This window comes from Tepidisphaeraceae bacterium (assembly GCA_035998445.1).
In the GTDB taxonomy this organism is placed as follows: Bacteria; Planctomycetota; Phycisphaerae; order Tepidisphaerales; family Tepidisphaeraceae; genus DASYHQ01.
On sequence record DASYHQ010000063.1, the window covers coordinates 1 to 57,671 of the forward strand.

Consider the following 57,671-nt stretch of genomic DNA (forward strand, 5'->3'; position numbering starts at 1 on the left):
GGCTGACGGGGCTCCGGCTTCCTTCTGTGACATGTATTCCTTCCGATTGAGATAAGTTCCTGAGTGGTATTCCCGATGTGCTGTAATATTCGTCACGATCGGACCCTCGCATTAGGCGACGGGGCAATTTTCTAATGCACCCCACTTATCGGACAGGCGGAGAAGTCTGCCGGACGCTGAAACACGCCGGCGACGCGTAAGAATCCTGAGCGGATGTGAAACGAAGGGCCAGGGGGGACGCCGCATTCTTCGGGACGACGTGAGTTTTAGGTTGCGCGAACATCCGCCGCATCCTTTCAACGCGAAAAGTTGACGGGCACGGCGGAGACGTTTTGCCGGCCGCTGGGTCGGCGGTAGGAAGCGACGGGTTCACCGGGGAGGCTGAACGTGCCTAGTTCGAACGCGAAGATCAGTTATAGCGACGCGAAAGCCGGCCCGTACACCGAGATTGACGGTGCCTATCTCGTAGCTCTTCCCGCAAATGGGCGGCGGCGGCGGCGGCGCACTGGATCGCGCGGGAGCCGGGGCAGATCACCTTTGCTTACCCAACCAAGCGCTTCCAGCGTATCGATTCGATGACACGTAAGGCTCAATACTGGCGTGTGACGTGCGAAGACGGGCCCGACCCAGCGTGGGTAGGTCACCCGCAAAGTCCTGGCCGCATCGGCGACGATGAGCCAATTGCGACGATCCAACTTAGCGGCGCTCCGTTTATTCCGGGCAAAGATGAATGAATGCCGGTGTATACCAGTCCTTGCACGCGATCGGTGAGGCGAGCGCACCATACACGCTGGCCCCGTCCCCGTCCTCTTGGCCGCCGACGCTAGTTCAGATTCGTCGTTCGCTGCGGCACGATGATCAACGCGAGGTCGGCCTGTGCGACCTTGTTCAGGTTCTGGATCAGCTCCTCGTAGGTGTCACCCAGTACTTGGGGGGCAGCGACGATGATGGCGTCGACCTTGTTGCGCGGGGTGCCGCGGCACAGCCGGTCGAGCTCCGCGAACTTGTCGGTTGTGACGCTGAGGTCCCGGGTGTACGAGGCGGCCCTCGTCGCTTTGTGTGGCATGGGCGGCAGAATATCACATCCCGCCCAACCAGAACTCTGCTTGGCCGATCCTGCAGTTCCTCGCGCGCTACGGTTGGTCACGCCACAGGGAGTCGTGACAATCTTCGTAGGCCCCTAAGCCCTTCTATGTGGGCGCGCATTGTCAGGGGCTACAAGGAACCTTTAGGCGCTCGACGCACGTTATAAACAATAACGACCCATGCAAACTCCCTTGTTCAATTGGCGATGGCTGATCCCGCTGCCGGCAACCCTGTTTCTCTCTGGCTGCGTGTTTGCGCCGAGGGCGGCGAAAATTGAACAGGATCGCGTCACGCAGGCCGGAAGGGCATACGCGGCAAGTCGATCGGCGCGGGTGGTGGCCAACCTGCCTGTCGGTCAAACTGAAATCACCTGGCGTGAAGTGCTGGGTCGCGCACTGCTGGCCAGCGGGGAGCTGGAGGCAGCCTACTACGAGTGGGCGATGGCGGTGACACAAATCGATCAGAAGGGGACGTGGCCGCAGCAACCACTTGAGCTCGGCTTCGACTACATGTTTTCCGCCGAGCGGATGAAGACATTAGACCGCATGACGTTCTCCGCCGGGCTGATGGACGCGACGGGGCTCCCGAACAAAGCGTACCAAGACGCGAAAGTTGCCTGGCGCGACGCAGAGGCGGCGGGGGAACGGTTCAGGCAGGCGAAATTCGAACTTCAGCGGAAGGTGCTGTCGGCATGGGCGGATTATGCCCTGCAGGCCGAGAAGGTCCGGGTGCAGGAAGAGAACGTCCGGCTGCTGCGACTCGTGAGCGAGACCGCCGGCGCGCGGGTGCGGGCGGGTGCGCCTCAGCAAGATCTGCTGCGAGCGCAAGTCGAACTGAAGCAGGCAGAGAACGAACTGTCGACTATGAGGTCGGAAGTGCAGAGGCAGCGCGCGACACTGAACGCGCTGCTGGTGAGGCCGGCCGAGTCGCCGCTCCCACCCCCGGTGCGGTTGCCAGAGCCGCGGCCGCTGATCGCAGACGATTCAGCCCTGCTGGCGATGGGAGTGCGAAACAACCCGGAGCTGGCGGCTTTGGACAAGGACCAGCTGGCGCGCGAAGCGGCAATCGTGCGGGCAAGGTTGGATTACCAGCCGGAGATAAACCTCACGGCGGCCTTCACCGGTTCCATTTCGCAGACGGTCGGCGGGATGTTGGTGGTCCCGACGCGCCTGCCGGCTATCCGCGCGATGGTGCGCGAGGCACGATCGGACCTCCGACGGGTCGAAGCCATGGCGGATCAGGCTCGTTCGGACCGCGGGGCACAGTTTGCCGCGACGCTCGTGGCGCTGCGCGATGCCGAACGGCGGACGCGGGTGTTTGAAGCGGAAATCGTACCGCTCGCGACCCGAACGCTTGACCTTACACGTCGGGCGTACGCGAGCGGGTCAGCAACCTATCTGGACGTGATCGAGTCGCAACGCACGCTACTCGATGTGCGACTGATGGTGGCCGACGCCCGGGCGATGCGGGAGCGGATGCTGGCCGAGCTGGAGATGCTTGCCGGCGCAGACGTCGAAACCCTCGCCGAGGCCGTAAAGCCGGCCACGCAACCAACGTCACCGATGACCATGCGGACGAACGCAGTTAAGACCGTGATGGAGGCCCAGCCATGAGCAGTACTGAATCGACTAATAACGGACACGGCGACGAGCAGCCGAAGATCGCGCCGCGAGAGTTCGGCACCGACGCGACCCCTGAGATGGACCATGCGGTCGAACACGCCCGGCGGCGCTACGTCCGAAACGGCGGATGGAGGTCGACCGCGATCTTTGCGGCCGTCGCGGTCGGCGCGTTTGCGGTCGGTACCTATTGGGGTAGCGACGCTCTACGGATGGCCGGAATCTCTTCGCATCGGCATGACGAGGGCCCGTCCGTCGCCGCTTCAGGCCCGTCGTCTGCGCCCGTCATCGGGGCCAACCACGACGCGGGTGATGGGGGCAAGTCACTCTGGACCTGTTAGATGCACCCGCAGGTGATCCAGCCAGCTCCCGGCATCTGCCCGATCTGCCACATGGAGCTCACGCCGTTGAAGTCTGACGGTGCCGGCGGCGGGACCGTGAACATCGATCCGGTGATCGTCCAGAACATGGGTGTCCGCACCGCAGAGGTCCAGAAGGGTCCGATAGTCCAGAGCGTTCGGGTGGTGGGTTACCTGGAGGAGCCCGAACCGCTCCACCGGGACATCAATCTCCGCGTGAACGGGTGGATCGAGAAGCTTTACGCCAACGTCGACGGCATGTTGATCAAGGACGGGCAGCCCCTCTTCGACCTATACAGCCCTGAGCTCACCGTTGCCATCGACGAGATGATCTCGGCTGCCAAGCAGCTCAAGATCGCGCCGGAGGATGAGACCAGCAAAGCCCTGATCGACGCGTCACGACGCAAGCTGCTGCAGTACGGTCTGACCGACGGCCAAGTCACGGAACTCGGCAAGCTCGACGCCGCCCCACGGACGGTTCCGATCATCGCGCCAATCGGCGGGCACCTAACCGCGAAGATGGTGTACGAGGGTGCAGCCGTTAAGGCCGGGGACCTCGTTCTCAGGCTTGCTTCCCGGCACCGGATCTGGATCGATGCGCAGGTCCCCGAGCAGCAGATGCCGCTGCTGTCCGACGGCCAGCCGGTCCGGGCGACGCTCGTCTCACAGCCGGGAAAGGTGTTCGACGGGAAGCTATTGTTCGTTCACCCTCACCTCGATCCGAAGACGAGGACCGCACTGGCGCGGATCGAGATCGACAACCCGGACCTGCACCTGCGCCAAGGCATGTACGCGACGGTCGAGATCGCGGCCGATGATTACCGGGAGGCGACGGTCGTGCCCCGCGAGGCGGTGATCGACTCCGGTCGGCGGCAGCTGGCGTTCGTCGATCTTGGTGGCGGGCGGTTCGAGCCGCGCGATCTCAAGCTCGGGCTCAGTGGGCAAGACGACACGGTCGAGGTCTTGGAAGGGGGTCAAACCGGGCGAGCGGGTCGTGACGTCCGGTCAATTCCTTCTCGACAGCGAGAGCCGGATGAAGGAAGCCGTCGCTAAGCACCTCTCGGGTGGACTCGGAGCATATGCCGGCGGCGCACCAGCGGCGTCCAAGGGCGCGACGACATCGCCGGCTGCCCCCGTAACCAAAGTTGTCGTTCCCCACACCGACGACATCGTAAAGGCATACCTGTCGCTCGCGAAGAAACTCGGCGAACGTCAGGCCGACCAGACGCCCGTCGATCCCGGACGACTGGCCGACGTCGCGGCGTTGGCGGCAGGCCATGCGTCCGGCGAGGCCAAGGCACTCGCCCAGTCTGTATCGGACGCAGCGGCGGGCCTTAAAGGTAAGCCCATCGCCGAGCAGCGGAAGGGATTCATCGCGGTGTCGGACGCGGTCGTCGCGCTCGTGCGAGCTTTGACCCCGAGCGATGCGGTCGCACCCCCGCTCTTTGTGATGCACTGTCCGATGGCATTCGACGACAAAGGGGCTCTCTGGCTGCAAGACGATGAGACGCTCGCCAACCCCTACTACGCGACCGCGATGAAGCGGTGTGGCGAGGTTCGCGAACAGATCGCGACCCGAATGAAGTAAGCGAAGCCGCCGGAGACCACCCTTGATCGCACGCATCATCGAATTTTCCGTCCGCAACCGCTTCCTCGTTGTCTTGCTCACCGGGGTGCTTGCTGCGCTCGGCGTCTGGGCGGCGAAATACATCCGACTCGACGCGCTCCCCGATCTGTCGGACGTGCAGGTGATCGTCGTCACCGAGTTCCCCGGTCAGAACCCCGAGGTCGTCAACGATCAGGTCACTTACCCCCTCACCTCCGCGCTGCTCGGCGTGCCAGGAGCAAAGGATGTACGCGGCTTCAGCATGTTCGAGCTGTCGTTCGTGTACGTCATCTTCGACGACAAGACGGACATCTACTGGGCGCGTTCCCGCGTGCTGGAGTACCTGAATTTCGCACGCGACCGCCTGCCACAGGGCGTGCAACCGGCGCTCGGCCCGGACGCCACCGGGCTGGGGTGGGTGTATCAGTACGCACTCTATCCGGGGTGGCACTCCCCCGACTTCCCCCGCGAAATTTGGCACGACAAGGAAGTGGACAAGTGGTACGCCCAGCCCGAGCAGGCTCCCGAGAGGCGCCGCGAGCACCTGACACGCGTCGGCGGATTTGAGCAGCCCGGCAAATGCCCGATCACGGGCAAGGACCTCCTCCCTGCGAATCAGGACTTGGCCTCCCTTCGCTCCCTGCAGGACTGGTACCTCCGTTTTCCCCTCACCTCGGTCGCAGGCGTCTCCGAGGTCGCCCCGATTGGTGGCTTCGTCAAACAGTTCCAAATCGTCGTCGACCCGCAGCGACTGCAGGCGTTCGGTGTCTCGATCCGCGATGTGATGATGGCCGTCCAGCGCAGCAACAACGATGTCGGTGGTTCCGTCATCGAGCGGGCCGAGAACGAGATCATGGTCCGAAGTCGCGGTTATCTGAAGACGACGCAGGACGTGGAGAAGGTGGTCGTTGGGATGCCCGCCGGTGCGGGCGAAGACATGGGCGGCAACGACGGTGGAAACGTCCCTGGCGGGGCCGGCGCGCGGGGTACAGCCGTGCTACTGCGGGACGTCGCCACGGTGCAGATCGACGGGGAGATGCGCCGCGGCGTCGGCGAGCTAGACGGTAGAGGCGAGGCCGTGGGCGGCGTCATTGTCGCCCGCTTCGGTGAGAACGCGCTTCAGGTCATCCAGAACGCAAAGGCCAAGCTGTTCGAGCTCGAGGACGGCCTCCCGCCCGGCGTGTTCGTCAAGGCGACCTACGACCGCTCCGCACTCATCGATCGCGCCGTCGGCACGCTCCGCTATGCCGTCATCGAATGCCTCATCGTCACGGCTCTGATCTGCCTGGCCTTCCTGTTCCACATTCGCTCGGCCTTGATCGCGATTCTCGTGCTCCCGATCGGGCTGCTCGCGTCGATCCTCATCATGAACCTGTTGGGAATCAACGCCAACATCATGTCGTTGGGCGGGCTGGCGCTCGTCATCGGCGTTATGGTCGATTCCTCGGTCGTCATGATCGAGAACGCCCACAAACACGTGGAGGATGAGGCGGATCGCATTAAAGCTGGCTTCGCGCCCGCGGACGGACCCAGATCATCGTAGGCGCCGCCACCGAGGTGGGCCCCAACCTGTTCTTCTCGCTGCTCGTTATCACCGTCAGCTTCCTTCCGATCTTCGTCCTCGGTGAACAGTCGGGCCGGCTGTTTACCCCGCTGGCGCTGACCAAGACCTTCGCGATCGCCGCCGGGGCGTTGCTGGGCATCACGATCGTCCCCGTTCTGATGGTCTACCTGATCCGCGGGAAGATCCCGAAGGAGGATCGCAACCCGCTCAACCGCTGGTCGCAGAAGCTGTACGAACCGTTCTTCTGGTTCGTGATGCGTCACCCGGCCATCACGCTCGTGACGGTGCTGCTGCTCGGGGCCTCCACGATTTACCCGCTCAGCAAGATGGGCAGCGAGTTCATGCCCCCGCTCGATGAGTGCGACCTGCTGTACATGCCGACTGTCGATCCGTCCGTCTCGATCACGAAAAGCAAGGAGCTGCTTCAGCAGACGGACAAGTTGATCAAGTCGTTCCCCGAGGTCGTGTCGGTGCACGGGAAGATCGGCCGCGCCGACACGGCCACCGACCCCGCTCCGCTGTCGATGATCGAGACGGTCGTGCAGCTCGAGACGGATCGAGACAAGTGGCGTCAGCGCGACGTCAACCGTTTCTTCTCCGACTGGCCTGACTGGACGAAGTTCATCTTCACGAAGACCTTCTGGCCCGAGTCCCGCCCGATCAACGTTCAGGAGTTGAAGTTCGGCTGGCAGGATGCGGACGGCACGCGTCATCCCGGCCTCAACGACGCCGTCTCATTCCCCGGCATGGCCAACGCGTGGCCGTTCCCGATCGAGAACCGGATCAACATGCTCTCGACGGGCATCAAGACGCCGGTGGGCATCAAGGTCTTGGGCCCCGACCTCGCCACACTGTCCCGCCTTGCCGACGAGGCGGCGGCGGCCGTGCTTACGGTCCCGGGGACGCTTTCGGCTTACCTGAGCGCACCACCGGTGGCTACTACCTCGACTTCGACATCGACCGTGAGGCCGCGGCCCGGTACGGGCTGACCACCGGCGACGTACAGGATGCGATCCAGTCGGCCGTGGGCGGCATGAACGTCACGACGATCGTTGACGGCCCGGCCCGGTACCCGCTCAACCTGCGATACGCCCGTGAACTGCGCGACGACCTGCCCGCCCTTCGTGAGGTGCTCGTTCCCACCCCCACGGGGGCGCAGATTCCCCTCGGCCAGATCGCCGAGCTTTCGATCAACCCCGGCCCACCGATGATCCGTAGCGAGAATGCCCAACTCGCGGCGTACGTGTTCGTCGACATTCAAGGACGTGACCTCGGCGGGTACGTTGCCGAGGCCAGGAAGGCCGTCGCCGATCGCGTGCAGTTCCCTGCCGGCTACCACGCGCAGTGGTCCGGCCAGTTTGAATACCTTGAGGCCGCTAACCGACGACTGTCAATCGTCATCCCGATCACGCTTTTGGTCATCGTGCTGCTACTCTACATTAGCAACCGCAGCTGGTTCCGCGTTGGGGTGGTCATGCTCGCGGTCCCGTTCAGCATGATCGGCGCGTTCTGGTTCCTCTGGGCATTGGATTACAACATGAGCCTCGCTGTCTGGGTTGGCATCATCGCTTTGCTCGGCGTTGATGCTGAGACGGGGCAGGTCATGCTCCTCTACCTCGACACGACCTATGACAAGTTCGTGAAGGCGGGACGAATGCGCGACCGGTATGACCTGATCGCCGCAGTCCACGAGGGTGCCGTCAAGCGCATCCGCCCTAAGACGATGACCGTCGCCACGGACATGATCGGTCTTCTCCCGCTGCTCTGGGCCACCGGCACCGGCGCCGACGTTACCCGCCGCCTTGTCGCCCCCCTGATTGGCGGGATCACGGTGAGTTTCATCATGGAGCTGCTCGTCCACCCCGTGATCTTCTACCTCTACAAGAGGTGGCAGCACCGGCACGAGTGGGCGCGAACGTCGTCGCCGGCATATGCGACTGCACCGGGAGCAATGGTGCCTGCGTAGATGGCGGCAGACCAGTCGCGCAGTCCGGCGGACGGTCACGGTGCGCTGTTGACAGCGCCGGCGACAACCGACTCGCCCGACTGCCAGGCCGCGACGACGGTCCCGCCACGGGTGGTCGCCACCGAAGGGTAAGAGGCTCGCTCCGCGAGAAGGGTTGGTTTGCCGTCGGGCCTGCGGATGACGAGGTCGGTCCCTCGCTGCCAAAACAGGTAAACGCCGTCCGGCGCTGCGGTAAGGACGGGCTGCGTGCCCTGCCCAAGTTTCTGTTCGGTCGATCCGGGCTTGGAAAGGAAAATCTCGCGGTCGCGGCGCTATGTCGTAACGGTCCGCTCGCCGGAGAAGGTCACGTCGCCGCCGTCCATTGGGCAGGCGTTGATCTTCCACGTGCCCTCACCGAGTTTCGTTGCCTCGGAAAAGGTCTGGCCGCCGTCCGCGCTCGTTACCGTGAACATGTCACGCGCCAGCGAGGGCGTTGCGGAACATAACCACCAGGCTGCCGGCGTGGTCGTACGCTACGGACGGACGGGTGGCAGCATTCGCAGACGGTGCCGCCTTGTAGGCCGGGCGATCTCCGCTCCAGGTCTTGCCACCATTTTCGGATGTCGCCATCCAGACCTCCGTGCCCCCAACCGGGGGCTAGAAAGGCATAATCAAGTGTTCAGAAACCTCACCATCGGCAAACGCATCACGTTCGGCTTCGCGGTCGTGCTGGCCATCACAGTCACGCTCGGCGCGTTCGCGTGGAACCGCGCCCGCGCGCTCTCGGGCAACATCGACACGCTGGCGAACGACTCGATCCGGGCGTCTACAGCAGCGGCCAGATGATGGCCGTCGCTCAGGAGGCCAATGGCTACCTGTTGCGGCACATCACCGCCGATGAGCCGAAGGAGATGGAGCGGCTCGACGGGCGGATCAACGCGCTGATCGGCGAGATCGCCGCCGCCAGCTCCGAGCAGGCCAACGGGATCGGGCAGGTGAACACGGCGGTGACGCAGATGGACCAGGTGACCCAGTCCAACGCCGCCAGCGCCCAGGAGTGCGCGGCGGCGGCGGAGGAGGAGCTGAGCAGCCAGGCGGAGCAGCTGTCGGGCGTCGTCGGTGAGCTGGTGGCGCTGGTCGGGGGCAAGGCGGCTGCGGAGCGTACACCGTCGCGAACTGCGCCGGCGAGGAAGGTGATCAAGGCCAAGGCTCCCGCCCGCGTCGGACCAAAGGCCACCAGCGCTGCCGCCGCGGCCCACCGCGGTGCAATCGAAGCTGGAGGCAGGACGGTCGCCGTCATCGGCACACCGCTCGACAAGTCCTATCCGAAGTGCAACGCCGCGTTGCAGCAGCAAATCATGGATGAGCACCTCGTGCTCTCTCAGTTCCAGATCGGCCGCCCCACGACCCGCGGCAACTTCCCCACGCGTAACAGGGTGATGGCACTGATCTCTGACGCCACGGTGATAATCGAGGCTGGCGGATCTAGCGGATCGCTTTCGCAGGGTTGGGAAGCACTCCGGCTCGGCCGCCCGCTGTTCATCGCGCATTCGGTGGTCGAGAACCCCGCCCTCACGTGGCCGGAGGAAATGCTTCACTACGGTGCCTACATCCTCTCTGATAGCGCGCTTGACGACCTGTTCGCTTTGCTGCCCGATCGCAGCGTGGGAGCCCACGCCTTTGAACTGGCCTTTTAGCGTCAACTTCGCCTCGTTCCTGCAATACTCGCCGCGCGGAACTTCGAAGGTTTCTCGATCGTCAAAGACGATCGGGCTGGCCATCAAGAACGATACTTACTGCCAGACGAAGGCGGGTGCGCAACGCGCCATCCTCCCTTACAGCGTGCAGCGTCTCCGTTAGGAGATCCCCCGGTCGCCCGCGATGGCAGATACATTCGTGCCGGGCCTGATCACGGTCCCGATGCCGAGGAGTGCGCCGCTCGTCAAAGATGCGCTCTGGCCAGCGCTGAAGCTATGCGAAGCAATGCTTGCCGAAGGGCTCGTCGCCGACGTCCTGCCACTGCTCGTGCGCTTCCACCCGATAAGCAAATCAGCGTGGGCTCTTCAGGGCCGACGGCCAGGGCCAAAAGATCACTACGATTCGATCGGCATTGATCGTCCGAACGTGATGCTCGGTGTCCACACGAAGCTGATCTTGGTTGATGATGTGGTCACGCGTGGGGCGACCATTATGGGCTGTTACGCGCGCATGCATGACTACTTTCCGGCGGTGCCAATCGCCTGCTTTGGCATTACCCGCACGATCAGCACTGGCGAGAATTCCAGTGTCGTGTTGCCGTCTACTGGCATAATCACCGCGACGTCAAACGATCACATACATCGACAGCCGTAGCTGTCAGCGGTCCCCACTCGGGGGTGCTGGATAGAGCATACTGGACCGAACGCGGCTTGACACCGGACGCCGTAGTTCTGACTGCAGCTGAAGCTGCCGACGCGTTGACGTCCATCTGCCGATGATTACGCTCTTCTGGCGCCAGTAGCGACCTTCTTGCCATCGAAACACCTGTGGGAGGTATGACCATGGATGCCAGCCAACAAGAGTTCAGCCGATTGCAGGCGGAGTTTGAACTCTTTCGGTTGATGATCGATGGAGTGAGAGACTACGCAATTTTCATGTTGGACCCCCTCGGCCACATCACGACGTGGAACTCGGGGGCCGAGCGGATCAAGGGCTATAGGGCCGAGGAAATCATTGGCAAGCACTTCTCGCAGTTCTACCCACAGGAAGACGTGGCCGCGGGCAAGCCCCAGCGAGAGCTACTGATCGCCCGTCAGCAGGGGAAGTACGAGGAGGAAGGATGGCGCCTTCGCAAGGACGGCGGGACCTTCTGGGCTAACGTGCTGATCACGGCGCTGTTCGATGCCGCGGGAGAACTTCGCGGCTTCTCGAAGGTGACGCGAGACGTGACGCAGCGGAAGGAGGCGGAGCGGATCCTGCTCGAGTCCAAGGAGCAGGCCGAGCGCTTAGCACGAGAGGCTGAACAGGCCCGGGACGCCGCCGAGCATGCCAACCGCGCGAAGGAGCAGTTCCTTGCCGTCCTCTCCCACGAACTGCGCACCCCGCTTACGCCGATTCTGGCAACGGTGAGCCTGGTGGAGAGGCGCCCGGACCTGCCGGAGGAACTCCGCGTCGAGATCGGCACACTGCGACGGAATGTCGAGCTTGAGGCGAAGCTGGTGGACGACCTTCTGGACATGACCCGCATCGCCCGCGGTAAGCTATCGCTCCACGCCGAGGTAGTGGACGGACACGACCTGGTTCGTCTATCTCTGCAACTCGTGCAGAAGGAGATCGAAGCGAAGGGGCTGGACCTGCTACTCAGCTTGCGGGCCAAGCACCATGAGCTGTGGGCCGACCCCACGCGGCTCCAGCAGGTGCTCGCAAACCTGTTGCAGAACGCCGTGAAGTTCACGCCAGAGGGTGGGAACATCACCGTGCGCACCTCTAACGATGGCGACAAGTTGAATCTCGTGGTCATGGACACCGGCATTGGAATCGAGCCGGACGTGCTGCCGAGGCTGTTCAACCCATTTGAACAAGGCGAGCGCACGGTGACGCGGAAGTACGGCGGGCTGGGGCTGGGGCTATCGATCTGTAAGTCAATCGTGGAAATGCACCACGGCACCCTCACGGCTGCGAGCGAGGGAACGGGCACGGGTGCAAAGTTCACCGTGACGCTTGAAGCTCTGCCCGTTCTTGCGGAGCGGGGAGCTTCAGTGATGTCGCCGGCTATCGACCAGCCAGATCGAATCCCATCGATCACTGCTGCCCAGCATGCAGATCGAACAGGAGGCCGAATCCTGTACGTCGAAGACCATGACGACACGCGCCGAGTGATGGGCACGCTGTTGAAAAGCTTGGGCTATACCGTCAAGACTGCCGCCACCGTGGCTGAGGCAATGAAGATTGCGGAACGTGAGGAGATCGACCTGCTGGTCAGTGACATCGGGTTACCGGACGGAAGCGGGCACGACGTGATGCGGCACCTGAAGCCGCGCGGGATCAAGGGGATTGCCCTCAGCGGCTTTGGTCAGCAGGAAGACGTCGCCCGCAGCGCAGAGGCTGGCTTTGAAACGCACCTCATAAAGCCTGTGAACCTGCAGACGCTGGAGGGGGCCGTGCGGCGATGCACGGCTAGCGATTCCTGAAACCGGCTCTCGGGGGCGAAGCGCTTCAAATCGCAGGGCGGATGGTCGTCTTTGCGGAGGTATGGTGCTGATGTCGAAGCGAGTGATGTTTTTGGCCTCCTCTTGCCCGCAATCCGCTATACGCGCCTATTGCGACGCCAACATTTTCGCGGCGAAGGTACGCGGGCGGTGTTGACGGCACTCGGTGATACGGCGGGCCGAGCGCTGCAAAAGGAGTGAAGCCCTCCCGAACGGGCGAGGGCTTCACGCGAGGCGGTGTCGACCTGCTGGAACATCTAGCAGGTCGACCCTCTACTGGTATATCGGTCGGTGCCGGAGGCGACTTAACCTTCCGACGCATTGGGGAGAGGAGCGCCGCGAACACCGAGTCGGGCTTGGCGTCGATCGGGCCGCTAATAATGCCGTTGAACGCGGCCCCGACCTTGAACGCGTGTTCCCCAAGCGGCCTACAGTGCCGGACCGTGTACACCACTTGGCAGGCGTGCTGCGCCAGTCGCAACTCGACGAGGAACTGATCTTCGGCCCGCATCGGTTGCTCGGCCATCAGTCCGAGCCCGTGTGGCGAACAGTCGAAAGGAGTGACCGATAGGCACGTCTGGTCCGGCGTCGCGGTGAACGGCAGGATATCAACAGGCGATCGCGCGCGGCTCGCGCCGCCTCTTGTCGGGCATCCGCGATCCGTGAAAGTCGCCCAAGGCTAATGCTCCGCCCGCTCGACCGCTGTTGTGAGACATACTGGCACCGTCGGTTTCCGGGGTGCGCTGGTTTAGCCGGCGAACCCCGCGAGGATGGCAAGCCTTTTTCTTGACTGGGCCGCAGGGGCAACCCTGCGGCCCTTTCTTCATGCGAGCGTCATGGCGGCTCCGGCAGCAGGCCGATCGGTGCGTAACCTACTTCACATCTCGGTGTAGATTGGTCAAAAGCATAGTTCCTTTAAGCCAGTTGGCTGGTTGCTTGATCCGAAGCCCCGCGCGTAATAATGCCGACGGGCGCAGAAGGAGGGCGGGGAATCCTTGGGGATCGAATTCTTGTAGACCGTCGTGGCCCCGTACGCGCTTTTCCACGGATTTTGAACTTCGGGGGTGGGGCTCGGTGAGGGCGGCGACGTGCCCGTCTCGCAGATTATCTGGTACCGTATTCCCCATGAAGATCCGCGTGTTGCTCGTCGACGGTCACCGGCTCGTCCGCCAGGGACTGAGGTCGCTGCTGGACCAATGCAGTGACATAAAGATTGTGGGCGAGGCCGATGATGGGCCCGAGGCGGTCGAGCTGGCGCGACGGCTACGCCTTGACGTGGTCGTGTTGGACCTGCAGAAGTCCAAGTTGAGCCGTGCCGGGGCTGCGCGCCAACTCTTGGCGGCGGATCCGCGCCCGAAGGTCATCTGCTTGTCAGCGGAGAAGGACCTGCGCGCCGCGACCGAGGAACTGCGCGCAGGCGCCCTCGGCTACGTCCTCCATGAAGCTGACTTCAGAGACCTGGCAGACGCGATCCGTGCCGGGATGAGAGGCGAGGTTTACCTCAGCCTCGCGGTTGTTCAAATGCTGACGAAAGACTTCGCCCGCAGTGCCGGCGCCGAGCCTGACTCACCGTACGGTGGTCTGTCGGACCGTGAACTGACGGTGTTGCAAGTGATTGCCGATGGCAACACGACCAAGGAGATCGCGCGGCACCTGCTTGTCAGCGCCAAAGCCGTGGAGTCGCATCGTTGCAACACGATGCGCAAGTTACAGGTCGACAGCATCGCGGGCCTCACCCTGTTCGCCCTGCGGCACGGCCTCACATCCCGCTGACCGGCTGTGTTGTACGGTAGGCGGTCAACCAGCTTCGCCAGGCGGTTCAGCCGACGCTGTGGCGAGCCGAGGTAGACGTCCAGATGGCGGAACTGCTCGTGCGTGAGGGGCGGGCGAGGCATGACCGCCGCGTATCCGTCGGCGGAACGGGCGCGAACGACGTCTGGGCGCGGTTGGTTCAGAACTGGACGGGCGGGCGGGTCTGGCGTTCGATGAACACGAGATCGATCGAGTATGGCTGTTCAGATCGCTCGCGTTCGTCGGCGACGACGGGAAACGCAGGCGCGTTCCGCTCCTGCCGGAGTCGGGCCTTCCGCTGCTCGCGGATCTCCGTGACGAGCCAGTGGACGAGGAGAGTGCTGCCGATCACGAGGATCGGCAGCGCCTCATCGATCCAGATGCTGATGATCTGCTGAAGCATCGCTGTTTCGCCGGGGACTGAACGAGTCGAACGCTTCCCGCTTGCTCGGACAGTCCGGGTCGCCCGTCAGTACGGTTCTGGTGCACTAAGGTATGGTCGCGCTTCGACGAGTGAAGCGTGGCGTCAGGCTCAGTCGGTCGCCCCCGCGTCTCCGTAATACACCAGCGGATTTGGAGACACGATATCCTCGTCCACGTCGTCGCGCTGCTGGATGGGGAACACCGGTTCGCGTCCAGGAAAAGCGAAGGGATTCGCCAACGCCCGCGACTGCTGTTGCATAATGGTCTTGCTCCGCTCCATCACCCCAGCCGACCGCTCGCGTAGCTCCGCCGCGCCCGCGAGGATGCGTTCTACATTCAAGCAATCGGCCGCGACCTTAGGCGTGTGACTGGAGTCCATCATGGAGCGAATTATACCCCTCGCGTGAACGATGGTGACGGAAAATCAGGAATTTGCACCACACTTTCCCGATGCACCCGATCGGCCTTCAACTCGCATAGGGGGCTCGACCAGCGCTATGGAGACATCGATCGACCAGCAACTGGAAGAGGTCACCGACGAGATGGACGCGCTGCACCAGTCGCTGTCGACCGCACACCCCGACGAAGCGGCGAGGCTAATCGTGCGTGCGAGATCATTGGTTCAGCGTGGCCACGCGTTGCTCTCAACGAACCGAGAGGGCGAGGCGAACGTTAGCCATGCGACCCGTTGAACGGGAGGACGCGAATACAATTGACACGGTCAACCGGTCGCCGTCTCGGCGGGGGAGAAGCCACGGAACTGTTCAGGGCCCGCGGCAGCTGACCGCGTCAGTCGTGTTCATCGATCTACCGCCGCAGCAACTCGCTGGCGGTGATGCCCAGCGTGGCGGCCTGCGCCTCGAACTTCAAGCGGTGCGTGAGGTCGGACAGGTTCATCGGCTCGCAGCGGCGGCCCTTGGGCAGGGCGCGTTTGCCTTTGGGGGAGCGGGCGGGGCGGCGGGGGCTTGTACGTCGTCAATGTTGCGCACGGTATGCGCGCGCTGTGCGCATCGACATTGTGCCACCACGATTTACGAGCGGAAATCACCTTTTTCGCGTGCCATGTTGTCGGTCCGCAATACTTCCTAGGGCCGGTCGTGACGCCGGCCCCTGTTGTAAGAGTGAAGGGAGTCAGCGTGAGTACCGCCACCAGCGCGATCGCCGCGCGCGCCGTCACATCACCGTACCTGCGCGCGGCAAACCCGCGCGGCCGCCGCGTCCCCGGCACGTGCTGGGCTGCGACTGCTGGGAGTGCCCGGCCGAGTCCGAAGCGGGTCGCCAGCGCCGGTGGGCCAGCTACGGAAACGGCGTGCCTGGCGCCCGGGCCACCGCCGCCCCGTACGAGCGGCGCCGGACCCGGTATCTGGGCCGCAAGGCGCGGGACGTTCAGCGCGCTGCCCGAACTGAGGAACCCGTCCGCGTCGCGCGTCAACTGGTCGGTCAACTCGATGTACGGCGAGCCGTCGGCGAGCACGCCGGATTGGCCAACTACCGAGACGTTATCGACATCGATGTCCGACACGACGAGCAGCACGCGACCGCGCAGCTTGCCAATCGCATCAGTGTTTCGGACACGGCTGAGGCCGGCGTAAAACCGCGCCGCGATGGCGTCAAGGCTCGTACGCCCGTACTACCTCGTATAGTCGCCGGTGACGTCGTAGAGGTCCTCGCCCGACGGCAGTTTCAGCTCACCGGTACTCGTTGCCGGACCTGGGATCGGTTCCGCACTGGCCATCGTCGTCGTCCACATCGACATCAGGCTACCGCCGCCCGTCAGTGGCACTTCCGCCGGGTCGAACAACATCGCGTCGAACAGCAGGTCCGGGCTGCTGGCGCTGAACTGGTGGACCTCGACCGCCAGCACGTTCGTCCCCGTCGTCAGCAGCGACGGGCTGACCGACTGCTCGAACCACTTGTACAGGTGCCCCTCCGAGCCGATCACGTTGCTCGAGGCCAGCGTCGTGTAGCTGATCGTCCCCGACGGCATGTTCGTGCGGAACACCTCGGTGCCGTTCAGGTAGACGACCGCCCCGTCGTCCCGCTGGATCCGCAGGATCAGCTCGTCGATCGCGCTGGGGTCCGCGACCTCGAACGCCTTGCGGAAGTACGTCGTGCGGTACTTGTTGTTACTGTTCGACCCGTAGCCCACCGTCGTCTGCTCTTCCCCCGTGTTGTACCCGAGCGGCACCGCGCCGCTCGACCAGCTGCCGTCGCTGAACGAGGTCGCCCGCCAGGCGGTACCTTGGTTGGACCCATTGTCCCGGTACTTCCAGGTCGACTGCGCCTGCACGAGCGAGTTGTAGGTGCGCAACGCCACCCTGTCGAAGGGCGACGTGTTCACCGTGGCCGCGTCACCTGCGGTGACGGCGAGGCCCCCGTACGCGGTGGTCCCCATGTCGACCACGCCGGACGACACCGCCACCCAGGTGGTGCCGTCGGTCGAGTAGTAGCCGGTGAACGTGTCGCCGCTGCGGCCGACCTTTACCCAGCCGGGCGTCGTCAGGTCCGTGCGCGACAGCGTCTGCCCGCCGGCGGTCGGGCGGAACAGGAACATGATGGTCCCGTCGGGCCGGACGACCATCGCCGCGTGCGGCGCGTCGTCGGTCAGGCCAGCGCGGATCATCACCCCCGCCTTCGCCGCATCGTCCGTATTGCCGACCGACGTCACCTCCGCGACGAGCTCGCCATCCCCGGCGAGTACGTCGTACGCAAATTGGAACTGGTCCTCGTCGTTGTAGATGTTCGTGCCCGACGCGGTGAGCGTGAAGGTGCCCGTCGCGTCGTCGTAGTTCGACGTCCCGGCGGTCAGGACGCCGCCGACGTCTTGGGCCGCCCAGCCCGCCGGCAGCGACAATGGCACCTCGACCTCGACGGCAGTCGCGAACGCGGACTCGCCGCCGCCGGCGAACGCGAGGACCCGGTAGTGATAGGTCTCGCCGGGCTGCAGCGCCGCGTCGCTCCCACGTGTCATGCCGGTCGGCAGGATCGCCACCGCGGTGTAGTTCGCGCCGTCCGTGGAGCGTTGGAACTCAAACCCCCACTCGTTTGCCGAAGCGTCGGTCCACGTCAGCGCGGCGGTCGTCGGCGACGCGGCCACGCCGGCGAGCCCGGTCGGTGCGGTCGGCGTCGCGGGCGTGCCGCCGACGAGCCGCGCGCCGGCCCACACGGACAGCCCGGGGTCAATGTCGCCCCAGTCGTCGAGCGCGACCAACTTCAGCTCCTCCACGCCCGTTACGTCCACGCTGACGTTCGGCGTCGCCGAGGCGCTCGTCAGCACGCCGCTGTCGTACAGCTTCACGCCGTCGCCCCAGACCTGGAACGCGACGCGACCGGGCCCCAGCCGCGTGTCGGTCGTCGCGAAGTCCGCGAGGAACCGGTGGTAGCCGCCGCCGCCGATCGAGTAGACGACCTCCGAGCTGGCGCGCACGCCCAAGCCCTTGGGGTGCGCCACCCCGTCAACGACGATGGGGCCCCATCACCGGTCGGGTAACGACGCACTGGACTACCGCCTGCTGAGTGGCACGACCGGCGAGTCGGCGGCACAAGAGCTCGTGGAGCTGTTCGAGTACCAAGCCGACGGCTCGCTGCAGCCCGTCACTTTTGGGCAGCGGGAAGCGCATGCAGATCACGACCGAGGGCAGGATCACGTGGACGCTGTCGGCCGTCCGCGTCGGGCATCAGTACCGCGTCCGCCTGCACGTCCGGGAGTCGACCACGGTCGATCAGTACTCGGCCGTCCAGGAGTTCGACTTGATGGTTTTGGTCGACCCGGCCAACCGCCCGCCGGTGATCGTCAGCGAACCGACGTACGTGCACCGGCTGCCAGCCGACCCACTTCCGTCGGACGGCGACGTGACCCCGGTCGACGGACTACATTTCGCGGTCGCTCCGAACCAAACTATTACGCGTCAGGTCTCCGTCACCTTGCCGCCGGGGTCCCCTGAGATCGACGTCGACGTGTTTTTCCTCGTTGACACCACCGGTTCGATGGGAAGCCTGATCGACTCGGTGAAGACCGGATTTGCAAACATCGCGAACGAGTTGATCTCTGATCTTCCCAACGCGGACCTGCATTTCGCCGCAGCTGAGTTCAAGGATTTCGAGGACGGCGGGTCCTTCTCGAACGGTCTCGAGATAGATCAGTCCCTCACGTCCAACCTTTCCGCCGTCCAGGGGGCGATCAACGGGTGGTCCGCCAGCGGAGGCGGCGATACGCCGGAACAGAACTTGGCGGCCATGGAGAAGCTAGCAAACAACTGGTCGCTTTACGGTGGTCGCCAAGGCGCGCAGCAGATCGTCATCTACGCGGCCGACATCCTCGGTTGGGAAGATGGCGCCAAGGGTTATCCGTACCCGTCCCTCGATGTTGTGATCGGCTCGCTGGTGGCAGCAGACGTGGCAGTTTACGCCCTGAGCAATTACGGTGTGGGCGAGAGGCTGGACGCGGATGGCTACCTAGACTGGTACCTGCAAATTCCCGAAGATGGTCGGAAGCAAGGCTCGGCAATCGCCGCAGGCACGGGCGGAGAAATCTTCTACAACGTCAACTTTGGCGACGTGGCAAGCGTCAGCGACACCATCACGGGCAGCATTACGAGCGCCGTCAACGATATTACCGTTGACGTTATTGCGTCCGACCTGTCCGTTCAGTTCACCAACACGACCGGCGTCGTCGGCGTCATCCATCCCGGCGACACGGCGACGTTCGACGTCACGTTCACAGGTGACGGCCAAGCCCACTCCTTTGACCTGCAGTTCGTCCGAGCAGGAACGGGCGTCCAACTCGGGAAGCTGCCGGTCACGGTCAACGCCGACTGGAGCTACGATGTTGACGCGATAGACCCCGGCGAGGACGACGTAACTTACCAGCCGATAGGCGACTCCCACGGCGCATCCATCGCACCCGGGTCCGGCGTGATTGCGTGGCAGCCTATCGAGTCCAACCGGAGCTACGCGTTCACGGTCCAGGCACGTAATAGCCGCGGCGGCACGCCACTCAGACGTGGACGGTCCTCGTCGACGACTCGAGCGATGGGAATGCGAGCCCCATAATCGATGAAAGAACCGGGCCCGTGCCGTCAGTCGGCCGGGAGTGGTCGTTTGACATCGATGCGTCCGATCCCGACGGAGACCGACTGCGCTACTTCCTGAAGAGCGGCACGGGTGATGAAGCCGAGATCGATCTCAACAGCGGCGTCCTCAGGTGGACGCCGACCAGCAGTAATGCGGTGACGTTTACCGTCCGCGTCACGGACGGGAACATGGGAGCAGACGAGTGGACGTTCACGCTCACGCCCCAAAGCCTCAATCTGATCGCCAACCGCCCGCCGAGCTTCGTCTCGCCCCCTCTCCGCGCGGCCGTCGTCGGCGAGTCGTACTTTTACGATGCCGATGCCGTCGATCCCTATGCCGACTCGTTGACCTTCACGCTGGCAGAAGGACCGGAGGGCATCGTCGGCGGCACTGTAGGCTTTGCGAGTCCTTCCAGGTAGCCAAGATGCTCGATGCCGACAAGTTGGGCAAGCCACTTGGGGCGGATCAGGAGGTTGTGCCGCACGCGTGCGACGTACGCCGACCCGTTCGCCCGCCCGTGTGAAATGCATCTGGCCGTACTCGTAGGTCGAGAGCTTCGGCGGCGTACCGTCGCGCGCAACTCCGACCCAGCCGATAACGGCGTTTCGACGTGCGGCAGCGACTCTGGGACTATCCGTTCCGACCGCAGGATAGGCCCGGTTCGTGGCACCGTCGCACCTCGATGCGCGGTAGCGAACGCCTCGACGTCCAATAACCTCTATGTGCGCGAACTGCCGCCATGCTCGCCGCCCCGGGAATTTTTCTGAAGCTCCTCGGCCAAAGCACCGGACTTGCAGGCTAAAGCGCCACCCCCCCGGGGGGCCATTGCAGTTGGGTCCCTTGCGTCACGCCCTGCCCTACCCCTGTTCGACGACTACAAAGTGAAGGGGCGTCCAAAGCCCCCCAGCCGCTCCTTCGAGCGTCCTGGCCCAGACGGCGTCCATACCGCTCCAATTTTTGATTCCGATTTCTCATCAACGGCCGCGAGCGTAACCCTGAGGAGAAGCGGTGGGGCGGTGACCTCATCTTTGGGTCTTCGGGAGGACTTCCGGTGGACAATGCGCAGGAGGGTTGGGTCGCTGCCACGGCTAACAGGCATTCGCGACGGCCCGGCAGGCCGCGGACGGTCAACCGAAAGCTGGCTCCGTCACGGTCGGACGCGTCACCTCCAGGTAGCTGAGGCGGACACAGTCGTACCACTGACACAACGGTGTCGGTCGCGGCCGCATGCCGAACGCCACTGGGGCGTGGCCATCGAATCGATGGCTTCAGTTCAGCGGCGGGAGATGAAGTGCTCGTGCATCCAGACGCAGGGCGACCCACGAGCTGGTGCTGGCGGGGGAAGTTGGAGGCTCCGCTATCTGCTCCTACGGAACGACCAACCCCATTGAATGAGCGAGATGCCTTAGTGGGCCGAGGCCGCAAGCCGACGTGCGGAGCAGGCAAATGTTCTTGGTAGAACCCTCGAACATGGTTAATTTTTGTACAGGTCGCGGCGGTGCATTTTTGCACAGGCTTATGCAGCAGGGATGGTAGGGGCCGTGAAGGCGGGGCACCTGGCGACAGCGCGGAGGACGAGCCTAAGGAGTCGGGGAGCGTTTCTTAGTCCCGCTTGCAGCTCACTTATACCCCTGCACACGCGGATCTGCCAGTGACGTTGAACTCCTTGAGTCGTTGAACGTGTCCATGCCCCAATTGCGACGCTCCGCACCAAGGCCGAGGTTGACCGGCTTCTTTGAGCCCACGCGCGTGTACTGGACATTCGCATCCAGGTACCCCCTGAAACATCACCGACAACTGCCGAATGGGTAAATAAAGCCCCATTCATCCTTTACGCGCCTGAAGGACCTCCGTCGTCGGTGGCGCGACCCCCTTCTGTCTGTAACGGGGGTCGACCCGCACGCGTGACTGGCGTCACGCGCGTTGTGGACCACGGAGCCGCATTGCAGCCGTGACCGCGTTCTGCGGCACCTCGAATCGGCCATCGCGCGGAAGCGAGAGGTGGAACGTCAACTGTCGCGTCGCGCGCGCCGCGGCCGGGTGTAGAATCGCAGGGACGCTCACGGCGGCGTCGTCGCATCGCGCGTCGACGCCTTGGGGGATCGTGAGATACGCCGTGCTGGGCAGCAGCACATGCACGGCGGTCCACACTTGCCCGCGTGCGACCGATGGGCTCGATACGGTCAGCATTGGCTCCGGCAGCCTCATGCCGGGGCGGCCGCGCCCTTCAAAGCGGAGCTCGGGCGGGTTCGCGTCGACGTGGTCGAGGAACGCCTCCAGAGAGGCGTGTGCGCCTGCCATCCTGCGGACGGCGGCTAGCTCTGCCATCCTGTCGAAACTCCGATCCTTGTAACGACGCGCCAACTTCGTCCTCGCAAACGACAGGATGGCACCGAACTGGTCTGTGGGTCGCTCCAGCCGTGCGATGTGGCGCAGCGCGTCACAGAGGGTGGCCACGTGATCGGAGTGACGCGGAACCTCCAACGCCGCCATATCCGCAACCCGAGCCAGCGCGGATTCCAAGGACGTAGTGGCCCCGGCCTCGTTTACCAAACGGGCGATCGCCTGCTCCCCGAGCGACGTCATCAATCGCAGGGCTTGCGCCCAGGCCCACGCATTACGGTGATTCGCCGCGATCCGCAACATCGAGAGCGCGTCGCTCGCGTGAGCGAGCCGATCGATACCCTGAGGCCCGACCAGGCGGAACGGCACGTCGGCGTTGGCCAACAACTGCTGGAGCCCGAGCGCGTCGTTTGCGTCAAAGCTCAAGACCGCTTGGTCCGTCAGCGACACTCCGCGCTTGGCGAGCCGAAGAACGTCGGAGAGGATCCGGCGATCACGTGAGCGTTCATCGGGCGATACGCGAATCAGGGGCACGGAACCCTTCGGCTTCACGCCTGACGGCGACACGGATGCCGTCGGTTCCGAGCCGCTTGCCGCTGCCCGCAGCACCTCCAGCAGTCGTTCGAGGTAAGGGTCGCGCCGAGACCTCGACGATGCATTGAAGCGCGTGACCGAGGGCAGCCGTGCACATAGTTCAGCGGTCGTGTCACCCCGCGGGATTAGGAACGAGTCCGAACGGAGCGACTCGTGGGCGTACACGAACAGCTTAGCTTGACTACCAACCATCAGGCATAGGCAGTCCAGCGCGATGGCGGTCAGCATCTCCGCCCGGTCGACGATGACGTGCTTGACGCTTCCCATGATCGGACCCTGCAATCCCGGCGACGAGCGGAGCGCCTCGGCCAGCGTTGCGCGGACGGCCGCGGCGGTGATGTACCCGAGCGCTTCTCCTTGCCTTTTGTGCTCCGCGCGAATCGCTTCAACCCCTGCCTCGTGTCCGATGAACCGCGGATAGCGTTCGCGGATGAGCCTGCCCACGGTCAACCGCGGGCGAGCCGTCAGGATATCGAATATCTCCAGCAGGTCGCGGGCCACGGTGTGACCGCGACGCCGGTCGACGAGGCCGATCTTCTCCGCCAAGGTGGCAATCGCGCCGGCAGCGACGTCATTGTCGAGCCGATAGACGTTGGCCGCGACCCGCGACCCGCCGCCGGCCCGCCGCAGCGCCCGCAGCAGAAACCAATCGACCGTGCCGACGAGGAGCCGGTCGAGCACGCCGTCCGCAAGCGCCGGCAGTAGGTCGGACGGGCGGCGGTTGGCGGCCAGTACCGCGATTTCGGACGGGTCGACCCCTCGCTCGATCAACTGACGGATCCGGAGAGGGAAGACGTCGGCGCGGCCGTTATCTGCCATGTCCCTTATTACCACGTGGCCGGCCAGCGCAGCCGAGAGGCCGAGCGCCGTCGGCTCGGCGACGCGTCCCCTCTCCGGTGCGGCCGGGGCGAGATCGTGTTGCGCGCGCGGGCATTCAACGCCGATGTGCGTCACGTTATTGATGCGTCCAAAACCTGGTCCGAACATGTGGATTCCTACTTCTCACGCGCGTCGTCTGCGCGAGGCAAAACATAAAAACTGTGCGGCCCCGCAGGACCCATCCTGCATCCGGCACATCGCGAGCGGTCGGTCGCGCTGCGTTAGGCCGCGCCACGCCGGCGTCGCGGCTACCGCGGCCGCCGCCGCGACCGTCGGTGCGAGGGCAGCGCGGGCTGGTGCGAGTTCAACGACCATTCGTTGCGCGGGCGCGGGTCGGAGGGTCAACCGCTTCGCATCTCACCGGGTCCCGACACCAAGCCGGGGCAAGTCAGACGATACGATGGTGGACGGTGGGAAATCGTGTACCGCTCGGTGGGAATGAGTGGCCTACCGGTCTCCGGACCGTTCCACGATCCGATATCCCTTGCCCGCGCTCTCCGGGAACTGAATGACTCGCGCCCAGTTCGGGTGCGACTTGGCGAGCGACTTGAGCGTCTTGCGCGCGCCGCTGCTGACGGCCTCTAGCTGATCTTTGGACAGTCCCACGTCGCCAGTCAGAAGTAGCTTCTCCACCAGCCGATAGCGTGCGTCGCTCAGGCGAGGAAGTTCTTGGCCTAACACGAGCGGTTCAGCACCGAGCCCATTGAGCACGACACTTCGCGTGATCGCCGTACCGTAGAGCCGGCGTTTCCCGACCAGATGCGCCGGCCTCTATGGCCACCAGCGGCGCGAGCTTTCCAATCGCATCCCACAGCAGATCGGGGTAGTCCCAGCGAACCTCCGGGCGATCGTCCCAGAGATCCCCCCAGTCCGAGACGACCTGCGGCCTCGGCGACCGTTCGCAGGCGGCGCGGATGGTCTCGATGTCCGCGTCGACCATCCACGCCGGGCGTGAAGCACTAAGCGAAGCCCCGACAGATCGGGCGACCGCCTGATGGCTGTCGATCATCAGTCGGTGGCGTGAGCCCTCGAATCGCCAAAGCGCGTACGCCGGCACCGGGAACTGGCCCGTCAGGCTCCTGAGGGGGCGGCCCATCGATCCAGTTCCTAAGGCGCGCTGTTGTTCCGCCAGCCACTGGTTGATCCCCGCGTCGTGCTGCAGGATCGCGTCCGCGGGTCGGGTCGTTGCTGGGGCGTGAAGATCGAGGCCGAGGATGTCGTAGAGGCGACCCTTGTCCGGCGTCATTTCTAGCGGCACATGAATGTGGGACGGGCTCGCCTGCCACAGGAACAACAAACGGTGTCGTCGCAACGAATGTTCGATTGACCGGACGGTCGGCGACGTTGCCGATCCCGTGAAGTCGAACTCGATCGGCAACGGGGCCACCACGGCCGGCTCGTCGTCGGGAACCGGTAGCCGCTGTAGCGACGACGGGTCGGCCGGGTCGTAATCCGGCGGAGGCATGATCATGTGGAAACCGGTAACGGGCGAAACCGGGGGCACTTGGGTGGGCCACTCTCGTCGTTTCATGGGCACGATGATATCCCGTCCGAGCGGCAGCGCAGAGGTATGATTTTGCCCGCGATCGAATCGGACTCCCCCGCGTCGTGGTACCGGGGGCGTCGTCGATGCGCAGGACCCTTGGCTACGGAGAGTAGAATTCGTCCCCTCGAACGCGCGCCCGATTTTCTGATTGACTATAGGTGGGGGACGGAGATGTACGAAGATGGGAGAGGACTATAGAGGTTTCGTAGCGACGCGCGGGCTTGCCTCAACTGCGTGGCACTCAGGGTGCTCCACGCCTTCCCCAAAGCCACCGGCCAAGAACGACCCAGAAGACCCGATCGCATCCCCCGCACGGCCGTACGGCGCTGCCCCGCGGTGTGAGGGTGGATCCATCGGGGCGTAGGCAGGCAGACGGCACGCGACGTCGCCGGTCACGAGGGCGAGTTCCACGACCCAACCAAACCCAGGCGACGCCGACCCTGCGACCTGGTGCCTGACGACGTCGTGTCTTGCAGCCCTCGGGCGAATTTTGCACTCGCCCCTCTCCACCCCGCGGCTTCGGCCACGGCATGCCCACCAAGATCGGGTATAGCCATGGCGGCAGGAGCCACGAGCCGATTCCGGGCCACGAGGACCCGGAAGACAAGGCACTGCCCTTGCGGGCACGGGTAGGAGGGGGGTCAGGCAGATTGGGTCGCGGTGCGCGCTGGCGTTGCCCGGACGCCAGACGAGGGGGCCACGATGTGGTGGGGAGCGAGCTTACGCGCTCAAGAGCGCAATGACGTTCCCGTTGCCATCGACGCCGCGCGGAACGTGCGCCGGAGCCCGCGATCGTGATCGCAGACTATTGCAGGGCCAGGTGCGGGTAATTCATGCGTCCATCCCTCGGGGTTGATGTCGTGCTAGAATGGGACGCGAGGAGATTCACGGATGGATGGGAAGACGATCCGCGTAGCGTTGGCGGAGGTCGGCGAAGCGTTGGCTGCGGGCGAGCAGATCGACATCCTGATCGTGGGAGGAACGGCTGGCATGCTCACGGGGCTGCTGCCCGACTACGTCGCGACCGACGACGTTGACGTGATGGACTGCCACATGCCGGCGGACAAAGAGGCGGTCTTCGACGCCGCAGAACGGGTGGCCCTAACGCTTGGCCTGCCCGGTTCCTGGATGAGCGACTTTGCGGCGCTGCACCGTTGGAAACTGCCGCGCGGTTGGGACGAGCGGAAGGTTCTGGTAGGGCTGTTCGGACGTTTGGTCGTCCACGCGGTTGGCCGGCAGGATTTCATCACGATGAAGCTGCTGGCACATCGCCAGAAGGACATCGATCACCTTTCGCACTTGCGGCTTGTTGCTGACGACCTCAAGTTTGTCCTTGATCGATTCGATGAATTAGAGGAAGATCATCCCGAGGAACGCGATGCGATTGCTCTAAGCCGAGCGATCGTGAAGGAATGGAAGTTGCCGTGAACGCCGATACCCTCAAATCCATGGCCTCCAAGTGGTCCAAGTTGGGCGCCATGATTGGCGGCTCCGTGGACACTTCGTGTTCGGTCGACGTCGAGCAGCTGTTGCTGGACACGGCTCGGTGCGCCTCCTCCAACGTTCGCCTGTTCGAGCTGGCGGTGACGTGGCTGGCGTCGTACGGCCACGTGGTCAACGCCCGAAGGCTCACGAAACTGATCCGGCTCCAGCTGGAACTGGCGCATCGTCCCACGATGGGATTGATGCTTGAGACCGCTGCCGTCCTGGGTCCCGTGAACGCCTCACTGCGTTACGGTGAGGCGATCGCTGCGTGCGGCCGAGCCATCGATCAGCGGCCGCTCTCCGACGCGTCCTGCTCTAACGACGTCCTCCGGGGTCTCGCCGAACGCACGGCCTCTGGGACCTCTCGCAGGTGGGGGCGGTGGATCGAGACGTTCGACCTGAAGCTGAACGCGTTGCGGCCCCGGGACTGGGTCGCGGAGCACAATCCCAGCTTGTTCGCTGCCTAGAACGGGACCCGAGAAGGTCGACGCGATACTTTCTCGGGTCCCGTTCTCCTCTTCATCCCAGCCTCACGGGCACCGGCGACATGCGGCCTTGGGCGTCACCGTTCGGCGGATGATCGCGCCGAGCGGCAGCCATGAGTTCTCCGCGTCCCCTATTGATCAATCACAAGACGATTGGGTCGAAATCACCCGTGCGGCGCACGCACCTGTACATTTTTGAACCATGGACATGTTCATTTCTCCAGAGGCCAGCGCAGTGGGGCGGTAGGGGCCGCGACGGCGGGATATCGTGGCCTTGGGCACGGGACCTTTAGTACCGCTGCGAGCGCATCGAGACGTTGCCCCGGCGGACCGCCCAGCCGATCGCCTGCTGCCTGCGATCGCATCGATCAATCGTGGTAGACCAAGGTGATCGAGCCCGACCTGAGGAGCGGCAGCAGGTCCGCCACCAGCATCTGCCGATCCAACCCCAGCCACTGGAGCGGGCTTGCACGCGTGAAGAAGATGTCCTCGTCGTGTTCGAGCTCGAGGAACTGGTTGTGGCTCCCCGCGTCGGGCAGGGCCAGTTCGATCGCGTCGGCGAGCGCCCCCGCCTCAGCGGCGGACAAAGTATCGCGGCCCCCTGGGGCGAAGGATCGACGCGCACGGAGTCGGCCCAGCGCGATGGCTCGGGTCGTCCGCCCACTGGTCCCCGTCGTCGGGCCTGAGCGATCCGCGTGATCGGGCATCCAGCCGTAGAGCTGGGCGACGTGCAGGAGCGCGTGCCAATACGGTAGGATCGTGCTCTGCGACCGCCCTGTCGCACCGCACAGCGTCACGTGGATCCTCGGATTGTCGTGGTCATCCTGCATTTCATGCTCAACGCCGGCTGATCGCTCCAGCACCGTACTCGTCACCGCACCGGACGCGCCTGGGAGGGCGGCGAGGCGCGTCCTCAGTCCCGCCCCCCGCGTCGCACGCGCGGCATCGGGAGGGCCCGCGGTCGGCATCGTCCGGATCGAAGCTGTGGAATCCCTAGGTAGCTTGACTGCTCCGCTGCCCGCAGGAAGGCGCCTTCCGGGCATAGTCAGGAGGTACGATTCATGTCAGGTCTCGACACGTAAATCGGGCGTCCCCCCGATAACGTCCTCCCGGGTGATGCCGGGCATCAGGCTGAAGATCGGCTCGGCATCGGCGATGGTGTGGACGGTCACCAACCCCCTGAAGAGCATTAGCCCCGAGGTCTTGGCCCGGCAGCACCAATGGCGTTACGGTCGCGTGCGTCCGATCGGTTGGGTCCCGATCGAAAGTCGAATTGCCGACCCGTCGCCCGCTGGCAATAATATCCTTGGCCGAGGACAGTAGCAACCGCGGCTTGCGGCGGTCAACGGGAGTAAGGTCAGTCATGCCCGGCAACCCGACGAAGCCCGGGACGGGACGCCGCGACGCGTTCGCACCTACCGTTTGCTCGCTCGCTATGGCGTGTCCAGTACATTGGCGGGTAGGGCTGTTCCCGACCTGCCCGACCGCGGTCGACGCACGCCGGTGCGGCTCATCCCTCGCCTGATCATCGTGCGACCACCTTCGGGAAGAGACGGGGGTCGACCGACCCGTCACGACTACGCCGCGCTATGGCACCGCCCCATCCAACACATCGGTCGCCACCGATTAGGCGGAGCAAGCGAAAGCGACAGGTAAAGCGTCAGGCGTCGCGCAACAGGCGTGAACAAGGAGACCGGTTGGCGATCGAGGACTTCACTCCCATCCGCATTGCGGTTCTGGGTCTGTTTTGGCCTTCGGATGTGGGCCGAGTGGGTGCAGGCGTGGCGGGTTCACCGGCGAACGGCGTGCGCGCGAATGGCAAAATCCGCGAGAGTGTGAGCCTCTTGCGCCTCAACCCCGTACGTCGACACGTAAGTTATTATAAATGCTCAATCTGCCATATTGGCTGCCCTGGTTGATTGCTGGACGAAATGGATGAAATGGACGGAATAGGCTCCGTGCGTCGGTCGTATCGGGATGCGGGATTTTGGTGCAATAATGCACCGGTCGTGGTCCTTAGTGAAACGCGCCACGGCGGCACTACGCAGTCCTTTGATCGGGGCGGGATCTCCATGCACGTCGGTGTCCGATGTTGGCGGCTTCCAAGACTCGAGCAGGTGGGCTGCGGCTCGCGACGATGTGCTGGACGGCCAGTTCGGTCCCTGACCGCACCCTGTGCGTCCCACTGGCACCGACCGAAGCCTCGGTTCCACCCGTACGCAAGCGAGCCGGGAATACCGTCAACCGTTCCGGGGGATTCGCCTTTGCACGAGATGACGATCGGTCGTTGCGGACATGGTAAGAAAGATCCCCCACCCCTTCCTCCCGCCAACTCGGGAGTTAACAGGTAGGCAGCCTCGCACACTTCGCGAGTCCCACACAACCCGTTGCCAGGCCTCACGCCGGCCCATCACGGAAGGTCGTTGCGGTCATCGCCTCCTACTGAAGGAGCAACGATGGCCAAGTACCCCGACCCGTCCGACCCGCAGAACATGAGTGTGGAGGACCGCTTCAACGAGGAGGCGTTTTGATCCTAAGCGGTGGCAGAATGCCGGGAATACGCTGCGCGAGCATGGTCTTCCCCGTGCCCGATGACATAGCGCTCATGCGTTCCTAGTTATTGCCACCGCGGTCCCCGCAGAGGGGGGGTGATCCCAGACCAAGTACAGGGCTGCCAACTGAAGGGTGCTAGTGCCGCGAATAACGAGACGCAGTGGGATTTCGTCAAGCCGTCGACGTTCCACCGCAAGGCCACGGTCGAGACGAACAACCAGATTGGCGTCGAATCGTGGAACTTCGTGCGGACGCACTTCGCAGGCTACGGGAAGGACAAGCGGTCGATGTAGGTCTTCCACCACACGCCAGCGATGTCACCTAGCTCGCTGCCCGCCCACGACCACCGGGACAACCTCAACGGCGGGTTTGCGTTCTCTGAGGTCACACGGACCACGGCATCTGCGGCACCCCGTGCCCGGATGGTGAACCGTGATAGATAACGAACTCACCTCTGTCGAGTTGATGTCGGGTCTCGAATACGTCAGAGCCATCGGGTACGCGAGGGCTACGCCACGGCAGAGCTGATCTGTAACCCCATCGCCAACGGCCAGGCAATCGAGTTGATAGAGGTCGAGGTGGTCGTCAATCACGATGACTCGGCCGTCGCCGTTGCGATCCGTGACGACGCCGCGCAGGCGACGTCGGCGGGGTGGACGTGGAACCTATTCAACCTGACGCCAGGCATCGGGGGCGCCGATGGCGACGGTGTCTGGACCGCAGAGGAGAAAAACTTTGGCTTGGGCCTCATGAAGGGAACGAGCCGCCGTAAGCTGGCAACGTTAATCAAGACGTTCAACACGGCCAACGTCATCGAGGCTCAAAGGCTGTCAGACTTCGTGCCACCAGCCGCGTAAAAGACCTCATTAGCAGTTACCAGACACGGGTGTTTCGCGGAGCGGCAATGGGAAGCAAAAATATTTCAAAGCGGGTTGGGCGGGTAGGTTGAGTACGAATTTCAGGTACTCAACCTACCCGCCCAAATTTCCACTTTCAAGCCCTTGCCGAATAATCCTTGTGAAAGTATCTGGACACCTGTCTACAATATCTGGGGGTGGCAGATCGGCGTCCGCTGATCTGGGTCTACAGCTGGGGGCAGGGTCGGAGTATGACATGTCACAGAAAGTCGCTGTCCAGCTTGGCGGACTCTCGAAGTATCTTGAGGCGTCTTCAGAGAATTACAAGGCGTGTCTAGATTGCTTGAAGCATGATCTCGTCATCGATGGGGTCGCTGTTTGTCTCCGTTTTCACTACTTAAAGTTCGACCCCAACGGGCGTCCGAAGTTCAAGGATCTGGCTGAATGCCTCGCTGATCACCTAATCGAATATAGCTTCTCCGCAAGTAGACGTGGACGGCCGGAGAAGGCTCATCACTACAGCCAACTTCGCCGCGAGGCAAAAAAGCTGCTGCGAAAGTCGTCCATGTCAGGTGAAGCGGGTGAAGTGCTTCTGTACTTTTTGCAGGAGGCAGTGCTTGGTGCCCCGCAGATGGTTTCCAAAATCGATCTCAAAACCAATCCCAATCTTGAAAGTCACGGGTCCGATGGTTTGCACATGAAATGGCATCAGGCGGACCAAGTGCTCGACATCTACCACGGTGAAGCGAAGCTCGAGAAAAGCGTTTCCAAGGCCATGTCGAACGCGTTCGAGAGCATGACGAAATTTCATGCAGACGAACTGGATGATCACGAACTTCGGCTCGTCACTAGCCATTACAAATGGGCCGATGGTCCGCTAAAGGACGCAGTACTGAGGTATGTAGATCGGAAACAGGGCGGCGGTGACTGTCGGGTGAACCATGCGTGCTTGATTGGCTACGACTGGAAGCTCTATAAGGGGTTGAGCGGGGAGGTGAACCAGATCATCGCGGACTTCAAACAGGCATACACCCTACGCGCTCCTAAATTACGTGACATGCTGGCGCGTCGTTTCGCTGCTTCAAATCTGAAGCAATTAAGGTTTGAGTTTTTCTTCATGCCATTCGATAGCGTTCAAACATTTCGCGACGCATTCCATGAGGCATTGGCGTAAGCAACGAAGGGGATGCGGTCGTGGAAGAACAGCTATCTGCAGGGTTACAGGGGCAAATTGCACGTTTGATCCTTGCTGATGTCGAACGACAGCTGCCTGGTCAAGGCGTGCAGACCTGGCGTTTCGACGCCGAAATTGAAGATTTCTTTCCCGATGCCGGCGTTGCCCTGATGACTTCGGAAATCTTCGAGATGATCTCTGCGGCGTCATGCCTCGCACTGTCTCCGCTTGCCGATGACCGCACGTGGGCCTTCGAGATCATCACTCGCGCTCTGCGCGTCGATCGCGGTCGTACACCCGCTATACGCTCCGCAGCCGAGATGGTCCTCTCGAGGCTTGGGAACTTTCCGGGCCGCAAGTTGCTTCGTGACGAATACGGCGTGGGCGAGGATGATTCAGGGCTCTCTCCTTACCTTTCGCTTGAAGTAGTCGCCCGTGAGATCGACAACACCGTTGATCTGCCAAGCGGGAGGGCACTTGCGCTAACCGATTTTCAGTACGACTTGTTTGAAGAGATGGGCAACTGGCCAGCTGCGAGCATCTCCGCCCCAACTTCGGCTGGTAAGTCGTTCGTGTTGACGCTGGACGTAGCACGGCGGATCCGCTCCTCCAAACGCTTTTCTAGCATCGTGTATGTCGTTCCAACGCGTGCCCTGATACGGCAAGTAATGCTGGATGTAATTCACGAGCTAGATCGCGAATCGATGACGGACGTTGCTGTGCGTTGCGTTCCGATACCCTTGCAGCCTAGCTCCTCCCGTCGCGCAGTCGTGTACGTCCTTACCCAGGAAAGACTGGTGAGCCTACTGCAGTCTGATGAAGGGGAGCCCGACGTGACAACGCTAATCGTCGACGAAGCTCAGGGCATCGGCGACGGATCGCGTGGCATTATCCTCCACTCTGCGACCGATGCCGTGCTGGCCAGATTTCCGAAATGTCGAACCTATTTTGCAAGTCCGACCTCTTCAAATCCTGGATATCTACTTCAGATTTTTCACCGCGAACGGGCCGCGCCGCCTCTCATCGAGGAGCATTCGCCGGTTTCGCAAAACATCATCTTGGTTCATCCGAAGAAAGGCGACCCGGAACGGGTAGACTTCTGGGTCTTGGTGAACCGGAGGAGTGTGTACCTTGGGGAGTGGGCGTTGGGCTTTCGGTTTGGCGGCGAACCGGTTCTCTTGCGGCGTGCGAGGATAGCGGTCGCGATCACGCGTTCCGGCGAGAGCACCATCGTTTATGCGAACGAACCCTCACAGGCCGAGGCATTGGCTGCGCTCGTGTCGGAGATGCTCGTAGAAAAACACAGCAACGAGCCGATTCCGACGGCGATTCAGGAGGTCGCATCCTTCCTGCGGGACCACATCCATCCCGATTACGGACTGATCAAGGTTTTAGAGCGAGGCGTCGGCTTCCACTACGGCGCGATGCCATCCGTAGTTAGATACGCGGTCGAGGAATTGTTCAGCGGCGGGCACCTTCGCTTCATCTGTTGCACGAGCACGCTGCTGCAGGGTGTGAATCTTCCCGCAAAGCACATCGTCATCGAGAACCCAAGTCGAGGTCGCGGGAGACATATGAGCCGCCGTGACTTCGTGAACTTGGCGGGGCGAGCCGGCCGACTCTGCAAAGAGTTTCAAGGTAATGTTTGGTGCCTCTGCCCAGAAGCGTGGGAAGTGAAGTCTTATCGGGGAGACGTGTTGCAGCCAATCACGTCGTCATTCGAGGAGACCCTCTCTGATGGTGGCTCACTGATCACGCAAGCTATCGACGGGACCGTTCCACCGGACAAGGTCGAGCTGGCCACGGCCGCATTGGGCAAGGTCTTTGCAGAGTTCACGCAGGCAGGGAAGAGCTTGGCCGACTCACAGTACCGGACGGACAGCAACGCCGAAGGTCTACGGCAGACTGCGGAGCGTTGCGCCGCGATCAAAGTGGACCTTCCGCCGCGCATCTTCGAGAGGAACGCGACCATTCTTCCGATGCGGCTGCAGGCTCTATATGAGTATCTGCGGAATCAACCTGATCTGATGCAATGGACCCCGCTACCAGTTCACAATTCCGGCTCCCAGGTTCGGTTGAAGCTGATCTTCCAGACTGTCGAACAGATTCTGGAGGAACGTCCTCCCGAAGATGAGGGGTACACGCTGTGCGCGTGGTTGGCTGGCGAGTGGATCCGCGAGGTCTCGCTGAAAGATATTATTGAGGAGCGACGCCGGTGGTTGGTCAACAACGACCGTGATGCCGAAATCGACAAGGTCATCGCGGATATCATGGGGATTCTTGAGAACGATCTCCGGTACAGGTACACGCGTAACCTGCGAGCATACAGCGAGATTCTCGCCGTAGTGCTCGACGACGTTGGGCTGCACGAAGCCGCAGACCATCTAGTCCCGCTGCAACTGTTCCTGGAATGCGGCGCATCAAACCCGATCACGATCAGCCTGATCTCGTTGGGGCTGTCGCGCACGACAGCCTTGCTTATCCGCAAACGACTGCCATTCCCCGTCAACGCTAACCCGGAGGAATGCCTCGCGATCATCGCCGCCAGCGACGATTCCCGGTGGAATATTCCGGCGATCTGCGCAGCAGAAATCAAGTCACTGTGTTGGTCGCCAGTCAGACGTGCGGAGGCACAGCGAGCTAGACCATAAAGAGCTTGCAGATCAGTTAGACCAGCTGGAAGAGCTGGCGGGGGTATTCTGCGCCACAAAAGATTCAAAGGTCTACAAAGCGATCTCGTCAGTTTTGCGAATTGTACTGCTGGGTTCGAGCGGCAATGCCGCGCTCGTCGCGGACGTTCTACCGCAGGTGGATCTGCCTGTTCTCGTGTGCCCAGCTAAGGGGGATAAGAGTTTGACGTCCATACAGCTCCCTGCTCAGCTGCAAGTCAACGGACCGAGTGGGATCACGTTCGGTGCGGGCTGCGCGTTCGGGCAGGTCAGGATGAACCTGAACGCATGTAACTTGGCACTCTCGGGCGTTCTTGCCACTGACGGAAGGACGATGAAACTTCCCCAATGGCTCGCGCAGAAACTACTCAAAGGGCATTGGACCATTGCGCACGTGATCAAAACGATCGCAAACAAGGGCGGTGGCGCCCACTTCGAACCAAACGCTGACATTAACGCCATGGAGGCCGTAGTCAATTTCCACCGGATGGCAATCGCCAGAATTGGCACGGAACTGGCGCCGGCGATCCGCCACCAGCTCAATATCGCATACCCAACGACCGCGCGTCGTTGATTTCTGCTGCCAAGCAATGTTTCATTCAGATGGAATCGCGCTGTGCAACCTCAGCTGCTTGTCCCAGACACGAAATGAAGCACGCATAATCAGTCTGCATTCAGAAACGTCCGTTCGGGAATGGCATCGCAGACGCGCCCGAGACCGGTGTAGGCACGTCGCGAAGGGCGATGACCGCTGACCGTTTCGGAATGGCTGCCGCTTAGGCCTTCTGCAGATGAGCGTCGTACAACGCGCGGTACCGCCGCAGCGTGTCTTCCAGCCACGCAAACCGCTCCTGCCACGACGTCCAATCCGCGAAGGGCGTGAACCGGTACACGCCGACCCAGTGCCAGTCGTCACCGGGTTCCATCGTGGCGTTCGGCACCGGCGGTGCCGCCAGCTGTCCCACGTTCGCGACGGTGATCTCGTAGTGCTTGAGCGCATCCTTACCGGTGAACTTGAAGCCCACCCACACCCAGTTTCGTTCCGGTGCGATCTGGACCACCAGGTGGATGCCACGTTGTAGCTCGCCCTGACGAACGTAGCGTTCCTTCGACTTCTCAATCACGACGACATCGTCGAAGCGCAAGCGGTCAGCGTTCATCTGGAAGCCTTTCCAGAACGTGGCGCTGGCATCTTTCAACGATTCGTTGTCATCGTCGAACTTCGTGAGGATCCGCGGCGTGAAGACGTCATGAAATCGTTTGAGCTGCACGGCGAGCCAGTCGTGTTGCCGTGACCAGTCGCCCCGATCGGCGGCCTGGGCTGAATCGAGGAATACGGCCACCCTGGGCGTCCGCTCGTCCGACAGCCACTCGACTTGGTAGCCCAGCTCCGACTCGATCGCGGTCTCGTCCTGGCGGACGATCTCCAAATCCCTGATCGCGCCGGCCCCGCGGAAGTAGAGCTCGACGTTGACGCACGCCTCGTCCGTGTCCGTGGCAACGGCGAACGCTGCCCCGGACCGACCGGCACTGTACGACACATGATCTCGATCGGACGGTTTCGCCGGTACTAGGTCGGGTGCCACGGTGGCAAGTCGCACGCTGAACTCTTGCCAGTACTCGCCCCGCAGGGACTTGAGGGTCGCCTTGTCCGCGTCGGTGACGACGACGCCGTCCGACTTTCCGGGGCGGTAGGGCGCCTTTGAAAGACGCGGCCACAGCTTGGCGATATCGCCCGCCAGTGTCTGTCCCCGCTTGCCAATGTCGGCAGCGTTCCACGTCGCCAGCGTGGTGAAGTACTTGTTGAGCTGAGCGTTGCTCTTCTTGAATAGCCCTCGCTTCACGTCGAACGGACGATTCGAGAGGTTCGGGTTGTACCCGGTGAGCGTGAGATTGCCGATCGTGTGCAGCCACGCGTCGTGAGCCGCCTGCCAGTCGACGCCGAGCATCTCCTGCCACGCGTTCGCGAACTTGCCGTTGCCGTCGATCGACTGCGGCAGCACGTGCTCGATCGTTAGCTTCTCCAGTTCGGGGCCTTCTTTGTGACCGTGTGCCCGTTCCAGCCCGCGGAGGACCAGCTCACATTTACGGCGCTCACGCCGATAAATGGGGAAGCCCAGCAGGGCGGTGGTAAACGCCGCGTCGTCCGGCCAGCCCTTGGCCGCCCAGTACGTCCGCAGGTCCTCAACCGGATTGCCATCGATCGCCTTGATGGCGGCAGTCATGAGTTCGTTGTAGGAGCGCGTCGACTCACCGCAGATCGAACGCCGAAGGACGAAGCTCTCGAGGTCCGCGATGCACGCCAACACGGCGTCAAGGCTCAGCGAGCCGGCCGCCTCCCGGGCGAGCAAGTGCATGAGCAGGGGGTACGCCGTCGTTACGTCCAACAGGCTGACGCGGTCGAGCGCGGACTCAAGGCGGCCGTCGGCGGCCGTCCCTTTCCGCCGGAGGAGTTCCTCGAACTTGGCGAAATGGCGGAGTTCGGCGAGCAGATCTTCCGCACCGATGTCGCGGGCTCTGACCTGATCTTTGAAGTCCACGAACGTCGCGCCCCTGCGGGCGTAGGCGCCGTCCCGCATGAGGTAGTTGCGGTAGAACGCCGTCGGGTCCAGCGACTCCTGGTCCTCGCCGGCCTCGAACACGGCCTCGAACGGCACCCAATTCTGACGGTTGAACTCGTCCTGTTCGGCGAGCGGCACCCTCATGAAGATGAAGTTGCGGATCAGGTCCGACTCGGCGAGTGGCAGTCCCGTGGAGTTCAGGCTCTCGAAGATCTCGTATGGGTTCTCGCCCTCGACGGTGACGACGACCAGCGACAGCCGTCCCGTCGCCGCGGCCAACAACGACTTGAGCCGTCGCTCCTCATCCCCCTTGGCGTACTCGCCGACCGACGCTTTGAAGAATCGGTGGGCCCGGACGATCCCGTCGCGGCGGGACTGCTCGGCGGCCTTCCCGTCCACGATGGCGAACAGGACCTCACGGTCGCCGACACGTGGGACGACCTTGTACCGCTTGAGGCCCTTTGCCCGCTTGTGCCAGAGGAACGTCTCGCTGACGTCCTCCGCAAGCTCGGGCAGTTGGGCCTCCGCCGCCACGTCGCGGATCGCCGTCAACAACACCGTGAGCGTCGTCAGCCGCTGTTGCCCGTCAATCAACAGGTACTCTGGCGTCTCGCCGGGCATGTGGTTGACCGGCGTGCACACGAGCGGGCCGAGGAAGTGAACCCGGAGCCTCGCATCCTCGACCAGCGACCGCAGGTCGTCCCATAGGCGTTGCCAGTTCTTCAGCTTCCAGGAGTAATGACGTTGGAAGAACGGGATCAGGTACTGATCGCCCACGTACAGGATGTCTCGAACGGTCTTCGCCTTGGCGTCCATCAACCCCTCCGAAGTGGTCGGTCGTGTAACTCGGTCACCTGAAATCGGACGATCCGTTTCGATCGCCACCGTCGTGTTCGCGGCGTGGATTTTACAAGCAAGGCGACACTTTACGAAGACCCCCGCCTCACCGTCCGCCCCGTCCGCCCCGTCCGCCGAATCGAACGTGGTTGTCAGCGTCCCCATTGGTCCCCGCCGGCTCCGATCCCTCTAATCGCCGACGAGGGCACCTTCCATCCTCTCGGGGGCCCTTGCGACCTTCGCGAGGATCAGAAGAGGGTCCCCAACATCCAGGGGGCTCCCCGTGTCACACCGAATGAACAACGGGGTGCTAAGGGAGGGCGGACGCTGCGGACGAGGCGGACGGCTGCAGGAGACTGGACGGAGCCCGGCCATCAAGCGACCGTTCCACTGTTCCGGCGTTCCAACCACACATCGACTTGGGACGGAAAGGATCGGAAGGGCACGGCGACATCTTCCTCGGCATCAGCTTGGGGAGTCGCCACTCCATCCCGCGATGGGATGAACATCAGCCCCTCGCCAGCCTTGCCGAACGCCTCGGCTTCACCGGCCGAGTAACACCGGGCCGTGTACGCACAGAGCACCGCGTCCAGTTGGTGATTCGTGAACCCACTGCAGTCGATGCCGGTGATGCCTGCCACCGAGGCGCAGATCGCCCCGGCGTGCTGCTTGTAATCCTTCGGCTTGTGCGGGATGCCCAGCCGCGCCCACACCGCCCGCGGGTACGTCTCGATCACCTTGACGTCCGCCAGGTGCATCGACTCAATCTCGTACCATCGCACGAACAGCGAGGCGACGCCCGCGAAGGACCCGACGTGCTCGCCGGTCGCCGCCTGCAGCATCGTCTCACAGCTGCGCCGCGCGTAGTTCTCGGCAGTGTGATCGGGCACCGACCGGGGCGCATCCACCGCCACGATTATGCGGTCACGTGGGAAACGGCTCATGTACCCGATCAGCTCCGAGGACCTGCGAAAGTGGTGGGGCGGCTCGACCAGGGCACCTCCCGCATTGAGTACGGCGACCGCGGACGAGGCCTTGGCACTGACCGCCGAGCACCCGAGGTCGATGCCGACGTGGTATTCGTAATGGTTGCCAAGTCCTATCAAGGTCCGCCCTCACCCCTGTGAGATGGGGTCATAGAGCACAATAGCGTCTATTGGGCGTTATTCAACGGTGCGATAGGACCTGTGGGGCGGTTTAGTGGTTCCGTCGCCGCCATACCCTTGCCAACTGGGGAACAGTGACCCAGGGCACGGGAGCGACATGGCGGCGGCAAAGGGCGATCTGGCGACGGTCTTCGGCAAGCGGCTGCTGGCGCTGCGGGATGCGGCGGGGCTGACGCAGGAACAGCTCGCCAAGGCATCTGGGTTTGACTACAAACACATCGGCTCGCTCGAGCGGGGCGACAAGACCCCATCGTTCGAGGCGATCGAGCGCATCGCCGGCGCCCTCAAGGTGCACTACTGCGAGCTGTTCCTGCCCGCCGACCTTTCCATCGTAGCCAAGGGCGAGCAGGGCCTGCGGATCCTCGTGCGCGACTTGGAACGGCACGGGTCGCCCGCCCTTAAACGCTTCCTCGCCCAGTCGCTGGCCGCCGCCGTCGCCCTCGCCAAGTCCGATCCCAGTTGACCACTGTACCGGACGCCATCCGAGCCCAGATAATTGTCGAGATCTATTAGAAGGGCGAACTGCGCCCATAATTGTTCGATAAATTGTCGGGTGATTTAATGGTGCAATGAATAATGCAAACGTCCTGCTCCACGCGGGTGGCCACGGCGCCTGGGACCCTATCAACCCGGTCGACATGCCCCCGTCTCCTTCGACCACGTCGACATCACCCTCTACCCGCTGAAGCACACCGCGCGGCGAGTGCGAACGTACGTCGCCATCCTGATGGAACGGCGGAACGTTGGAACGGTCCTGTGCCGGTCCAACGGCACGTACGAGGCGACGCGGGCGACCGGCGGCCGGACCGAGTACCACCACTCATTGGCAGAAGCCGCGACCTACCTGGCCGCAGACGGGATCCTCTCATGAACGGGATCACACGCTTCGCCACGGGCAAGATCGTGGCCACGCCTGGCGCCGTTGAGGCCGTCGATGCGTCCGGGGAGGGCTTTGGTCCATTTCTGGCTCGGCACTGCGTAGGGGACTGGGGCGAGGTCTCAGCGTCGGACGCCCGGGCGAACGAGCGTGCCCTGGCCAGCGGCGAACGCCTCCTTTCGGTCTACCGGACGGCTTATGGCGTCAAGATCTGGATCATAACGGAGGCCGACCGCTCCGTTACGACGGTGCTGCTGCCGGAGGACTACTGATGTCAGAGTTTGTTAAGCCCGTCGCCATCTACGCTCGCGTCTCGACCTCGGACCAGACGCTCGACGCTCAGCTCTGTGACCTGCGCGAGTACTGCCGGTCCCGCGGATGGCGGGCGGTCGAGTATACGGACCAGGGCGTGAGCGGGGCGAAGGACAGCCGGCCGGGTTGGAACGCGTGCTGGGACGCCGTGCAGAAGGGGCACCATCCCGCGCTGGTCGTCCACGCCTAGGACCGGGTGGGGCGATCGTTGCCGCACCTGGTGAAGATCATCACGTTCATGTCGGAGCGGAACGTTGCGCTCGTGTCGTACCGCGAGAACCTGGACCTGACGACGGCGGCGGGGCGGATGCTGGCCGGCATCTTCGGCGTGATGGCCGAGTACGAGCGCAGCATCATCAGTGAACGGACGAAGGCGGGGATGAGGGCGGCCAAGGCGAGGGGGAAGCGCATAGGTAACCAGCAGGCTCGCTTCTTCGATCGTAAACGGGCTGCGGAGTTGAGGGCGTCGGGGATGGGACAAGTTCGGATCGCCAAGACCCTGGGTGTCGGCGTGGGCACGGTGAACAAATGGGCCCGAGCGCAGCAACCACGTGAAGTGATCTCGAGGCCCGCGCTGCGCCCGTTATAAGCAATGCGTCAGATTGCACTAGACGACCATCGTCAATCGTCCGACTATATCCGCCATCACAGAAGGGAGACGATGGCAGAACTGGGGTCGGAACAGCCAACGGTCGCACACGAGGGGATTGTCGAACAAATCCAGCGACATGCAGCGTGGGGCGTACCACTTGAACTGTTCGTCTACTTCACCGGGTACCTCGCAATGTCATCCTTCGCCGCGCGCGTCGGTCTGCCAACGAGTAGCCTGCTTGAGCCGCAGTACGTGGCGACTGGCATTTGGATTCTCACTCCGCTAGCGGCGGTGGCAACCTTGATTCACGCGGGGGCAGCCTCGATTAAGGGCAGTACGTTGGAGCCGGTCGGCAGCGTTAAGGAATGGTGGGCCGAGGTGCGGGCCGGCCTCCCGCGCCTCCTGCTGATGTTATTCCTGCTCGGTCTAGCTTATACCACGCTGATTCTATTGGTGCTCCCAATGTTGGCTCTGGTCGGGCCGCGATTTAGTGTGCCGAGCGTGCGCGACTCTTTGCTGACGGCCGCTTGGCTAATCACAACATCGCGGGTATTTACGCGGTTGCCCTGTACCTAGCTCGCATCGTGAAGGCATCCGCGGAGTCGAACGTGTCGTTCGCTCAGCCGTCGGCTTTCGGTAGATCCGCTGTCGCCATGATGCTCCTGGTCGTGCTTTACCTCGCGTACGTCGGCACGTTCACGAGCTTCTGCATGACCCATGTTCCGGCCACGCTCGGGGGGTTCCGGCCACTCCCGGTGCGTTTCCTGCTGAAGACCGAGCCCAGCACACTGATCTCGACAACGACACCGACTGTTCCCCCGTTATTGAAACCGGATACGGACGATCCGACGAGGTCCGAACGTCGCTATCTGTACCTGGCTACAGACAACGATTACGCCATCGTGGGCGCCGAGGGCCACGGGTGCATTGTGTTCGACCAGGCCCTCGTCGATGGCTACCAAGTAGAGCCCAAGGATTGAGCCGCTGGTATTCGAGAGGGTTAGCCGGCAGACCGGCGTCTGAGCGTCTCGACGTGACCTCGAGAAGGTGGTGCGAGGTCGTTCTCAGATGGTCCTTCCAGAAACATTGTTCCGCCCTGGTGCAAGGGGCGTAGCATCTTGTTAGGGTTTGGTCGCCCTAATCGTACTGTAAATCGAAAACCTGTGGATCACTTCTGGATCGGCAAAACCGACGCCCTGAAGCAACATAAATACCTGCTGCTGTAGCAATTTTCCTCCGCCACTGTGAATATAAATCAAAAGATGAAGAACGTGGGTGGATATTGGTGTCGGTTCAGGAGTATCGAGTAGCGCTTCATGTATAAATATTACTCCTCCAGTCGGCATATGATCGTATGCCCGCTTAAGAAGAAAAGTAATTTCCAACTCAGGCCAATCATGTAAGATGTTGCTGAAGTGGTACGCTTCTCCGTACACCCATGGATCAACAAAAAAGTTGGACGGGTGATAACGAATTCTGTCCATGCCAAACGTCGAATTCATCTTCGACGAAGCCACACAAATGTTGTCCAGATCCATGATAGTGATCAACGGCGGACTAACAGCAGATTCTTCCAAACTAAGGGCAACGGCGAGGGCACCAGACCCACCGCCGGCGTCCACTATCGCCGGTATCCCGTCAAATATACGGGAACGCACCTGTTCTAGCATTGGAGCCATAATATGCCGATGCATTCCAAAGAGGAACCCTCGTGCTTCCTCTTCGCTGATCAGGCCTCTGCGCCAACGCTGGCAGAAGGTCTCTCGGATACGGGTTGCATCACCAGATATACCAGCAACTAACTTCTGATAAGCGATATTTCCAGTCGAACGTGCCGTAGCGGACCCTATAAAAAGTGGTCCGCTCCATGTAACAAAATCACGAAACTGCGCATCGACAACATACTTACCGTTGCTGCGTCGTAGGAGTATAGTTGAAGCAGCAAGCAGCTGGAGAAGGCGCTCCAAGCATTCCCTGTCAAGATCGAGGGAGGCAGATATCTCGGATAGATCCGTCGAGTGATCAAGTGCGTCCAGAACGCCAAAGTGAATGGCGACATTCAGAGCGGCTGGCACATACTCGCCCAACTGCAGCTCAAGCATGGCGTGGTAACCGTTAGTGTTTATACTCGGCATGTTCATCGTCTTGAGACCCCGGCCCGCCAGTACTGAATTGAGCGTCAATCTTGGCGAAAAGATCGTGCTGCTCGGAGCCCGATCGCGTGATGAGGCAGAGCAGGTAGCTGCCATCGCTTATCTCCGTATGGGGAGGGATTCCGAGCATGGCTCCAGTACGCGTCTCCGTGTCATACAGAGCTCCCGTTCGCCTAAGGCCCTCTATCACTTCCCCGGTCCCCATGGCCGGCCAGTGTGCCGGAGTTAGGTATTGGACGACATGCCGGTCTACTGTGTCCGAGCTCTTTACGACTCGTTCCCAGATTCCGCCATAGATGGGCAGTGATCCACCGACCCGGGCATTCATTTCGGTAAAATGAACCTTTCCCCGCGAATCGAGAATGCCGTCGGCACTCATGTATCCTCGATAACCGATGGCGTGGTAAAGCTCCGACAACTTTCGTGCATGTTCCAGTGCTGTGCGCAGACTTTCCGGCGGGATGTCCCAGTTGAGCGGCGTGTGCTCACGAACCAACTTTCCACGTTCGTACTCGAGTCCACCTGCCGCAAGGAAGGTAACTTGCGAATCATCCGCTCTGAACTCAAACCACACCGTCTGGCAGCAGGTTTTTAGCTCTTCAACTATTACGGGGAAGCGGTTATCCATGGACCCCCAAGTCCATAGGTAGGGAATGCTTCCTTTTAATTCCGAAAGATCATTGACCCATATCGAGCCCGCTGTCCGTGGCGCTGTCGTCCAGTCCTTCCGGATAACGGTGCAGCCCGCCCCCGCACTGTTATGAGCCTGTTTGACCATAACACCATCAGTGTCCTTGAGCAGGGCGGAGATTGCAGAATTGAGCTCCTCTTGTGTCCTACAGACCGTTCCCCTTGGAATAGGCGTTCCACTGGCGGCGGCGAGAGCTCGAAAGGTCGCCTTGCTATTGACCAAGGCATCGCCCCCTTGGCTGAAGAACTGTGCCCCTGGCATAGCTAACTCGATCTTCAAACGTGTAGCGAGGTCCGCCACTTGAACACCGGGCCAGAGGCAAAGCAGTTCCGAGCAGTCTTTCACGAGGGGGGTCAACAGATCAATGAGATCGGGTGATACCAAGCTGAGCGGATCAAGTAGCCGCCCCTGGTGTCGACCGGTGGGCGCGATGAGGATCGTGAGTCGCTCTTTCCGAACTCTGAGGAGACTGCAAACATGGTCGAGGAACTGCTGATCCGGCGGGGAGGGGACAATGACTATGTCGCCTTCCCGGGCAAGCCAAAAAATCCTCTGGACGAACGTTCTCTGATCTGGCTGTCGGAGTAGCGATCCGTCGACGTGATTTGCAATGAGCAACCGTGCGTGCGCATTCATCATCTTGTGTAATCTTCCATCGTGCCACTTCGAACCATATCCAGGGTGAAGCAATGGAATCCCCCGCCGAAGAGCCGACGGTGCCGATGCCGCACTGGAATAACCAGAAAGCCCTCAAGCTCTAGGGCCCGGATAACATCAGGACAGTCCTGGTTCGCAACAACAGTTTCGGGGTTTACGGACAACACGTTGAGATCAATGTACGGACTCGTCAGCAACAGGTCGCCGTCATCGTAAATAGGAAAGTTCTTCTCCGACGGGATAGGTGGTATGATGAACTTCCACTTATTGAAAGGGGCGGGTAGATGGTCGCGAACGCTCAGATCCCGGGCCAAGAACACACCTGGACGCAGGGCGAGGATCATGCTGTCGATGTGGTTGTCGCTCAGCTGATAAACGCGGTGCACCCGATACCTCTCGCCTACGTGACGCTCCAGCCATGAGCAAGCGATCGCGTGGTTCTCGTTGGCAACATTAACGATTAAGTCTTTGCCGAGCCGCAGGACCTGCGCTCCATCCAACATCATGTCCAGACCGACATCGTACGGCGAAGACTCAGGATTCTCGATCGGTTCGGTCGGCCCTCCGAGCGTTGTTTCCGTGGCTCGTGCATAGGACAAGTCAAACGATCGGTCAGTGAGGACCGGCCTCGGCATCGTGGTCCAGCGAGCGCCGACTTCGAAGTAATGATGAAATACCTTGGCCAACAAACGCGTCTCGAGATATCGGGATCGAACTGCGGGCGGCGTCTCGATGATCTCGTCACCCAGAATCAGGGTATTATCTCGGATGTTGAGCGCTGGCACAGGCATCGCTTCCCACCCGAAGCCGCGGATGGTTTCTGCACTGTGGGGCAGCTCGATTGGCCGGTGAACCTTGATGCCAATCGATGCGAGCGTTACGGCAAGCCCCTCCACGTCCTCGTTGAGTTCATCGACATACCGCTGCTTGATCCGCCATGCCCGCTCATGCGCTCTACGATCCGTCGATTTCCTAAGCCGCGGGTAGGCCCAGTCGCTGCGAAATAGGTTCTCGTGAAAGAATATGTCAAACGAGACTTCCCGGTCGTGCGAGGTATAGTTCTTCGCACTTCCGACGACTACCTCCTTAAGAGGAGACCACTCATCGAAGCTGTTCAACATGCGGTCCTCCCGAGAGTCGATCCTACCAAAAACTGAAGACCTCGGTATGTTATCAACTGGCTGCTTAGCCTGCACCAATCAGATCCAGGAACCGTAACAAGCGGATTTCTATAGCACCTCGGCGCCTCCGGATCTTTTTTATACTGGAGTCACTCCCATCGAACGGGCGAGATAACGAATGTGGTCGCGCAAAGCACTCTCTGCATTGCATTGACCTCCAAGGAGACTCTCAATTCGTTGCGTACGGAAATGAGGGATCGGATCTCGGCTATCACCCGGCAGGATACGCACGCCGCCAGAAGAGCCCACACAAGTGACCACTATGCGAGCAATATGCTCCCACGTGAGGATTTGCTGATCGACGCAGATATAGGTCGGCAGGGGATTGTTTGCCCGGGTCAGAATGCGAACTACCTTCGCCAACGTTGACACGTCCGAGAATTGCCGCCCCTCCCTGCTCACGACCTCGACGGGTAGTCCCTCCGCCGCTGCGCGAACCATCTCCGAAAGGCGGTTTGGGCTCCGACAAGAGCTGGAGCCAGACACCGGCAGACCTACGACGGGACCTGGACGAACGACAATCCCGGTCATTTGATGGCGTGCGCACGCGGCGCGAAGGAATAGTTCCCCAGCCGCCTTATTCGCGCCGTAGAGATCCGTTGGGCTGAGCCAGTCCTCCTCGGACATCTCGCCGGCGAACGGACGATGAACCGCCGCCGACGACAGGAAGATTCCCCGTTTCAGGCCGGCGTTGCCTGCGGCATCGAAAAGCTTTGAGGTGACGGCCGCATCTCGACCCTCGAGCTCGCCGCTCGGATCACCCCAGATGATCGCAGCATGGATACACACATCATGACCTGGAAGCACCGCCCGGACCCGGGCATCATCCTGCAGATCAGCTTCGACTACTTGAAGCCGGGACTCGCTCGCGAATCCGAGCAGCTTGTCCGGCGACCGGGCTACAGCGGTGACGTGCTGGCCGTCAGCAAGGAGCTCTCGAACGATGTGAAGGCCAATGTAACCTCCAGCGCCGGTTAGGAGGGTTCGCATGCCATCAAACTCCTTACGAAGGCGGGACTCTCTCGTTAACAGGTGACTGGCCTTGGCGTGAAACGGGAAGGCGAGCGAGGCAGCGGAGAGTCGCCGTGTCGAGCCAACGGGGCTCACCCGCGAGAGCGAACTCAGACTCCCAATCTGCCAATTGTCGCACGAAGTGCTCCAAGAACCTTTGGGCGGGCATGGCTCCCACACAGAAGTGCGGACCCCAACCGAAACCGAGATGAGGATTCGGTGAGCGATCGAGCACGAGGTCGTCCGGGTTCACGAAGTGCTTCGGATCACGGTTTGCGGCGGCCATCAAGGTAACTATTGGCTCCATCTTGCGAATCGTAATCCCACTTATGACTGTGTCGCGAGCGCAGTATCGCATGGTGGCTTGTGCTGGACTGGTAAACCTCAAAAGCTCCTGAACGCCCTTGGTCACCTGTCCAGAGTCGACGATGCGCCTCGCTAGGCCGGGACGTTCTAATGAAAGTGCAAGGAAGCTGCCCATTGAAGCGTGGGCGGTGCTATATGCAGCGTTGAACATGGCCGCTATGGTGTTGCGGACATAGCCAGCCGACATCTCCCTTACACCCCGAGCCAGATTCAGATCGTAAATTACGCTTCCCGGGGCAGCAACGGGGAGTGCCGCTAAGATCAACTCATTCAGCTCATGAGTGGCTTCGCGACCAGCGTTGTAGCGGTTTCCGTCCAGCGAACTGTCCATTGCCCGCGTCACGCGGACGAAGATCGATTCATAGGTTTCAGAAGCTATCTCGGGTACACCGATCAAGCGGCACGCAAAGTGGAGGGCCGCGGGAGCGGCGGCATCGGACATGAAGTCGAAAGGACGGTCAACGGGTTGCCGGGCAAGGCACTGTTTGAGTCTGTCACCGGCCCCACGACAGACGGTCGCTACGTCAATGCGATCCAAGGTGATCGCTAAGGCTTGTCGCAACGGAATTGAGTCTGGCGGATCGTGCGACTGAATCGTCATCCCCTCGCGGCTTGTCTCATTGACTCCGAGCAACTTCGCCGGGTCACGAGAGAAGTCAACCGAGGACCGAAGCACTCGGCTGCAATCGTCATATCGGCTCAGCACCCAAGCACAAAGCTTGTCGTGCCAAGCTACAGGCGCTTCTACCTGCAGCCGGCGGAAAATCGGATACGGATCCGCGAGCGTCTCAGGGTGCAGCGGTGCGTAGATTTCCGAGCTCAACACTGGCTGCCATCTGTTGTCTTGGTGTCGTCGTCGTCAACGAAGAGATTTTCCAGTGGCACCTGAAAAGCCGCTGCAAGTTTGCAGGCAACATGCACCGTAGGTTCGTAGTCGCCCTTTTCCATAAGCGTGATGGTGTCAACCGGGACTCCAGTAAGCTCGGCCAACTTTTCCGGCGTGTTAGCGTCAGATGGAGCCCGTTTGAGGAGCTCAGAGATTCGTTTCGGACCGAAGGAGGACGTAATGTGATCGTAAGTCATCGAATGCTCCAGTTCCTACTCTTGCGACTTTAGAATTGGATTTGCCTTGGCGTAACCACCAAGCTCCGGGAAAACCAACATATCATCCTGTTCGCCGCGAAACAAGATTATTGCGTGTCACCTGCATACGGGGCAGGCTTTAGGGGGCTTCGTCCTGCGGGCCTAGCTCTACACGGAGGCCAACACGCTCGTCGTCTCCTGCGGCCCCTTTCAGCAGGGTGGTGAGACGTATGCACGCAGCGTCTCGCTTACCGACGAGGGCCCGGAGCTGACGACGACGCGGGTCAATCGGCCCTAGGCCCTTGCAACTAGCCGGGCGGGCACCGCGAGTGGGCCGAGTTCCGGGCCAAGGCGTCCGAGGGGGCGACGACGGACCAGACGCCGCGATGGGGCGTGACGAGCATCAGCGGCGACTACGATCTGCGTCCGCCGCGGGCCGGGACGTTCGTCAGCTGGTGGTGGTTATTGGTGCCGACCGCGGTAGGGGCGCTGGTGGCATGGCGATGGAACGCTAGCAACGTTAACGAAGAACCCCTTCTCGCGGCCGAGACACCGCCAGTCCGGCGCGAGGCAGACGAAGGCCGGGCATCACGATCGGATGGGTAGATCACGGCCCGGCGGCTACGCGAGCCACCGTCAATGTGCGGCCGCCGCCGTCTGAAGCAGCCGCCTGTCCGCCTCCGTCAGTCCAGCCACGTCCGCCTGAAGGTCCACCACGCTTTGCCCGAACAGCACGCCGTACATCACGCAGGCCACCAGGTAGGAGCCGGCTAGGCTGGGGTGACTGCCATCACGGTCGTAGATCGCCGGTGACGCGTGCTGCTGCTGTGCAAACGCCTGCCACACGCGACCTACAGGCAGGACCAGCGCCCCAAGTTCGCTGCCGATCTGCTCGTACGCCGCGGTGATGGCATCCTGCGTCTCGGGCGCATGTCGCCGTGCCCAAGTCATGTACAGGGCGGTCCGGCTGCCGTCGGCGCGGATGCACTCGTCGAACAGTCGCACGTTCTCGGCCATCCGCTGGGCGTTCTTCACCGGCAGGGTACTCTGTTCCTGCAGGACGACGTAGTCGTAGCCGCCGCCCTCGATCGCCGCAGCCGCCTCGCGCTTGTTCCAATGCTGCCGTAACGAGGCGCCGCCGGCGCTGATGAGCCGATGGGACAGCGACCGCCCATCGGCCGCCGCGATCGTGGCGACCAATCTGGGCAGGTCGTTGCGGGCGGTGAAGCTGTTGCCGATGAACAGCACGTTCAGCGATGAGGGTGGTGCACTACTTCGCTTGTTCTTCATCTCGCGGTCCTAGAAGGGGGCTTGGGCCCGCTCGCGGGCGTAGACGCCCCACTGGCTGAACGGGTCGGCAGCCGCGTAGCTGCGCCACAGCGGCAGGGCGTCGTAGGGCCGGCCCGCCTCCTCCAGCGCATCGGCCAGGTTGTACTGCGCCCGCCCGTAGTCCGGGTCGACCTCCAATGACTTCCGCAACGCGGCGATCGCCTCCAGCGGCTCGTTCAGCTCCGATAGCAACACGCCCAGGTTGTTCCAGGCGTCGGCCCGGCGGCGGTCCAGCTCCAGCACCTGACGGTACCGCTCGGCCGCCTCCGGCCGCCGCCCCAGCTGATGCAGTGCGTTGGCCAGGTCGAAGCAGACGTCGACGTCCGGGCCGCCTACCGACAGCGCGTGACGGTAGCTGTCAGCCGCGTCCTCGAAGTAGCCGCCCGACTCCCGCTCCAGGCCCTGCTGGTACCACTCGGCGGCCGTTTGCGGCCCCTCGTCGGCCCGCAGCCGCATGAACGCCTCGGGCTCGTGGGCGTGTGTTGTGGGGTCTTCTTGATCGAAGTCCAGCTGCAGCTGCCCGTCGGGCGTCGCCAGCTCGCCGCCCTCCAGCCGCACGGCCAGGTCGCCGGTCGCTTCCAGCACCGCCAGTTGCTGCAACGGGCTAGCCACGTCCGGCAGCCACCGCGACAGCTGGCGCAGGCTCCGCCGCACGCGCCCGATCGGCACGCCACTGCGCACGATCTCGCTGAGCGTATTGGCGGCCGAAACCCGGCGGAAGTCGAAGTGCCACACCCCGTGCAGCGTCGTCACCGGCTCCACGAGGCCGAGCCGCACCCATGCCTGCAGCCGCTGCCGCGTGATGCCCAGCAGGTCGCAGACCGTCGGCGCTGCCAGCGTAGGGTGCACCTGGTCGCGCTGCGTCTCGAGCCCCAGCCCGCCGAGGAACTGCTCCTCGTTCAGCACGGTCAGGCCCGCGCGGGCCCGCCGCTTCATGATCCGCGCCCGGCGCAGCTGATCGGTTGGGAGTCCGTGGGAGCCGATCGGGATCGACCGCTGCCCGACGACGAGCAGGCCGGTGCCGATGCCGAGGCGCACGCCGTTGCTGTAGGTGCCGCCGTAGGTGCCGACGACGTCGACGAACTGCTCGTGCGTCATCGTCGCCAGCCGCCCGGTGTAGGCTACGAACCGGCCACGGATCAGCCGGGGCACGTCCGGCGTGTTCACGGTGGCCATTGCGGTGTCGTTGCTCATGGGCGTCACCCTCACGATTGTCGCTTGCCCGGGCAGGGAAGACTACGCCTTCTTCCGACCCTTCTTCTCCGCCGCGACCCGCCCAGCCGTACTGGGGGCCACGAGCTTGGGCGGCTTCTGCCCGACGCGGCGCTTCGTCTCGTCCAGGCTCTTCTGCAGCGCCTCCATCAGGTTGATGACCGCCGGCGGCTCGTCGGCCGTCACGTTCGCCTCGATCGTCTGGCGTCCCTGCAGCTTGGCCTCGACGACTTGGCGGACGCTTTCGGTGTAGCGGTCCGTGTAGGTCGACAGGTCCACCTCGTCGGCCGCCATCGCGTCGACGAGCGTGCGGGCCAGCTTCACCTCGTCGCCCGTCACGTCCACTGCCGGGGCCTCGGCGGCGAACTCGCCCGGCTTGCGCACGGCGGCGTCGAGGCTCAGGACCGTTATGGCCAGGATGAGGCCGGCGGGGCGGACGAGCACCGTCTGGTCGTGGCCGCCACTGACGCGCGTGGCGAAGGCGACGCGGCCGGTGTCGAGCATGACCTTGCGCAGCAGCGCGTAGGGCTTTGCCGCCAAGGGGCCCTCGGGCAGCAGGTAATACGTGGTGCCGTCATAATAGGCGGGGTCGATCGAGCCGGCGGGGACGAACGACTCGATGCCCACCGTCTTCTCGTTCTTGAGCCGCGCTTTGCTGATCTCCTGCTCGTCGATGATGACGTACTGGTCCTTGGCGAACTCGTAGCCCTTGACGATCTCGTGGGCCGGGACCTCGCCGTGGAGCGGGCAGACCTTCTTGTAGTTGATGCGGCTGTTGCAGTCCTTGTGGAGCTGGTTGAACGCGATGCGGTCGCTGCCGCCGCTTTGGGTCGCGGTGTAGGCCCGGACGGGGACCGTGACGAGCGAGAAGTGAAGGAAGCCCTTCCAGACCGAGCGTGCTGAGGCCATGGCCATCCCTTGGGGTCCAGTGGATCCCGGGCTGAGCCATCCGTGACTGGTGTTGCAGGACGACGTCGGGCCAGATTGGCCAAACGGTGTCGGGGCGAACGATCCTACCCGATGCCCCGGCGATCTTACAACGTACAGTCCAGCCTGCTATAGCGATATGGGCAAAATTGGTCAGGAAGTGGGGGCACGATGTGATGGGCGTGCTGAACGATGCTGCGCCAATCACCATGCCCGGTGTACACTCGTACGGATGGAATGGACTGGACGATCTCTTTGCGTTCTGCTGCTTGCCCTTCTCGCGACGCCAGCACTTGCGCAGACCGATGTTAGGGAAACGGAACTGAAAATGCTGCGTAGCACCGTGGAGCGTCAAGCTGAGGAGATCCGCCAGCTCAAGCGCCAGCTCAACGAGGTGCCCGCTGCCACCACCAGGTCGTCATCGGACGCGGCGGCCACGACACAACCGGCCGCGTTGACATCGGCGCCTCAGCCCGACGCCAACGCTCAGGCCGACCGGCCGCGCAAAGTCGTTTACGTGCTCGACGGGACCGCAATCGGCTCTGTCGCCCGGCGGGAGCTCGGCCGCTCGGAACTGATGCGAGCGCTGCAGCGGCTTCACCCCCAGGACCAGTACGCGTTCGTCATCGTCGGCCTCGGCCGCGAGGACATCGAGCTGTCGCCGGCGACTCGCGAGAACATCGACCGGACGATCGCCAACCTCCCGACGAACATCCCCTCCACGATCGAGGACGGGAACCCGTTCGATGTCCTCACGCGCGCGGTGACGGCCGGCGCAGAGACCGTGTGGTACGTCGACTCCGGCAAAATGATCCGCGCCAAGCACGCGAGCCGGATCGGGAAGATGGCGGGGGACCGCGGGGTCCGCATCAACACGACGACGGCCTATACCGATGGCTCGGAGGACACCGCCGCTTACGTCTGGACGCTCGCCAACGCATCGGGCGGCAAGTGCGTCGACCGGCAGGGACGGCCGGTCCCGCGTCCCGCCAAGGCCCTCGACCCTGAGGTGGCCGCGCCCATCACGGCCGAGGCTCCTCGCCAGGCGCCCGTCGAGGGCCAGCGTGCATCGGATCCTGGTCTACCCACCCCGTCGAGCAGCACGAATCCCTCGTCGATCTTTGACTTCAACGATTAAGTGCCGGCCGCCCGCGCAGGCGTGACACAATCAGCCGTGGTCTGCAAGTCGCGCGAGGTGGCGGTCGATGGCCGCGTCCAGCTCATCGTCCACGCACTGCTCCGGATGGATCTCCGGCCCCTCGTACACCACAAACATCAGGTCCTCCTCATCGGTGCCGTGGTCCCAGATGATGCCATGGGACCCCCGAGCACATCGAGCCGCTTCAAAGGCTGCGGCGAGGCCGTGCAGCTGCTGCATGGGCGGCGCGGCAGATGGCCGGTAGACGTGAGACACGCGATAAGGATTCACCGAAGGATTAGCGGCATTTAGCATATTCACAAATTAAAATACAGGTAGTGTAGCGGCACAATGGGGCCTTGATCGGCGTCAGCGGGGGGGACGCAGTGACTCAATCCTGCCTCCTGCACAATCGCACATCCCGCTTGCTTAGCTTCTCGAATATGGATCCAGGTCGATCTGGGGGTAATCCCTTGTCTTTTGTGAAACTGGGGATACTTTGTGTTCTGTAGCGATCTCGTCGGGGGGTCGCTGGCACGGGTGGGCAGCAGCAATTAGAGGCAATCAATGAGCTTACGCAAGATTCTCGGAATCGGCCGCGCACGCTCCGCGCGCATGCAACGTCCCAAGCAGAGCATCTTCGAGCTCCAGCCTCTGGAGCGCCGCCTCTTCCTGACCGCAGTCATTAGCGAGCTGCCCGATCGCCAAATCTCGGCCGGCGACTACGTGGACCTCTACGCGAGTTGGCAAGATGCCGAAAACTCAGATCCACATAGCGCGACCGTCAACTGGGGTGACGGCGTCATCGAACCTGCGTACCTTTACGACTGGGGCGGCGGGGGCGAGGTGTACGCCTATCACCCGTACGAGGTGGCCGGCACGTACACGGTGACACTCAGCGTCCTAGGTTCCGATAGCAACGTAGGAACCGAATCGTTCACCGCGACGGTTCTTCGCGTACAGCCGCAACCCTATATCGATGGTCAGGGAACCGCGGTTAAAGGTGCGCCCTACACGTTGACTCTCTCAGGTTATGGCTCGATGGCCGACATCACGCACTGGACCATTGACTGGGGCGATGGTAACTTGGAGATCGTCACGGGCAACCCCGAGTTCGCCCTGCACACATACACTTCGGCACCACAGTCCTATCAGATCACGGCTACCGCCACCGATGCCTTTGGCTCATATGCGGCGCCGTACGGCGTCAGCGTCACGACCGAGGCGTTCGATGCGCCGACCGACCTTCGCGCGACCGTCATGTCCGACCGCCGGATCGACCTCGCTTGGTCCGACAACTCGGACAATGAGGTTGGCTTCTGGGTCGACTACTCCGTGGACGGTGGGACATCTTGGGTGAACTACACATCGACCTACGCGAGCCAGACGAGCTGCTCGGTCGCAGGCCTGCTGCCGGATACCGCCTATACCTTTCGCCTGCGGGCCCGGCACACGAGCGGGAGTAATTCCGCGTTCACCGACTACGTGACGGCGTCGACCCTCGGCGTGTCGGCTCCAGCTGACCTGCAGGCGAACGCTAAATCTTCGACGCGCATCGACCTGACCTGGGACGACCGCTCCGATGCAGAGTCAACCTATTTGGTGGAGTCCTCCACCGATGCAGGGGCAACCTGGTCGCAGTACACCTCGACCTACGCCAGTCAATCAGGCATAAGCGTGACGGGCCTATCGCCCGATACGGCGTACCATTTTCGTGTCCGCGCCCGCGATGGGGGTGGCAACTTCTCCGCGTACGGGAACGTCGCGGTAGCCGCGACGAACGTGTTCGCGGCCCCGGCGAACCTGACGGCCACCGCTGAGGCGGCAACCCGCGTCCGCCTGTCCTGGGTGGACCAGGCGGACGAGGAGTCCGCGTTCTACATCGCCCGATCGATCGACGACGGCCGCACCTGGCAGGAGTACTCCTCGACGTACGCCAACCAGACTAACTATCTCGCGTCCGGCCTCAACCCTGGCAGGACGTACATGTTTAGCGTACGCGCGAGGCACGTGAACGGGACCTACTCGGCATACAGCGCACCGGTGACCATCTCGACGCTCGCGTTCTCCGCGCCATCGGAGCTGTCGGCCACCGTCAGGTCGGGGAGCCGCATCGACCTGTCGTGGCAGGACAATGCCGACGACGAGACGGACTTCCGGATCGAACGGTCGCTGAACGGCGGCGCCTCGTGGACCGAGTACACGTCGACGTACGCGAACCAAACGAATTACCAGGTGACTGGGCTCGACCCGGGCGTATCCTATGCGTTCCGCGTCCGCGCGCGTCATTCAGACGGTTCCTATTCCATCTACTCCGACGTCGTGACCGCGACCACCGTGGCCTTCGCGGCGCCTTCGTCGCTCAGTGTGACGCCGTTGGCGGGCACGGACGCCGAGCTCCGATGGACCAACAATTCCGACAACGAGGCCGACTACCGGATCGAGTGGACGAGGGACGCGGGACAGACGTGGTCCGAGTACACGTCGACGTACTCGAATCAGACCAGCTACGTCATGCGGAACCTTGACCCAGGCATCACGTACGGGTTTCGCGTCCGCGGTCGACACCCGAACGGGAGCTACTCGGCCTACAGTGGCACCGTGACGTTGACCGCGAAGCCGATGGTCGTACCGTCGGGCCTGCTCGTTGTCTCTAAGACGACGACGTCCATCGAACTGGGTTGGAACGACAATTCCGACAACGAATCCGACTTCCGCATCGAGTGGTCGAGCGACTCCGGGACGACCTGGAGCGAGTACACGTCCACGTACGCGAGCCAGACCAGCTATGTCGTTAACAACCTCACGCCAGGGACACGGTACGACTTTCGCGTGCGGGCGCGTCATCCCAATGGCTCCTATTCTGCTTTTAGCAACGTCCTACAGGTCCTGACGACACCGCTAGGCGCGCCGAGCGACCTAACGGCTGACGTCGTGTACGGCAACCGCGTCGACCTGAGGTGGTCCGACAACAGTGAGGGTGAGTATGCCTTCCGCATCGAGCTCTCCACCAACGGTGGCTCGACGTGGAGCGAGTATACGAGTACGGGCGGCGAAGTTGAGAGCCTGGCGGTGACCGGGCTCACGCCCGGCTTGACGTACAAGTTCAGGGTGCGCGCATACCACAATTCGGGCACGTACTCCGGCTACAGCAACACCGTCACCGCAACGCCGTCCGGACTCGGCGTACCGGACGGGCTACAAGCGTACGACTACGGCGCCGGTCAGATCCAGTTGTACTGGAGCGACAACTCGGACGCCGAGACCGCGTACGAGGTACAGCATCGCGTCGTCAACGCGGCCACGTTCGTCATGCATGGCATGGCTGGTCCGAACACGACCAACTACTTCATCGCCGGTCTCGATCCTGCTGAGTCGTACGAGTTCCGCGTACGGGCGGTGAAGAACGGGTCCCACTCCGCCTACTCGAACGTTGCGCGCGCCGGGATCGCTTCCATAGCTGCGCCGACATCGCTCAGCGCCCAGGTCGTATCGGGTAGCCGCGTGGACCTTGCGTGGACGGATAACGCGAGCAGCGAGTACAGCTACTTCGTCGAGCGATCCGACGACAACGGCGCCTCATGGTCGACCAGCTACAATATCGGCAACAACCGTACGAGCTACTCGGCCAATGGCCTGCAGCCCGGCGTCGCGTACCGATTCCGCGTCCGCGCCATGGACAGCGCCGGCTTGCACTCTGGCGCGTCGAACGCCGTCGACGTCGTCACGCGTGCAGTCCAGGCACCGTCCGGCCTCACCGCCACAGTCGTCGCGGGAAATCGGATCGACCTCGCTTGGACAGACAACAGCGACGACGAGAACTACGTGCGGCTGCAGCGTTCGGAGGACGGGGGGGTAACGTGGCTCGAGTTCGCGACGACGAACGCGAACCAGACGGGCTATGCGGTCGCCGACCTACTGCCCGGGCGCACGTACCAGTTCCGCGTTCGCGCCCAGCACGGCAACGGGACCTATTCTGGATACTCCAATACGGTCGCCGCCGACACGCTGCCCTTCTCGGCCCCAGGGGCGTTTGGCGCCGTCGTGCGGTCCGGCAGCCAGGTCGACCTGAGTTGGGCAGACCTGACGCGCTCCGAGAACTACTATCGCCTCGAACGGTCGACCGACAATGGCAGCACCTGGTCCGAGTTCGCTACCACGAACGCGGACGTGACCGGTTACTCGGTGACCGACCTGCAACCGGCGACCTCCTACCTCTTCCGTGCCCGCGCGCAGCACGCGGCGGGGTTCTACTCGGACTACGGCACGGCCGTCTCGGCATCCACAAGTGATTTCCAGCTGCCGACCCAGGTGACCGCGACGGTGATCTCCGGAAGCCGCGTCGACCTGCGGTGGCAGGACAACGCCGACAACGAGTACTACTATCGGCTGGAACGGTCGACCAATGGCGGCGTCACGTGGCAGGAGTTCGGTACCACCAACGCCAACGTCACCTCCTACGCAGTAAGCGACCTGCAGCCGAGCACGGCATACCAGTTTAGGGTCCGTGCGCAGCACGGCAACGGGACCTACTCGGGCTACAGTCAGGTTGTCGCCGCGACCACCGTGACCTTCGCGGCTCCGAACAAGTTGACCGTCGGACCGGCCGTGCGCGACACCGTAGAGCTGCGGTGGCAGGACAACGCCGACAACGAGTACTACTACCGGATCGAGCGCAGCACGGATGCGGGAAGCAGCTGGCAGGAGGTAGGCACGACCAACGCCAACGTCACCGCCTTCGTGGTGAGCGGCCTGGCGCCGAACACGAATTACCAGTTCCGCGTTCGCGCCCAGCACGGCAACGGTAGCTACTCCGCCTACTCGTCCACCGCTCCGCTCGCCGTTGGATTTGCGCCGCCATCCAACCTGGTTGCGACCGTCGCGACGAGCACGCGCGTCGACCTCTCGTGGGACGACGACGGCGACAACGAGTATTACTTCCGCATCGAGCGCTCCGCCGACAGCGGCGCGACCTGGCAGGAGGTCGGCACGACGAACGCGCAGGTCACCTCGTTCTCGTCGACCAACCAAATGCCGGGCACGACCTACCACTTCCGGGTGCGCGCCCAGCACGGTTCGGGCGCCTATTCGGCGTTCTCGACGCCCGCCGTCGCGACGACGGTGACGTTCGACCGCCCAACGGGGTTGGTCGTTAACCGCATATCGGATTCGCGAGCCGACCTCCGGTGGGCAGACAATACGGACGACGAGTATTACTTCCGCCTGGAACGATCAAGGATGGCGGGCAGAGTTGGCAGGAGTTCGCGACGACGAACGCGAGCGTGACCAGCCACGTCGTCAACGACCTGCAGGCCGGCATCGACTATCAGTTCCGCATCC

At 62.7% G+C, this 57,671-nt stretch carries 53 protein-coding genes and 1 pseudogene (1 of these 54 running past the window's edge); 33 read left to right on the top strand and 21 right to left on the bottom strand.

Going from position 1 to position 57,671, the window contains the following annotated elements:
* Positions 1–823: 823 nt before the first annotated feature.
* Positions 824–1,066, bottom strand: coding sequence for a hypothetical protein (locus tag VGN72_23920; GenBank protein HEV7302408.1), 243 nt, complete (start codon positions 1,064–1,066; stop codon positions 824–826).
* Between the two features lie 199 nt (positions 1,067–1,265).
* Here VGN72_23920 and VGN72_23925 point away from each other — a divergent pair, with 199 nt between their 5' ends.
* The 7 genes from VGN72_23925 to VGN72_23955 are packed head-to-tail and all read left to right on the top strand — an operon-like array spanning position 1,266 to position 8,200.
* Positions 1,266–2,699: a TolC family protein gene (locus VGN72_23925; protein HEV7302409.1), complete on the top strand. Its 1,434-nt coding sequence runs from the start codon at positions 1,266–1,268 to the stop codon at positions 2,697–2,699.
* Entirely contained in the window at positions 2,696–3,046 is a 351-nt protein-coding gene (locus VGN72_23930; protein ID HEV7302410.1) for a hypothetical protein, read from the top strand. Before VGN72_23925 ends, VGN72_23930 begins: the two co-directional genes overlap by 4 nt.
* Entirely contained in the window at positions 3,047–4,117 is a 1,071-nt protein-coding gene (locus tag VGN72_23935) for an efflux RND transporter periplasmic adaptor subunit (protein ID HEV7302411.1), read from the top strand. It begins immediately after the preceding gene.
* Complete coding sequence (locus VGN72_23940; GenBank protein ID HEV7302412.1) at positions 4,098–4,652, top strand: hypothetical protein; 555 nt, start codon at positions 4,098–4,100, stop codon at positions 4,650–4,652. The genes VGN72_23935 and VGN72_23940 overlap by 20 nt, the downstream gene beginning before the upstream one ends.
* A 22-nt stretch (positions 4,653–4,674) precedes the next feature.
* On the top strand, positions 4,675–6,213 hold the full coding sequence (locus VGN72_23945; GenBank protein HEV7302413.1) for an efflux RND transporter permease subunit: 1,539 nt from the start codon (positions 4,675–4,677) through the stop codon (positions 6,211–6,213).
* Positions 6,214–6,227: 14 nt separating this feature from the next.
* Positions 6,228–7,223 (top strand): efflux RND transporter permease subunit, encoded by a 996-nt coding sequence (locus tag VGN72_23950; protein HEV7302414.1) that lies wholly within the window; start codon positions 6,228–6,230, stop codon positions 7,221–7,223.
* On the top strand, positions 7,220–8,200 hold the full coding sequence (locus VGN72_23955; GenBank protein HEV7302415.1) for an efflux RND transporter permease subunit: 981 nt from the start codon (positions 7,220–7,222) through the stop codon (positions 8,198–8,200). Before VGN72_23950 ends, VGN72_23955 begins: the two co-directional genes overlap by 4 nt.
* A 311-nt stretch (positions 8,201–8,511) precedes the next feature.
* Here VGN72_23955 and VGN72_23960 read toward each other — a convergent pair whose 3' ends face one another.
* Both VGN72_23960 and VGN72_23965 read right to left on the bottom strand, forming a co-directional pair.
* Complete coding sequence (locus VGN72_23960) at positions 8,512–8,652, bottom strand: hypothetical protein (protein HEV7302416.1); 141 nt, start codon at positions 8,650–8,652, stop codon at positions 8,512–8,514.
* A 1-nt stretch (position 8,653) separates the two neighbouring features.
* On the bottom strand, positions 8,654–8,809 hold the full coding sequence (locus VGN72_23965; protein HEV7302417.1) for a hypothetical protein: 156 nt from the start codon (positions 8,807–8,809) through the stop codon (positions 8,654–8,656).
* A 45-nt stretch (positions 8,810–8,854) separates the two neighbouring features.
* Here VGN72_23965 and VGN72_23970 point away from each other — a divergent pair, with 45 nt between their 5' ends.
* From VGN72_23970 to VGN72_23990, 5 genes are all read left to right on the top strand, one after another.
* Complete coding sequence (locus VGN72_23970; protein HEV7302418.1) at positions 8,855–9,025, top strand: hypothetical protein; 171 nt, start codon at positions 8,855–8,857, stop codon at positions 9,023–9,025.
* Complete coding sequence (locus tag VGN72_23975; GenBank protein HEV7302419.1) at positions 9,022–9,876, top strand: DNA-processing protein DprA; 855 nt, start codon at positions 9,022–9,024, stop codon at positions 9,874–9,876. Before VGN72_23970 ends, VGN72_23975 begins: the two co-directional genes overlap by 4 nt.
* Before the next feature lie 184 nt (positions 9,877–10,060).
* A complete protein-coding gene (locus VGN72_23980; GenBank protein HEV7302420.1) occupies positions 10,061–10,531 on the top strand; it encodes a phosphoribosyltransferase in 471 nt (156 codons plus the stop codon).
* Positions 10,532–10,719: 188 nt separating this feature from the next.
* On the top strand, positions 10,720–12,348 hold the full coding sequence (locus VGN72_23985; GenBank protein ID HEV7302421.1) for an ATP-binding protein: 1,629 nt from the start codon (positions 10,720–10,722) through the stop codon (positions 12,346–12,348).
* Between the two features lie 1,143 nt (positions 12,349–13,491).
* A complete protein-coding gene (locus VGN72_23990) occupies positions 13,492–14,139 on the top strand; it encodes a response regulator transcription factor (protein HEV7302422.1) in 648 nt (215 codons plus the stop codon).
* A 178-nt stretch (positions 14,140–14,317) separates the two neighbouring features.
* On the opposite strand, the gene VGN72_23995 is transcribed toward VGN72_23990, so the two are convergent.
* On the bottom strand, positions 14,318–14,560 hold the full coding sequence (locus tag VGN72_23995) for a hypothetical protein (protein ID HEV7302423.1): 243 nt from the start codon (positions 14,558–14,560) through the stop codon (positions 14,318–14,320).
* A 129-nt stretch (positions 14,561–14,689) separates the two neighbouring features.
* The gene (locus tag VGN72_24000) at positions 14,690–14,962 is read right to left on the bottom strand and encodes a hypothetical protein (protein HEV7302424.1); all 273 of its coding nucleotides are present in this window, start codon (positions 14,960–14,962) and stop codon (positions 14,690–14,692) included.
* Between the two features lie 115 nt (positions 14,963–15,077).
* Here VGN72_24000 and VGN72_24005 point away from each other — a divergent pair, with 115 nt between their 5' ends.
* Positions 15,078–15,272 (top strand): hypothetical protein, encoded by a 195-nt coding sequence (locus VGN72_24005; GenBank protein HEV7302425.1) that lies wholly within the window; start codon positions 15,078–15,080, stop codon positions 15,270–15,272.
* A 444-nt stretch (positions 15,273–15,716) separates the two neighbouring features.
* A complete protein-coding gene (locus tag VGN72_24010) occupies positions 15,717–16,172 on the top strand; it encodes a hypothetical protein (protein ID HEV7302426.1) in 456 nt (151 codons plus the stop codon).
* A 38-nt stretch (positions 16,173–16,210) separates the two neighbouring features.
* Here the strand turns inward: VGN72_24010 and VGN72_24015 are convergent, their stop codons facing one another.
* Positions 16,211–18,046, bottom strand: coding sequence for an NPCBM/NEW2 domain-containing protein (locus VGN72_24015; protein HEV7302427.1), 1,836 nt, complete (start codon positions 18,044–18,046; stop codon positions 16,211–16,213).
* Positions 18,047–18,198: 152 nt separating this feature from the next.
* Between VGN72_24015 and VGN72_24020 the strand changes: the two genes are divergently transcribed.
* Both VGN72_24020 and VGN72_24025 read left to right on the top strand, forming a co-directional pair.
* Positions 18,199–19,632 carry a vWA domain-containing protein gene (locus VGN72_24020; protein HEV7302428.1) on the top strand — a complete coding sequence of 478 codons (1,434 nt, stop codon included), beginning with the start codon at positions 18,199–18,201 and terminating at the stop codon, positions 19,630–19,632.
* Entirely contained in the window at positions 19,632–20,072 is a 441-nt protein-coding gene (locus tag VGN72_24025; GenBank protein ID HEV7302429.1) for a putative Ig domain-containing protein, read from the top strand. The genes VGN72_24020 and VGN72_24025 overlap by 1 nt, the downstream gene beginning before the upstream one ends.
* A gap of 1,495 nt (positions 20,073–21,567) precedes the next feature.
* On the opposite strand, the gene VGN72_24030 is transcribed toward VGN72_24025, so the two are convergent.
* From VGN72_24030 to VGN72_24040, 3 genes are all read right to left on the bottom strand, one after another.
* Positions 21,568–23,544 carry a 3'-5' exonuclease gene (locus VGN72_24030; GenBank protein ID HEV7302430.1) on the bottom strand — a complete coding sequence of 659 codons (1,977 nt, stop codon included), beginning with the start codon at positions 23,542–23,544 and terminating at the stop codon, positions 21,568–21,570.
* 372 nt (positions 23,545–23,916) lie between these two features.
* A complete protein-coding gene (locus tag VGN72_24035; GenBank protein HEV7302431.1) occupies positions 23,917–24,102 on the bottom strand; it encodes a hypothetical protein in 186 nt (61 codons plus the stop codon).
* A gap of 55 nt (positions 24,103–24,157) precedes the next feature.
* Positions 24,158–24,940, bottom strand: coding sequence for a hypothetical protein (locus VGN72_24040; protein ID HEV7302432.1), 783 nt, complete (start codon positions 24,938–24,940; stop codon positions 24,158–24,160).
* A 966-nt stretch (positions 24,941–25,906) separates the two neighbouring features.
* Between VGN72_24040 and VGN72_24045 the strand changes: the two genes are divergently transcribed.
* Both VGN72_24045 and VGN72_24050 read left to right on the top strand, forming a co-directional pair.
* A complete protein-coding gene (locus VGN72_24045; GenBank protein HEV7302433.1) occupies positions 25,907–26,443 on the top strand; it encodes a DUF6036 family nucleotidyltransferase in 537 nt (178 codons plus the stop codon).
* Positions 26,440–26,967, top strand: a complete 528-nt coding sequence (locus tag VGN72_24050; protein ID HEV7302434.1) for a hypothetical protein — start codon at positions 26,440–26,442, stop codon at positions 26,965–26,967. Before VGN72_24045 ends, VGN72_24050 begins: the two co-directional genes overlap by 4 nt.
* Positions 26,968–27,353: 386 nt before the next feature.
* Here VGN72_24050 and VGN72_24055 read toward each other — a convergent pair whose 3' ends face one another.
* Positions 27,354–27,782 (bottom strand): hypothetical protein, encoded by a 429-nt coding sequence (locus VGN72_24055; protein ID HEV7302435.1) that lies wholly within the window; start codon positions 27,780–27,782, stop codon positions 27,354–27,356.
* A gap of 1,851 nt (positions 27,783–29,633) precedes the next feature.
* Here VGN72_24055 and VGN72_24060 point away from each other — a divergent pair.
* The 5 genes from VGN72_24060 to VGN72_24080 all read left to right on the top strand — a co-directional run bounded on the left by VGN72_24060 (position 29,634) and on the right by VGN72_24080 (position 34,812).
* The gene (locus VGN72_24060; GenBank protein HEV7302436.1) at positions 29,634–29,831 is read left to right on the top strand and encodes a hypothetical protein; all 198 of its coding nucleotides are present in this window, start codon (positions 29,634–29,636) and stop codon (positions 29,829–29,831) included.
* Positions 29,832–30,116: 285 nt separating this feature from the next.
* On the top strand, positions 30,117–30,395 hold the full coding sequence (locus tag VGN72_24065; protein HEV7302437.1) for a hypothetical protein: 279 nt from the start codon (positions 30,117–30,119) through the stop codon (positions 30,393–30,395).
* 256 nt (positions 30,396–30,651) lie between these two features.
* On the top strand, positions 30,652–31,569 hold the full coding sequence (locus VGN72_24070; GenBank protein ID HEV7302438.1) for a DUF1837 domain-containing protein: 918 nt from the start codon (positions 30,652–30,654) through the stop codon (positions 31,567–31,569).
* 20 nt (positions 31,570–31,589) lie between these two features.
* Complete coding sequence (locus tag VGN72_24075) at positions 31,590–34,220, top strand: DEAD/DEAH box helicase (protein ID HEV7302439.1); 2,631 nt, start codon at positions 31,590–31,592, stop codon at positions 34,218–34,220.
* 352 nt (positions 34,221–34,572) lie between these two features.
* Positions 34,573–34,812, top strand: coding sequence for a hypothetical protein (locus VGN72_24080; GenBank protein HEV7302440.1), 240 nt, complete (start codon positions 34,573–34,575; stop codon positions 34,810–34,812).
* Positions 34,813–35,014: 202 nt separating this feature from the next.
* Here the strand turns inward: VGN72_24080 and VGN72_24085 are convergent, their stop codons facing one another.
* A complete protein-coding gene (locus VGN72_24085; GenBank protein HEV7302441.1) occupies positions 35,015–37,615 on the bottom strand; it encodes a DUF4268 domain-containing protein in 2,601 nt (866 codons plus the stop codon).
* A 395-nt stretch (positions 37,616–38,010) separates the two neighbouring features.
* A complete protein-coding gene (locus VGN72_24090) occupies positions 38,011–38,580 on the bottom strand; it encodes a hypothetical protein (protein HEV7302442.1) in 570 nt (189 codons plus the stop codon).
* Positions 38,581–38,899: 319 nt separating this feature from the next.
* Between VGN72_24090 and VGN72_24095 the strand changes: the two genes are divergently transcribed.
* The 6 genes and pseudogenes from VGN72_24095 (at position 38,900) to VGN72_24120 (ending at position 41,563) form a co-directional block, all read left to right on the top strand.
* Complete coding sequence (locus VGN72_24095) at positions 38,900–39,265, top strand: helix-turn-helix domain-containing protein (GenBank protein HEV7302443.1); 366 nt, start codon at positions 38,900–38,902, stop codon at positions 39,263–39,265.
* Positions 39,266–39,505: 240 nt separating this feature from the next.
* Positions 39,506–39,673, top strand: a complete 168-nt coding sequence (locus VGN72_24100; protein ID HEV7302444.1) for a hypothetical protein — start codon at positions 39,506–39,508, stop codon at positions 39,671–39,673.
* Positions 39,670–39,951, top strand: a complete 282-nt coding sequence (locus VGN72_24105; protein HEV7302445.1) for a hypothetical protein — start codon at positions 39,670–39,672, stop codon at positions 39,949–39,951. The genes VGN72_24100 and VGN72_24105 overlap by 4 nt, the downstream gene beginning before the upstream one ends.
* Positions 39,951–40,580, top strand: a pseudogene (locus tag VGN72_24110) (recombinase family protein). Before VGN72_24105 ends, VGN72_24110 begins: the two are co-directional and overlap by 1 nt.
* A gap of 3 nt (positions 40,581–40,583) precedes the next feature.
* The gene (locus tag VGN72_24115) at positions 40,584–41,159 is read left to right on the top strand and encodes a hypothetical protein (GenBank protein HEV7302446.1); all 576 of its coding nucleotides are present in this window, start codon (positions 40,584–40,586) and stop codon (positions 41,157–41,159) included.
* Between the two features lie 77 nt (positions 41,160–41,236).
* Positions 41,237–41,563, top strand: coding sequence for a hypothetical protein (locus tag VGN72_24120; GenBank protein ID HEV7302447.1), 327 nt, complete (start codon positions 41,237–41,239; stop codon positions 41,561–41,563).
* Positions 41,564–41,704: 141 nt separating this feature from the next.
* Here the strand turns inward: VGN72_24120 and VGN72_24125 are convergent, their stop codons facing one another.
* From VGN72_24125 to VGN72_24135, 3 genes are all read right to left on the bottom strand, one after another.
* Complete coding sequence (locus tag VGN72_24125; GenBank protein ID HEV7302448.1) at positions 41,705–42,685, bottom strand: methyltransferase; 981 nt, start codon at positions 42,683–42,685, stop codon at positions 41,705–41,707.
* Between the two features lie 13 nt (positions 42,686–42,698).
* A complete protein-coding gene (locus VGN72_24130; protein HEV7302449.1) occupies positions 42,699–43,706 on the bottom strand; it encodes a hypothetical protein in 1,008 nt (335 codons plus the stop codon).
* Between the two features lie 356 nt (positions 43,707–44,062).
* Positions 44,063–45,205 carry a hypothetical protein gene (locus tag VGN72_24135; protein ID HEV7302450.1) on the bottom strand — a complete coding sequence of 381 codons (1,143 nt, stop codon included), beginning with the start codon at positions 45,203–45,205 and terminating at the stop codon, positions 44,063–44,065.
* Positions 45,206–46,057: 852 nt separating this feature from the next.
* On the opposite strand from VGN72_24135, the gene VGN72_24140 reads away from it, so the two are divergent.
* Positions 46,058–46,243 (top strand): hypothetical protein, encoded by a 186-nt coding sequence (locus VGN72_24140; protein HEV7302451.1) that lies wholly within the window; start codon positions 46,058–46,060, stop codon positions 46,241–46,243.
* A gap of 25 nt (positions 46,244–46,268) precedes the next feature.
* Here VGN72_24140 and VGN72_24145 read toward each other — a convergent pair whose 3' ends face one another.
* The 5 genes from VGN72_24145 to VGN72_24165 all read right to left on the bottom strand — a co-directional run bounded on the left by VGN72_24145 (position 46,269) and on the right by VGN72_24165 (position 51,175).
* Positions 46,269–47,468, bottom strand: coding sequence for a cytochrome P450 (locus tag VGN72_24145; protein HEV7302452.1), 1,200 nt, complete (start codon positions 47,466–47,468; stop codon positions 46,269–46,271).
* Positions 47,462–47,725 carry a helix-turn-helix transcriptional regulator gene (locus VGN72_24150; protein HEV7302453.1) on the bottom strand — a complete coding sequence of 88 codons (264 nt, stop codon included), beginning with the start codon at positions 47,723–47,725 and terminating at the stop codon, positions 47,462–47,464. Before VGN72_24150 ends, VGN72_24145 begins: the two co-directional genes overlap by 7 nt.
* A 636-nt stretch (positions 47,726–48,361) precedes the next feature.
* The gene (locus VGN72_24155) at positions 48,362–49,015 is read right to left on the bottom strand and encodes a hypothetical protein (protein ID HEV7302454.1); all 654 of its coding nucleotides are present in this window, start codon (positions 49,013–49,015) and stop codon (positions 48,362–48,364) included.
* A 9-nt stretch (positions 49,016–49,024) separates the two neighbouring features.
* Entirely contained in the window at positions 49,025–50,248 is a 1,224-nt protein-coding gene (locus tag VGN72_24160; protein ID HEV7302455.1) for a tetratricopeptide repeat protein, read from the bottom strand.
* 42 nt (positions 50,249–50,290) lie between these two features.
* Positions 50,291–51,175 carry a Ku protein gene (locus VGN72_24165; protein ID HEV7302456.1) on the bottom strand — a complete coding sequence of 295 codons (885 nt, stop codon included), beginning with the start codon at positions 51,173–51,175 and terminating at the stop codon, positions 50,291–50,293.
* A gap of 346 nt (positions 51,176–51,521) precedes the next feature.
* On the opposite strand from VGN72_24165, the gene VGN72_24170 reads away from it, so the two are divergent.
* On the top strand, positions 51,522–52,331 hold the full coding sequence (locus tag VGN72_24170) for a hypothetical protein (GenBank protein HEV7302457.1): 810 nt from the start codon (positions 51,522–51,524) through the stop codon (positions 52,329–52,331).
* A gap of 30 nt (positions 52,332–52,361) precedes the next feature.
* Here VGN72_24170 and VGN72_24175 read toward each other — a convergent pair whose 3' ends face one another.
* Complete coding sequence (locus tag VGN72_24175; protein ID HEV7302458.1) at positions 52,362–52,607, bottom strand: hypothetical protein; 246 nt, start codon at positions 52,605–52,607, stop codon at positions 52,362–52,364.
* Positions 52,608–52,946: 339 nt separating this feature from the next.
* Here VGN72_24175 and VGN72_24180 point away from each other — a divergent pair, with 339 nt between their 5' ends.
* Both VGN72_24180 and VGN72_24185 read left to right on the top strand, forming a co-directional pair.
* Positions 52,947–57,617, top strand: coding sequence for a fibronectin type III domain-containing protein (locus tag VGN72_24180; GenBank protein HEV7302459.1), 4,671 nt, complete (start codon positions 52,947–52,949; stop codon positions 57,615–57,617).
* Positions 57,614–57,671 carry the start of a fibronectin type III domain-containing protein gene (locus VGN72_24185; protein HEV7302460.1) on the top strand. 8,600 nt of this gene lie beyond the right edge of the window, so the window shows 58 of its 8,658 coding nt (coding positions 1–58); the start codon lies at positions 57,614–57,616; the stop codon falls past the right edge of the window. Before VGN72_24180 ends, VGN72_24185 begins: the two co-directional genes overlap by 4 nt.

Coding starts and splice junctions, on each gene's coding strand:
- VGN72_23920 (HEV7302408.1), bottom strand. CDS start 1,066: ATGCCACACAAAGCGACGAGGGCCGCCTCGTACACCCGGGACCTCAGC.
- VGN72_23925 (HEV7302409.1), top strand. CDS start 1,266: ATGCAAACTCCCTTGTTCAATTGGCGATGGCTGATCCCGCTGCCGGCA.
- VGN72_23930 (HEV7302410.1), top strand. CDS start 2,696: ATGAGCAGTACTGAATCGACTAATAACGGACACGGCGACGAGCAGCCG.
- VGN72_23935 (HEV7302411.1), top strand. CDS start 3,047: ATGCACCCGCAGGTGATCCAGCCAGCTCCCGGCATCTGCCCGATCTGC.
- VGN72_23940 (HEV7302412.1), top strand. CDS start 4,098: ATGAAGGAAGCCGTCGCTAAGCACCTCTCGGGTGGACTCGGAGCATAT.
- VGN72_23960 (HEV7302416.1), bottom strand. CDS start 8,652: ATGTTCACGGTAACGAGCGCGGACGGCGGCCAGACCTTTTCCGAGGCA.
- VGN72_23965 (HEV7302417.1), bottom strand. CDS start 8,809: ATGGCGACATCCGAAAATGGTGGCAAGACCTGGAGCGGAGATCGCCCG.
- VGN72_23975 (HEV7302419.1), top strand. CDS start 9,022: ATGATGGCCGTCGCTCAGGAGGCCAATGGCTACCTGTTGCGGCACATC.
- VGN72_23980 (HEV7302420.1), top strand. CDS start 10,061: ATGGCAGATACATTCGTGCCGGGCCTGATCACGGTCCCGATGCCGAGG.
- VGN72_23985 (HEV7302421.1), top strand. CDS start 10,720: ATGGATGCCAGCCAACAAGAGTTCAGCCGATTGCAGGCGGAGTTTGAA.
- VGN72_23990 (HEV7302422.1), top strand. CDS start 13,492: ATGAAGATCCGCGTGTTGCTCGTCGACGGTCACCGGCTCGTCCGCCAG.
- VGN72_23995 (HEV7302423.1), bottom strand. CDS start 14,560: ATGCTTCAGCAGATCATCAGCATCTGGATCGATGAGGCGCTGCCGATC.
- VGN72_24000 (HEV7302424.1), bottom strand. CDS start 14,962: ATGATGGACTCCAGTCACACGCCTAAGGTCGCGGCCGATTGCTTGAAT.
- VGN72_24005 (HEV7302425.1), top strand. CDS start 15,078: ATGGAGACATCGATCGACCAGCAACTGGAAGAGGTCACCGACGAGATG.
- VGN72_24020 (HEV7302428.1), top strand. CDS start 18,199: ATGCAGATCACGACCGAGGGCAGGATCACGTGGACGCTGTCGGCCGTC.
- VGN72_24040 (HEV7302432.1), bottom strand. CDS start 24,940: ATGATCATGCCTCCGCCGGATTACGACCCGGCCGACCCGTCGTCGCTA.
- VGN72_24045 (HEV7302433.1), top strand. CDS start 25,907: ATGGATGGGAAGACGATCCGCGTAGCGTTGGCGGAGGTCGGCGAAGCG.
- VGN72_24070 (HEV7302438.1), top strand. CDS start 30,652: ATGTCACAGAAAGTCGCTGTCCAGCTTGGCGGACTCTCGAAGTATCTT.
- VGN72_24080 (HEV7302440.1), top strand. CDS start 34,573: ATGAAACTTCCCCAATGGCTCGCGCAGAAACTACTCAAAGGGCATTGG.
- VGN72_24085 (HEV7302441.1), bottom strand. CDS start 37,615: ATGGACGCCAAGGCGAAGACCGTTCGAGACATCCTGTACGTGGGCGAT.
- VGN72_24090 (HEV7302442.1), bottom strand. CDS start 38,580: ATGAGCCGTTTCCCACGTGACCGCATAATCGTGGCGGTGGATGCGCCC.
- VGN72_24095 (HEV7302443.1), top strand. CDS start 38,900: ATGGCGGCGGCAAAGGGCGATCTGGCGACGGTCTTCGGCAAGCGGCTG.
- VGN72_24105 (HEV7302445.1), top strand. CDS start 39,670: ATGAACGGGATCACACGCTTCGCCACGGGCAAGATCGTGGCCACGCCT.
- VGN72_24115 (HEV7302446.1), top strand. CDS start 40,584: ATGCGTCAGATTGCACTAGACGACCATCGTCAATCGTCCGACTATATC.
- VGN72_24120 (HEV7302447.1), top strand. CDS start 41,237: ATGATGCTCCTGGTCGTGCTTTACCTCGCGTACGTCGGCACGTTCACG.
- VGN72_24125 (HEV7302448.1), bottom strand. CDS start 42,685: ATGCTTGAGCTGCAGTTGGGCGAGTATGTGCCAGCCGCTCTGAATGTC.
- VGN72_24135 (HEV7302450.1), bottom strand. CDS start 45,205: ATGTTGAACAGCTTCGATGAGTGGTCTCCTCTTAAGGAGGTAGTCGTC.
- VGN72_24140 (HEV7302451.1), top strand. CDS start 46,058: ATGACCTGGAAGCACCGCCCGGACCCGGGCATCATCCTGCAGATCAGC.
- VGN72_24150 (HEV7302453.1), bottom strand. CDS start 47,725: ATGACTTACGATCACATTACGTCCTCCTTCGGTCCGAAACGAATCTCT.
- VGN72_24155 (HEV7302454.1), bottom strand. CDS start 49,015: ATGAAGAACAAGCGAAGTAGTGCACCACCCTCATCGCTGAACGTGCTG.
- VGN72_24160 (HEV7302455.1), bottom strand. CDS start 50,248: ATGAGCAACGACACCGCAATGGCCACCGTGAACACGCCGGACGTGCCC.
- VGN72_24165 (HEV7302456.1), bottom strand. CDS start 51,175: ATGGCCTCAGCACGCTCGGTCTGGAAGGGCTTCCTTCACTTCTCGCTC.
- VGN72_24170 (HEV7302457.1), top strand. CDS start 51,522: ATGCTGCGTAGCACCGTGGAGCGTCAAGCTGAGGAGATCCGCCAGCTC.
- VGN72_24180 (HEV7302459.1), top strand. CDS start 52,947: ATGCAACGTCCCAAGCAGAGCATCTTCGAGCTCCAGCCTCTGGAGCGC.